The following is a 56497-nucleotide window of genomic DNA, read 5'->3' on the forward strand; positions in this document are numbered from 1 at the left end:
GCGGGAGTCGCCTCGGCGGCAGGCGCCGACGGGCGCGCGGAAGCCGGGGTCGGACGGGCCGGACCGGGCTTGGCCGCCGGGGCCGCGGGCTTGGCGGCCGGCTTCGGTGCGGCGTCAGCCGGCTTGGCGGCGCCCTCGGCCTCGAGCGCAGCCCGAAGCTTGCGAGCCACGGGCGGCTCGATGGTGGACGAAGGGCTCTTGACGAACTCGCCGAGCTCCTTCAGCTTCGCGAGGGCGACTTTGCTGTCGACGCCGAGCTCGGAAGCGATCTCGTGTACGCGTGGTTTTGCCACAATTCTCCTGTCTGGGGCCTACCCAGGACAGGGCAGACCGTTACGTGCGGACGGGTCTCATTTCGAGCCGTTCACTTTGTGTCCATAGCCGTTCAGCCGTTTCGCTGGTGGGTGGGTGTGATGGTCTGCGTATCGAGCGGGCTCGACACACGCAATGCTCGTCCGAAAGCACGGCGCCGCAGAGCGGTGTCCTTGCATTCGTCCGTGTCATGCACCCACGCGCCCCGGCCCGGAAGAACAGCCTTCTCGTCGATGACGAGCACGCCGTTCCGAGCGACGACCCTCAGTAGTGAGGATCGGGGGGCACGCACGCGGCATCCCACGCACGTTCGAACAGGTTCCATCCTACCCCCTCTTGCCGCGCTGCGATTTCGACTCGACCGCCGGGATCGCTCGGCCGACCCCGGGCCACCGCGGCGCCGCGCGCCGACGAGCCGTCACGACTCCAGGATCGAATCGGGCTGGATGTCGATCTTGGCCCCGGTGAGCTTGGCCGCCAGGCGGGCGTTCTGCCCTTCCTTGCCGATCGCGAGAGAGAGCTGGTAATCGGGCACGAGCGCGCGGACGGCCTTGCTGCCCGCGTCGAGGATGAAGCTGGAGGTGACCTTGGCGGGCGACAGCGCATTGGCGACGAACTTCGCCAACTCGGCGTCGTAGTCGACGATGTCGATCTTCTCCCCGCCGAGCTCCTCGGTCACGGCACGCACGCGCCGGCCCAGTTCCCCGATGCACGCGCCCTTGGCGTTGATCGCCGGGTCGTTGGCGCGCACGGCGATCTTCGTGCGGTGCCCGGCCTCCCGGGCCAGGGAGACGATCTCCACGAGCCCCGACGCGATCTCGGGCACTTCGAGCGCGAACAGCTTGCGCACCAGACCCGGGTGGGTGCGCGAGACGGTGATGGCCGGTCCCTTGGTGCCCTTGGCCACTGAGGTCACGTACACGCGGAGCCGCGAACCGTGCGCGTACTCCTCGCCCGGGACCTGCTCCTCGGGTGGGAGGATCGCCTCGATCGTGCCGAGGTCGACGTGCACCATGCGCGGGTTGGGACCCTGCTGGATGACTCCGGCGACGATGTCGCCTTCCTTGCCCCGGAACTCCCCCAGGATCGCGTCGTCGGCGATGTCCCGGAGCCGCTGGCTGATGACCTGCTTCGCGGCGAAGGCCGCGATCCGCCCGAAGTCCTCCGGGGTCGACTCTTCTTCGCGGATGACGGCACCCTCGTCGTCGAGGAGCGGGATGAACACCGCGACGTGCCCGGTCTTGCGGTCGAGCTCCGCCCGTGCACCGTCGGGAAGCTCGCCGGTGGGAGAGGTGTGCTTGGCGTAGGCGGTGAGGATGGCCTGCTCGATGATGCGAACCAGTTCGTCGAAGGGGATCTCCTTCTCGCGCTCGACCGTCCGCAAAAGTCCCAGATCGATGTCCACAGGTTCCTCCCTATTCACGTCTCTCACCGCGGCGTCGCCGCCTCGGCATCCCCACAACGTTACCCGATCGTCTCCTCCCCCGCGCCGGGGCCACCGCCCGATCGACGCCCAGCCGTCGACTGGCTAGCGTGAGCGGAGGACACGGAGAGGGAGAACGACGACGGTGAACGACACGACACGAGAGGTCGCCCGCGAGGCGCGTTCCTCGACGGTCCTGCGTCTCCTCGCTCGCGGGGGATACGCCGCGAACGGAGTGGTGCACGTGATGATCGGCGCCGTCGCGTTCGTGATCGCCTTCGGCGGACGCGGGAAGAGCGACCAGACCGGGGTGTTCACCGCCATCGCCACGGCGCCTCTCGGATTCGCCGCGCTGTGGGTCATGGCAGCCCTCCTCGCGGGACTCGGCCTCTGGCACGCCGCGTCCGGCACCGCCGTCCTGCGTTCGTCCGATGCGAAGAAGTGGGGCGTGCGGCTGTCGGAATGGGGACAGGCCGTCGTGTTCCTCGCCCTCGCAGCGATCGCGGTGACCGTGGCGCTCGGGTCCCGACCCGACGCGAACGAGACGGTGCAGCAGGCGAGCCGCGGCGTGCTCACGATCCCGGGAGGTCCGTGGGTGCTGGGGCTCGTGGGCATCGGGATCGGCATCGGCGGGATCGCGTTCGTCGTGATGGGAGTGCGCCGCTCCTACCGCAACAAGGTCACGATCCCCCACGGTCCCCTGGGCGTCATCGTCACGGCGCTCGGGACCGTGGGCTTCGTGGCCAAGGGCGTCGCTCTGTCGGTTCTCGCCGTGCTCCTCGTGATCGCCGCCGTCCGCGTGGATCCCGACACGGCGGGAGGGCTCGACAGTGCGATCCGGGCGCTGCTGGAGGTCACCGGAGGTCCGGCGATCGTGGCGGCCGTCGGCGCCGGATTCATCGCCTACGGGATCTTCTGCTTCTTCCGTGCCCGCTACGCGCGCCTCTGAGGCAGCGCCTGGAGTGGGGGCGCGGTCGGCAGTTCGTTCACCGCGCGGATGAGGTGGAACAGCTCCCCCACCCGGAACGGGTCGAAGCGCATCACGAGGCGTGGCAGCTCGACACGATCCGCCTCTTCCACTTCACGGCGCAGGGGTGCGGATCGTTCGATCCGTCCGCGCGTCAGCAGGGCCCCGAAACGATCATTGAGCGACTCCAGGTCGGCGTCCGACGGCTCTGCTCGGAGGCGGAGGACGAGCCGGCCACCCACCCACCGCAGCGAGTCGTAGTTGCGCCAGAACCCGGTGATCGCCTCGGCGGCCTCGGTCACCGAGTCGGTGAACAGCACCCGATCGAGATCGTCGGGAGAGATGACCGCCGCCGGGATGAGGTGGCGATCGGCGAACTCGCGCAGCCCGTGCCAGAAGGTTCCTCCGGGAGCATCGAGCAGGACGATGGGAGCGGGCTCGGCCTTGCCCGTCTGCTGCAGGGTGAGGAGCTCGAACATCTCGTCGAGCGTGCCGAAGCCTCCCGGCAGGCACACGAAGCCGCTCGACTCCTTCACGAGCATGAGCTTGCGAGTGAAGAAGTACTTCATCGCGACGTTCCGAGAGCCCCCGGCAATGACCGAGTTGGGCTTCTCCTCGAACGGAAGCCGGATGGAGACGCCCAACGAGTGTTCTCCGCCGGCTCCCTCGGCCGCCGCCTGCATGATCCCCGGACCGGCCCCGGTGACGACCATCCAGCCGCGTCTCGCCAGCTCTCGCGCGAGCTCGACGGTCGCCGCATACAGGGGGTCGTCGGGGCGGGTCCGCGCCGACCCGAAGACGGTGACCTTCGGCACCGCACGGTACGGGGCGAACAGGCGGAACGCTTGGCGCATCTCCGCGAGAGCGGCCGAGGTGATCTTCAGGTCGAGCCGGCTCGTCTCATCCAGCCCGAGACCGACGCCCGTGATGAGGATCCGTGCGACGAGCTCGACATCGTCGTCAGCGCCCGCGATGCCGGCGTCACGGATCACGCGGCGGACGTCGTCGGTCACCTGCGGCGGAATGAGGCTCTCCGTCATGCCCTCAGCCTGTCACGCATCGGTGCCGGACGGTGACGGACCGGTGAACGGAAGCCTGCTCGGTACAGACACGCGCCCCCGTCGATCCTCGCGCGGGCGTATCGATTCCCGAAGCCCTGTCAATCCCCTCGGTGCGCATCGCGAGCCGTGGCATCGTCGGCGCATGAGCGAGAACGGCAACGACGAGAACCGCAACGAGGTCGGCGGCGCGGAAGCGATGGCGCGCGTGAAGGAACTGGTGGAGGACATCGACTTCACCATGCTGACGACACATGACGATGACGACAATCTCGTCAGCAGGCCCATGAGCACGCGCGTGATGGACGAGGAGGGGAACATCTGGTTCTTCACCTCGGATGAGACCAAGAAGGTCGACGAGGTGCGCGCGGATCGGGCGGTCGGGCTCTCGTACATCGACGCGAAGGGAATGCGCTTCGTCTCGATCGCCGGAACCGCCCAGGTGCTCCACGACCGGGCACGAATGGAGGAGCTCTACAGCCCCTCGCTGGACATCTGGTTCGAAGACGGCCTGGACACCCCCGACATCGCGCTCCTGCGGGTGACGCCCCGCGAGATCGAGTTCTGGGAGCCGGCCCACGGCAAGCTCGTCATAGCGGCGGGGATGCTCAAGGCCCTGGTGACGCGCGATCAGCCCGACGACACGATGCGGCACGGACGAGTATCGCGCTGAACGCGCTCTCCCGGTCGCGAGGCACGGGGTCGCCGAGGCATCCGGGCTAGCGTGGTGGCGTGACCATGCCCCTCCCCCCTCGCCGCGCCGACCCCGGACTGATCGGCCTCCTCGGCTTCGTGATGGCGACGGTCATCGCGCAACTGGCCCACCTGGGCGTCCTCGAGGAGAGCCCCGTGTTCTGGGTGGGCGCGGTCTTCGGCGGCGTCGTGCAGGTCATCGCCGGGATGCTGGCGTGGGCCGACGGCGACGACTTCCACTTCCTCGTCTACAACGCCTTCGGCTGGTACTGGATCGTCCAGCCCGGGTTCCTCCTCGGCGAGGAACTAGGCGTGTTCGACGTGTCCGATGGCGCCCGTGGGACATTCGCCCTGGCGTTCGCGATCCTGGCGTTCGTGTTCGCGTTCGCCGGAGCGGCGCACAACACGGTGCTTCCGCTCACGCTGGCCAGCGTGTCGCTCGGCCTCGCGCTGCAGGCCGCCGCGGCCTTCACCGCTGGCACCGGACTTGCCACGGCGGGGTCGATCGTTCTCCTGATCGCGTCGGGGCTCGCCGCCTACATGGGGGTCGAGAAGTTCTATTGGCGGACCCTCGGGCGCCGGGTCGTTCCCCTGGGACCGGCCTGGGTCAGCGCCCGCGCCGACCCGGAGTCGTGACGGAGCACCACCGCGCCCGGTACCGCTACACCGCCAGTCGCGCGACGATCTCCTCGGCGGGAACGACCTCCCGCTCGCCGGTCCGACGGTCCCACAGTTCCACCTGGCCGTCGGCGGCACCTCGGCCCACGATGACGATCCTGGGCACGCCGACGAGCTCCGCATCGGCGAACTTGACGCCCGGCGACACCTTGGGGCGGTCGTCGTAGAGCACGTCCCGTCCGGACTCCTCCAGCTGCGCAGCCACCCGCTCAGCGAGATCGAAGGCCAGAGCGTCTCGCCCCGTGGCTACCACCTGCACATCGAACGGAGCGACCGACGCGGGCCAGACCAGGCCCTTGTCGTCGTTGTTCAGTTCGGCGAGGATCGCGAGGATCCGCGTGACGCCGATGCCGTAGGAGCCCATCGTGACCGTCACCTGCTTGCCGTTCTCGTCGAGCACCTTCAGCCCGAGCGTCTCGGCGAAGTAGCGCCCGAGTTGGAAGACGTGTCCGATCTCCATGCCGCGCGCGAGTTCGACCGGCCCGGACCCGTCGGGGGCGGGGTCACCCGCGCGCACGTTGGCGACCTCCACGAACCCGTCGCCCGCGAAGTCTCGGCCGGCGACCAGCGAGTGGACGTGCTTCTGATCGATGTTGGCCCCGGTGATCCATGACGTCCCCTCGACGACGCGCGGATCGAGAAGGTAGCGGATGCCGGTAGCCGACTCCTCGCCGAGGATGGCTCCCTCCTCCGACCAGGGGCCGATGTAGCCCTTCACCAGCAGCGGGTGCCGGGCGAAGTCCTCAGGCGTCGCGGGCTCGACGACCGCCGGGGCGAATGCGACCTCGGCGCGCTTGTCGTCGACATCGCGATCGCCGGGGATCCCGACGACGACCAGCTCGCGCGTCCCGTCGAGATGTGTCAGGGCGAGGACGACGTTCTTGAGCGTGTCAGCGGCGGTCACCTCGCCGTCCAGCACCGTCGCGGCATGCCGGACGAGCGTCTCGATCGTCGGCGTGTCGGGCGAGTCGAAGATCACCGGAGCCGGCAGCCCCTCGATCGATCGCGGCTCAGGCGCGACGGTGACGAAGGCCTCGACATTGGCGGCATAGCCCGCCGCCGAGCGCACGAAGGTGTCCTCCCCCACGGGTGTCGGGTGGAGGAACTCCTCACTGCGGGCCCCGCCCATCAGGCCGTTGTCGGCGGCGACGATGGCATACTCCAGGCCGAGGCGCTGGAAGATGCGCTCGTACGCGTCGCGCTGCGCCTGGTAGGACTTCTCGAGCCCTTCATCCGTGTAGTCGAACGAGTAGGCGTCCTTCATCGTGAACTCGCGACCGCGCAGGAGGCCGGCGCGCGGCCGCGCCTCATCGCGGTACTTGTCCTGGATCTGGTAGATCGCCAGGGGGAGGTCTTTGTACGACGAGTAGAGGTCTTTGACGAGGAGGGTGAACATCTCCTCGTGGGTCGGCGCGAGGAGGTAGTCGGCGCCCTTGCGGTCCTGCAGCCGGAAGATCCCGTCACCGTAGGAGGTCCATCGTCCCGACGCCTCGTACGGGTCGCGCGGGAGCAGCGCCGGGAAGTGCACCTCGAAGGCACCGGCCCGGGACATCTCCTCGCGAATGATCCCCTCGATCCGGGCCTTCACCCGCAAGCCGAGCGGAAGCCACGTGAAGATGCCCGGCGCGGCGCGGCGGATGTACCCCGCGCGCACGAGCAGCCGGTGGCTGGTCACCTCGGCATCAGAGGGGTCTTCGCGGAGAGTGCGGAGGAAGAAGTTGGAAAGACGCGTGACCACGAGGGTCAAGCTTAGTGCGGGGCGCCGCGCCTACACGGCGACTCTCAGGCCCCCAAGAAGAGCTCGGCGACCGACAAGAGGTCTGATTCCCGAACGCCGCGAGTCCCGACCCACACCAGATCACCACCGTCGTCGATCAGAACCCCGGTCTCGCCGGATGGGCTCTCCCACAGCGTCGCAGGCACGCCTGCCACCGTAACGTCTCGCGATCCCGCCATCGCCGCGGCCTGAGCGTCGCGTGCCCACGCTCCGCCCGGGATCACGAGCACCCCCAGCTCCCGGAAACTGTCCAGCTCGGACCAGTCGCAGCGCACGGAGCCGCCGGTATGGTCGGCGATCCGGCGTTCGAGCGGCCCGGGCCCTTCCTCGATGCGCGTCGGGTAGATCACATCGTTCTCGAGGACATCGGTGACGGCGAGGCGCTCGGAGAGCGATTCGCAATCCAGAACGACCTCCTGGGCGTCCACGCCCGCCGGAGACACGTCTCGCACCGCCGCGGCCACGGCCTGCAGAATCGCGATCTGCGGGGCCGGCACGTCCTCGGGCGCCTCGTCGCCGGAGACGACCATCGACACCAGCACCCAGACCTTCCCTGAGGTCTGCGAGGCCGCGCACACCGCCTCGTCGTAGTCGAGCCCGCACCCCGGTGCGCCGATGGCCTGGTCCACACCGGTGGCCCGATCCGCGGGCAAGAGCACGATCTCTCCCGCCATGGAGCCGCTGCGGAACGGGCAAGAGAGCCCGCCGATCGTCTCGATCGCCACCTGCCAGAGCCCACCGGACTCGCGGGGTTCGGCACCGTCCGTCGTCCGGCTGACCTCTGCGTCCGAGAACAGTCCGTCGCATCCATCGGCCAAGAGCGCCTGGGGCTCGGTCCGCGATGGCGCCGGCGAACCCGACGAGCTTGCCGAGGAGGGCTCCGCTGGTGGCGGCGTGAGGTCGGGATCGCCGACGTCGGCCTGGCAGCCGGAGAGCAACAGCGCCGCCGCCAGCGCGATGACGACCGGGCCGACACGTGTAAGACGGGAGCGAGACAGCGTGCGCATACCACACACCGTACGCAACAACCGCCGGCCTACACTGGGCGCGTGTCTTCCCGTCGATCACGCCTGGTACCGAGCGAGATCCGTGAAGAGCTCGCAGAGTCGCTCGCGGCGCTCCGAGAGAGTCTCGACCTCCCGCGTGCGTTCTCCGCGGAGGTGGAGGCCGAGGCACTCGACGCTCGCGCCAGCACACCCACCGACCCCGCGTCGACGGGTCTTGCGGATCTCCGCGAGATCGAGTTCGTGACGGTGGACCCGCCCGGTTCGACCGATCTGGATCAGGCGGTCCATCTGTCACGCACACCGACCGGCGGTGTGCTGCACTATGCGATCGCCGACGTGCCCGCCTATGTCGTGCCCGGCGGCGCCGTCGACGTCGAGGCGCGCCGCCGAGGACAGACGCTGTACGCGCCCGATGGGCGGGTCCCGCTGCACCCGCGTGTCCTCGGTGAGGACGCGGCATCACTGTTGCCCAACCGAGACCGGCGCGCTTTCGTGTGGCGGTTCGAACTGGACGACCGCGCTGTTCCGGTCCGCACCGAGCTGATTCGGGCAGTCATACGTTCGCGTCGCCAGTGGGATTACGAGAGCGCGCAGCGTGCGATCGACACGGGGTCCGCACCCGAACCGCTCGCTGCCATGCCCTGGTTCGGACAGGAACGCGCATCGCGCGAGCGCGAGCGCGGCGGGGCGAGCCTGAGCTTGCCGGAGACGAGGGTGGTGGTCGAAGAGAACGGCTATCGGCTCGAGCGCCGCGAGGGCGTCGCGCTGGAGGACTGGAACGCGCAGGTCTCCCTCCTGACGGGCATGGCCGCGGCGGAGATCATGCTGCGAGGCGGCGTCGGCATCCTTCGCACCATGCCACCTGCCACAGCCGAGGATCTCTCCGAGTTCCGTAGCCGCACGGTGGCGCTCGGAATCCCTTGGCTGCCGGAGGTTTCTTACGGCGAGTACCTGCAGTCGTTGAATCGCTCGCCCGCCGCACGGGCGATCAAGGAGTACGCCGGAGGATTGTTTCGCGGAGCCGGCTACGTCGCGTTCCGCGGCGAGACGCCCGAGGAGACGATTCAGGCCGCGATCGGCGCTCACCACCGCGCCGTTGCGGCGACTGGTCGACCGGTGGGTGCTCGTGATCTGTGAAGCTCTCGCCAACGGTAGAGAGGCGCCCCGATGGGCCACGGAGAGCCTTCATGAGCTCCCGGCTCTCATGAGCCGAAGCGCTCAGCGCTCGAGTCAGCTGACGGCCGGAGTGCTTGATCGTGTGGAGGCGGCCGTGTTGCACGGTCACGAGGGGGCGGAGTTCACCGCGGTCGTCGTGGGAAGTCGCACCGACGGCGCCCGCGTGCAGCTCGCGCAGCCGCCGGTGGACTCCAAGGTCGTCGGCCTCTCGGCCGAGCCGGGTTCGACTCTCCGGCTGCGGCTTACCAAGGCCGATGTGACCACCGGGACGACGGAGTTCGCGGCGGTCGACTCGAACGGTGAAAGCGGCGTGCGATGACGACGGTACTCCTCACCGGCTTCGAGCCGTTCGGAGGTGACGCCGTCAACCCCAGTGGCGAAGCCGTACGGCAGGTAGCCGCGCAGTGGGATATGCCTGCACGGCTGGTCACGGACGTCCTACCGGTGACATTCGAGGGAGCTGCCGCGCGCCTTCGCGAGTTGCTCACGACGCACCGACCAGACGTGGTGCTCGCCACGGGCCTGGCTGGCGGACGGGCAGCGGTAGGCGTCGAGCGCATCGCTGTGAACCTCCTGGACGCACGCATCCCGGACAACGCCGGCCACCAGCCCATCGACGTGCCGAGCATGTCAGGCGCGCCCGCAGCGGCTTTCGCGACCGTGCCGGTGAAAGCGGTCGCTGCCGCCATCGTCGCGGCGGGCATTCCGGCAGAGGTATCGCACTCGGCTGGAACATTCGTGTGCAATCACGTCTTTTTCACCGCGCTCCAGGAGGCGCTCCCGCGTGCCCGTGTGGGGTTCGTGCATGTGCCCTGGTCACGCGAGCACGCGCCTCAGGGCCAGCCAGCGTTGCCTGCAGACGCGATCGCACAGGCAGTTCGCCTGGCCATCGTGACCACCCTCGATCCCGGGGGGACACCGGCGCTCGTCGGAGGGGCACTGCACTGACCCCCGTGGCGCCGCCCCGCGCGCGTCGCTCCGCCGGCCCAACCGCTCACCGTGCGATATATTGCGTATCACGCCGCCGCTCGATCGCAAGGAACCGCATGAACCTCGCCGACTTCCCCCGCTATCCGCTCACCTTCGGGCCGAGCCCCCTGCAGCACCTGAAGCGCCTGACGCAGCATCTCGGGGGCGCACAGGTGTGGGCCAAGCGCGAGGATGTCGCCAGCGGCCTCGCCTTCGGCGGCAACAAGGTGCGCAAGCTGGAGTACATCGTCCCCGACATCCTGGCCAGCGGCGCCGACACACTCGTCTCGATCGGCGGCTATCAGTCCAACCACACGCGCCAGGTCGCCGCCGTCGCCGCACACCTCGGGCTGAAGGCGCGTCTCGTGCAGGAGAAGTGGGTGCCCTGGGACGACCCGACCAACGACCGCGTCGGGAACATCCTCCTCTCGCGCATGATGGGCGCTGACACCCGCCTCGACGACGCCGGCTTCGACATCGGCATCCGCGACTCGTGGCGACAGGCCCTCGCCGAGGTGGAGGCTGCCGGAGGGACTCCGTACGCCATCCCCGCGGGTGCCTCCGAACATCGCTTGGGCGGCCTCGGCTTCGCGAACTGGGCCTTCGAGGTCGCCGAACAGGAGAAGAGCCTCGGCGTCTTCTTCGACACCGTGATCGTGTGCACCGTCACCGGCTCGACCCACGCCGGCATGATCGCCGGCTTCGCCGCATTGGAGGAGCTGACCGGGGTGCGCCGACGCATCATCGGCATCGACGCCTCGGCGACGCTTCGCCAGACTCAGGACCAGGTGGAGCGCATCGCTCGCCACACTGCGGCGCTCATCGAGCTGGGTCGTGACCTGCGCGACGATGAGATCCAGGTGCTCGATGGATGGGCCGGAGACCTCTACGGCGTCCCCGTCGACTCGACCATGACGGCGATGGCGCTCGGCGCCCAGCTGGAGGCCATGATCACCGACCCGGTCTACGAGGGCAAGTCACTGGCGGGACTGATCGATCTCGTCGAGTCGGGAGACATCCCGCGAGACTCGACCGTGCTGTACGCGCACCTCGGCGGCCAGCCCGCTCTCAACGCCTACCACTCGCTGTGGCCGTGAACCCTCGACCGCTCATCCCATCGCCGACAATGCGCGCTCGGCGAGCGTGAGCGCCATCTCCTGAGGCACTCCGACCACCTCGAGCACGTTGACCCCGTCGGTCGCGAACACGGCGGCGTTTCCATCGCCGAGATCGAACGCGACGGCGGCGTCGGCACCGGGCACACTCGCCGTGCTCGCACCCTGGGCAGCAGCGATCCCGTCCCATCGCCACGCCGCCCCCGGCGCAAGGTCGAGCGAGACGATGTAGAACGTGCCGTCGGGCGCGCCGCCGGCCTCCCCCGTGAACCAGGGGCAGGTGAGCTGCGCGCCCGCATCGGCGAGCATCAACTGCTCGCGTGAGGGATTGCCCTCCCAGTACCCGCTGCGATACCCCTCACCGAGAAAGCCCTCCAGGCGGACCCGCTCGGCGAGGTCGGCGCACTCCGGCATCGTCCACCATCCATCGCCCGGAGGAAGGGCCGCCGCCTCGACCCCGTCGCCGATGCTCGTCTCGACGGCATCGAGCGCCTCAGGCAGGAACGCGGCCGAGTCCAGCTCGTCACCGGGCACGGCAGAACGGACGACGACCCACACGTCGCCGATGACGCGTCCCAGCCGGCACACCGTCGTGTCGTACGCCGGGTCGCAGTGCATCTCGGCCAGGTCACTCACGGAGGGATGCTCCGCATGGTCTGCGGGCACGATGACCACGCCCAGATCCCAGGGAGAGCCGGAAGAGAAGTCTCCGCCGATCATCCAGTGGCAGTCGAGGCCACCCATCGTCTCCAGCCCGCCGGCGGACGGCAGGATGGGGCTGTTCGGCACCCATTCGAGCACCCTCTCGTCCCGCGTCTTCCATCCCTCACCGAGGAGTTCGTCGAGCTGCGCCGCGGAGAGGACACTGCCGCAGTCGCCGTTCAGAGGCACAGTCGGCGCGATCGCCGGCTCCGCGCTCGGGGTCGGATCGGCCGCTGCCGGCGTCGATGACGCCGCCGTGGGTGAAGCGTCAGGAGCTAGCGTCGGGGCGCACGCGACCAGCGAGATTGCGGCAGCGGCGACGGCGAGTGCACGGAGAGACCCGGTCATGAACGAATCGTTTCACGACGGGAGCGGTCCCATCCAGCGGCGGGTCATAACGATGCGATCTCACCCATTCCCTTCCGGGAATGCGGTCGAGGGGGTGGCACATAGCGCGGTCAGGAGTACTGTCTGCCTCGGCGCGGCGGGCGCGGATCGGAGGACATCATGGCCACCCTCGGCAACATCACCTTCTACGCGGACGACCCTCCGGCCCTCGCTCGGTTCTGGTCCGACGTGTTCGGCTATCCCTACGCGGAGTTCGACGACGACCTCCGGGCCCACCTCCTCCAGGGAGGCCTGCAACCAGAGGCCCTGAACTCGCGCGGCTTGGCGGAGGACCCGGAAGGACGGGGCCCCCGCCTGTTCTTCCACCACGCCGACGGCCCGAAGCGAGGACGCAACCGAGTGCATCTGGATGTCACGGCGCCGGACGACGGCACGGGCGATCGCCGGTCCGCATTGAGGGCGGAGTCCGACCGCCTCGTCGCCGTCGGCGCGAGCGTCGTGAGGATCGTCGATCAGACATGGGGTCCGTGGCCCGAGCTCTACATCCAGATGCGGGACCCCGAAGGCAACGAGTTCTGTCTGCAGTGAGGCGACGCCGTCATCCCTCCGTTGCGGCCTGCATCAGACGCGGCACGACGCCGATGCCGGCACGACGCTCGAACACCAGGTTCGTCTCCGTGGTCCGGACGATCGGATGCACGGTGATGTGCTGCAGGACGACGTCGCGCAAGGCCGCGGCGTCTCCGACGGCGACGTGCACGAGAAAGTCGTCGGCACCGGCGAGGTGGAAGACCTCCAGAGCTCCCGGGGTCCGGACGAGGTCGTCGAACAAGCGCACGACTCCCGCGGCATCGTGTCGCCCCAGACGCACACGGATGACGGCTTGGAGCGGGAGCCCGACCGCCGGTGGGGAGACCTCGACCTGAGGGAGGGAGAGGACGCCACGGGCGCGAAGCGCGCGCAGCCGGTAGGCGCACGTCGACTCGGGCACACCGAGGCCCGCGGCGAGCGCTTTGTTGGAGGCGGTCGGCGCGGCGACGACGGCGGCCAGCAGCCGCAGATCGAGGGCATCGAGCGGGGCGGGTCGCTGATCAGGCAATGTGGGAGCCTCCTCGGGCCTCTGATTTGGCGATGACCCTAGGATTGCAGCTCTCCTCCGCGTTCTCATTCATCTCAACCCCGTTGCACCAGAGGATGGAGCAAGATCGTCGCCATGATGCTCGGAGACCACCTGGAGACCATCGCCGTCCACGCGGCGCGAGACGACTTCGCCGAACTCGGGGTGCACGCCACCCCGCTCGACCTCTCGTCGACCTATCCCCTCCCCGACGTGGCGCGCGGAGGGGACTCCTACGAAGCGCTGGCCGCCGGGTCTCCCCCGCCGACCGGCGGCAGCAACGTCTACGCGCGGCTGTGGAACCCGACCGTGGCGAGGTTCGAGTCGGCTCTGGCGCGCCTGGAGTCCGCCGACCAGGCGATCGCCTTCTCGTCGGGCATGGCGGCCCTCACCGCGGCGATCCTCGCGCACACCACCGCACGCGGGCGGCGCCACGTGATCGCGGTGCGGCCGCTGTACGGCGGCACCGATCATCTCCTCGCCAGCGGCGTGCTGGGAACCGAGGTCAGCTTCTGCGAGGTGGAGGAGATCGCCTCCGTCGTCCGCGCCGACACCGGCCTGGTGATCGTGGAGACGCCCGCGAACCCCACGCTCGAGCTCGTCGACATCGCGCGCGTCGTGCGATCGGCTGGCGAGGTTCCCGTGCTCGTCGACAACACGTTCGCGACCCCCGTCCTCCAGAACCCGCTCGCACACGGTGCGGCGATGTCTCTGCACAGCGCCACGAAGTATCTCGGCGGGCACGGCGACGTCGTCGGGGGCGTGATCGCCTGCTCCGAGGAGACCGCGGAGCTTCTGCGTCCGATCCGCGCGATCACCGGAGCGATCCTGCACCCGTGGGCGGCCTATCTGCTGCACCGCGGGCTCCCGACACTCCCGCTCCGGATCTCGGCGCAGCAGGAACGAGCCGCTCGACTGGCCGACTGGCTCGCAGCGCGCGACGACATCGCCGAGGTGTTCTATCCCGGGCGATCGGGGAGCCCCCTCATGGGCTCTCAGCTCCGCGGCGGCGGCGCCATGATCGCCATCCGCCTGCGCGACGGCTATGCGGCCGCGTCCCACGTCGCCCAGACCACGCGGCTGTTCACGCACGCCGTGTCGCTGGGCGGAGTCGACTCGCTCATCCAACACCCGGCGGCGTTGACCCATCGCCCGGTTGCTCCCGAGGCGCGACCTTCCGCCGACATCCTGAGACTGTCGATCGGACTCGAGCACGTCGACGATCTCATCGCCGACCTGAGCGGAGCGCTCGATTCCGCCCCCCGCGCGGTACACGCCCCTGCGGGCGACCGCTCCGGAGCGTGAGCGGCGGGACTAGGACGTCACGACCTGCGCGGTCCCGAGCGGGGCATCCGGGCCCATCTCGGCCGCGATGCGGTTGGCCTCTTCGATCAGCGTCGCCACGATGTCGGCCTCGGGGACCGTCTTGATGACTTCGCCCTTGACGAAGATCTGGCCCTTGCCGTTGCCGCTGGCCACCCCCAGGTCGGCCTCGCGCGCCTCGCCCGGCCCGTTGACGACGCAGCCCATGACGGCGACCCGCAGCGGCACGGTCATGTCCTTGAGTCCCTCGGTGACGTTGTCGGCCAGGGTGTAGACATCCACCTGGGCGCGCCCGCACGACGGGCACGACACGATCTCGAGCTTGCGCTCCCGAAGGTTCAGCGACTGCAGGATCTGGTGCCCCACCTTGACCTCTTCGGCCGGCGGCGCCGACAAGGACACCCGGATCGTGTCGCCGATGCCCTCGGAGAGCAGGATGCCGAACGCCGTCGCCGACTTGATCGTCCCCTGGAACGCCGGTCCCGCCTCGGTCACGCCGAGGTGGAGCGGCCAGTCACCGCGCTCGGCCAGCAGCCGGTACGCCTTGACCATGACGATCGGATCGTTGTGCTTGACCGAGATCTTGAAGTCGTGGAAGTCGTGCTCCTCGAACAGTGATGCCTCCCAGACGGCGCTCTCCACGAGCGCCTCCGGAGTCGCCTTTCCGTACTTCTCCAGCAACCGGCGATCGAGCGACCCGGCGTTCACGCCGATGCGCAGGGACACCCCCGCCGCCTTCGCCGCCTGGGCGATCGCCCCGACCTGATCGTCGAACTTGCGGATGTTGCCGGGGTTGACCCGTACGGCGGCACAGCCCGCGTCGATGGCCTGGAAGACGTACTTCGGCTGGAAGTGGATGTCGGCGATGACCGGGATCTGGCTCTTCTTCGCGATGATGTGCAGGACGTCCGCGTCGTCCTGCGAAGGAACCGCGACCCGGACGATCTCGCAGCCCGAGGCCGTCAACTCGGCGATCTGCTGAAGCGTCGCGTTGATATCGGTCGTGGGCGTGGTCGTCATGGACTGCACGCTCACCGGAGCGTCACCGCCGACGAGCACCTTGCCGACGCGGATCTGGCGGCTCTTGCGACGCGGGGCGAGGACGTCGGGCACGCGCGGCATCCCGAGATTGACTGCTGGCACCCCTCCAGCCTACGCCGAGCCGTGGCATCGGGCCCTGTGCGCCGGCTGAGGCTCCCCTGCGCTCGGATGCCCCGGCCGCGATCAGTGGCACCGCCCGATCCTGCTATCGTGAGCGCATGTTCTCGAACCGCCCGTGGTGGCCCGCCTTCTAGGCGGTGTGTTCGCGAACTCAGACCTGACCGCCCCTGTCCCGGGCGGTTTTTCTGTCTCAGGCGATCGCCCGCCATACCCGGAAGGCTCCTCCGATGTCCGACGCCGATCCGCTCCGTTCCGCGTTCCCTGCGCTCCGGTCCGCCATCGCGAATGGCGCGCCCTTCGCCCTCCTCAGCCGCGACCCCGCATCCGTGGAACTGCTCACGGGGACCGTCGTCGATGTCGCCCTCCTGGGCGACATCCCCCTCACCGATGAGACGGGAACACCCCGCGAGGTCCTGGCGCTCGTGCCGTTCCGGCAGGTCGTGGAGCGCGGCTTCGAATGCCACGACGATCAGGCCCCGCTGCGGTGCCTGGTCGTCGAGGAGCACCACCGCTCCCCGCGCGACGAGGTCGTCGCCCTCCTTCCGTCCGCCCCGGTTCCGCTGACAGACGCGGGCTTCGACATCTCCGACGCGGAGTACGCCGACATCGTCCGCCGCGTGATCCGCGACGAGATCGGTCGCGGCGAGGGCGCGAACTTCGTCATCCGGCGCGACTTCACGGCGGAGGTGTCGGTGGATCCCGTCACCGCCGGCCTCACGTGGTTCCGCGCCCTCCTCGAACACGAACGCGGCGCGTACTGGACCTTCCTCGTCGTCACCGACGGACACGTCGCGGTGGGAGCAAGTCCCGAGGCGCATGTGAGCGCCCGGGGCGGGGTCGTGACGATGAACCCGATCTCCGGCACGTTCCGCCACCCCGCCGGCGGCGCCAGCCGAGAGACCCTGGCGCACTTCCTCTCCTCGACCAAAGAGACCGAGGAACTGTTCATGGTGGTGGACGAGGAGCTGAAGATGATGTCCGCCGTCTGCAGTGACGGAGGACGGATCACCGGTCCGCACCTCAAAGAGATGTCGCGGCTCACCCACACCGAGTACATGCTGCGGGGAACGAGCGCGATGGATCCGCGCGACATCCTGCGCGAGACCATGTTCGCGCCCACCGTGACCGGCTCCCCGATGCAGAACGCGTGCACCGTCATCACCCGGCACGAGAGGTCACCGCGCGGATATTACTCGGGCGTCGCGGCGCTGTTCACCCCGGATGCGGACGCGGGAGGCCACGACCTCGACGCGCCGATCCTGATCCGGACCGCCTACCTGGCAGACGGGCGTCTGCGCGTGCCGGTCGGAGCCACTCTCGTCCGTCACTCCGACCCCGACGGTGAGGTCAGCGAGACCCACGGCAAAGCCGCGGGGGTGTTGGGAGCTCTCGGCGCCGTCGAACGCGACCACGCCGCCGAAGCCGCTCTTCTCGACGCCGCCGCACTCGACGAAGACGCGCCGGCGGCCCCGACGCAGCGCCTCGTCGACGATCCCGAGATCGCGGCCCTCCTCGCCGCACGCAACGAGCGCCTGGCCCCGTTCTGGTTGCAGCCGCAGGGTCGCGACGACGCCGGTCCCTTCGAGGGGCGGACCGTGACGGTCGTCGATGCCGAGGACCGTTTCACCACGATGCTGGCCCATCAGCTCCGACACCTCGGTTTCGCCGTCACGATCACCCCGTGGCACGCCGCCGCCACGACGATCGACACCGACCTGCTCGTCTCGGGGCCGGGCCCGGGTGATCCCCGAGACGCGGGAAACCCGCGCATCCGACGCATGCGGGAGATCGTCGCCGCGCGTCGGGAGTCCGGTCGTCCGCTCCTCGCGGTATGCCTGAGCCACCAGATCCTGGCCGACCACCTCGGCATCCCGCTCGTACCGTTGGACAGCCCGCACCAGGGGCTGCAGAAGTCGGTCGACGTGTTCGGACAGCCGGCCTCGATCGGGTTCTACAACACCTTCACCGCGCGTGTCGCCGCGGGGACGTCGCGCGTGGGTCCGGCCGACGTGGCCGCCGACGCGGAGTCCGGCGACGTCTACGCGCTCCGCGGACCGGGCTTCTCCTCGGTGCAGGGGCACCTGGAATCGATCCTCTCGCGCGACGGCTTGGCGACACTCGAGCGCCTCATCGGTTTCGCTTTCGCACCCGCAGCGGCCTGAGGACGCCTCACCCGCGGCGGCGCCTTGCCGGTCAGCCGAGCAGCTTCACCGGGTTGACGATGTCGGCGAGGATCAGCACGCCGCCCATCACGATGAGAGCGACGACCACGATCAGCGTGAGCGGCACGAGCCGCGTCGCGTCGACGGGACGGGGCGGGGGACGGCGGAAGAGGCGCGCCCACGCGCGCTTGATCCCGTCCCACAGCGCGACCACGACGTGCCCGCCGTCCAGGGGCAGCAGCGGCACGAGATTGAAGACGAACAGGGCGATGTTCAGCGCCGCCAGAAGCTCCAGGATCGCCGCGGCCCGATTGAGGATCGGCGCGTCGATGACGGCGACCTCTCCGGCCAGGCGCCCCGCCCCGACGACCGAGAGCGGGCCGTTGGGGTCGCGCCCTGCGCCACTGAAGGTGTCGACCGCCGTCTGATACACCCGCGCCGGCAACTGACCGATGATGCCCACGACCTGCCCCGTGCGCTCGAAGGTCGTCGCCGCGCCCTCCCAGATGGGCTGAGGAACGGGGGCGACGGTCGCGGTCATCCCGACGAATCCGACCTCGGCCGTCGTGGTCGTTCCATCGGCCTTCGTGATCGAGCGCTCCGCGAGCAGCGGCGTGACCTCGAGCGTCCGGCGCTCGCCCTCCCGTTCGATGACCACGTCGAGTCGTTGGCCGGGAGAAGCCTGGATGATCTTCGTCGCCGCCTCGAAGTCGGCGACGGGGGTCCCGGCGACCGACACGATCCGGTCTCCCGGACGGATCCCCGCGGCAGCGGCGGGGGACTGGGGATCCCCCGGCTCGCACGCGCCGCGGTTCTCGGTCGCGGGGAGAACGCACGCGTCGACGGCGGCGATGGTCGTGGTGGGGGTCTGGACGCCGATTCCCGACAGCACGATCGTCATGAAGACGATCGCGAGGAGCAGGTTCATGATCGGCCCACCGAGCATCACGACGATCCGGCGCCACACCGGAAGCTCATAGAAGGCGCGGCGGTCGCCCCGACCCACCAGCGTCTCGTCGTTGGCGGCGCGTGCGTCTTGGACCATCGTCGCGAAGAAACCGCCGCCCAGGCGCGTCTCCCGAGGCGACGGCGGGTACATGCCGGACATCGAGATGAAGCCGCCGAGCGGGAGTGCCTTGACGCCGTATGTCGTCTCTCCGATGCGCCGTGACCACAGGGTGGGGCCGAGGCCCACCATGTACTGCCCGACGCGCACGCCGAACAGCTTCGCCGGCAGGAGATGCCCGATCTCGTGGAGAGCGATCGAGACGCCCAGCCCGAGCACGAGGATGACGACCCCGATGACGAATGCGATGACGGTCACGATCGCTCAGGCTACTCGGACGAGCTTTGAATTGGCCGCGCCCGGTCCCGGTAGGCTCGGAGTCATGCACGAACGGGGGCGGGCGACGCGGCATGAGCGCGCTCTGCGTGGCGCGGCGGCCGCCGTCATTGCCACCGTGCTCGCCGCGACCGCCCACACCCTTGCCGGAGGAGGCGCTCCGGCATGGTGGATGGTGGTGGGCGTCGCGCTCCTGGTCCTGCCCTGCAGCGTGTGGCTCGCGGGGCGGCGGATGGGCGCGGTCGGAACGATGGCGAGTGTCCTGCTGACCCAGGGTCTGCTGCACGTCGCGTTCGTCATCCTGAACGGCACCGAACCCGTCCGGATGGCCGGCGGGCACCACCATGCCTCGACAGCACTTCCCGCCCTCTCGATGCCGGACGGCGCGACCGCGTTGCACGCCCACCTGACCCCGGGAATGATCGTCGCCCACGCCATCGCCGGCCTGCTGACGATCGTCCTGCTGCTGGCGGGCGAAGCCGCCGTGCGTCGGATCGCCCGCGGCATCCGGTCGGCGGCGGCACGCGTCCTCTCTCCGATCGTGTCGGCCCCGCACCCCCGCGGGGTCGTCCCGGCGCACACGGCCATCGGCCCCTCGCCCGTCTTCCTGTCCGTGCTTTCCCGAAGAGGTCCGCCCACCGCGGCGTTCTGATCCATTCCGGTCTCGACCGGTTCTCGTCGCCGGCTTCTCTGCCCGCGGCGCATCAACCTCTTCTCACAGAAAGCTTCGTCATGACTCGTCCCCTTTCCTCGCGCCGTCGCGCCCGGCTCGCCCTCTGCGGTTCGGGCCTGGCGGCCGCGCTCGTCGTCGCCGCCCCCCTCGCCGCCTCCGCCCACGTGCACGTCACGCCGGAGGAGGCGGCCGCCAACTCCTCCACGCGACTCTCGTTCAGCTTCAGCCACGGCTGCGAGGGCTCGCCGACGACCGCGATCACCATCGACATCCCGGATGGCGTGGACGGAGCCACTCCCGTGCTCGACGGCGCGTGGACCATCTCCCGCGAGGTGGGCACCGACGGCATCCCGACCCAAGTGAGCTTCACCGCCCTCACCCCGGTGGAGGACGGCGTGAGCGCCTCGGTCGCGCTCGACGCGATCTTCTCGTCCTCCGTCGCCGACTCCGACGTCGCCTTCCCGGTGCTCCAGACGTGCGAGAGCGGTGAGACGAACTGGAACCAGATCGCGGAAGAGGGACAGGAGGCTCACGACCTCGATGCTCCGGCACCGGTGGTCGCCGTGGGGCCTGCGGCAGCCTCGACGGGTGACGGTCACGGGGACGGCGGAGACCACGATGCCACCGGCTCGACTCCGCAGGCCGACGCCGCGGCGGCCTCGGATGCCGCCGACCCCGTGGCGCGCTGGCTTGCCGGCGGCGCGCTCGTCGCCGCCCTGGCCGCCCTCGGCGTGACCCTGCTGCGACGCCGGGCGTCCTGATCCCTCGGGGGAGGGGATGCGCTCGACACGCTCCCCTCCCCCGAGGCCCCGGCGGTCCCCGTGCTGCACCAGGGAGGAACGGCCCTCGGATGAGAGGATGGACGGGCCATGTCCGACATCGCCCCCACGCCGCCGGTCCTCCGTCCCGAGCACGTTCCGTCGCAACCGCTCGCGGATCTCGCCGGCCGCTTCGCCCACCGCGTCGTCGGTGACCCTTCCGGCGTGAGTGTCGGCGGCATCACCCTGGCCACCGGTGATCTGCGGCCGGGTGAGGTGTTCGTCGCGATCGCGGGAGCACACCGTCATGGCGCCGAGTTCGCCCCCGAGGCCGTCGCGCGGGGCGCCGTGGCGATCGTGACCGACGAAGCGGGTGCCGCATCGGCTGCAGCGACCGGTGTGCCGGTGCTCGTGGTGGACGACCCCAGGGCGCGTCTCGGCGAGCTCTCGGCGTGGGTGTACGGCACCGACCGGGACATGCCGCTGCTGCTCGCGATCACCGGAACGAACGGGAAGACGAGTGTTTCCCACCTCGTCGAGGGGATCCTGACGGCGCTCGGGGTCGTGACCGGGCTCTCGTCCACCGCCGAACGCCACATCGCCGGTCACGTGATCCCGTCCCGGCTGACCACGCCCGAGGCCTCCGAGATGCATGCCCTGCTCGCTCTCATGCGCGAGCGCGGCGTGCAGGCGGCGATGCTCGAAGTCAGCGCCCAGGCGCTGTCGCGCCACCGCGTCGACGGGCTCCTGTTCGACGTGGCGGGCTTCACCAACCTGACCCACGACCACTTGGACGACTACGGCGACATGGCCACGTACCTCGAGGCCAAGCTCGACCTCTTCCGCCCGCACCGATCCCGCCGCGCGGTCGTCTGCGTCGACAGCCCCGAAGGCCGTGAGGTGGCGCGCCGCGCCGAGGTGCCCGTCACGACCGTCCTCACGCCCGCCCTGGCCGATGGGCCGGTGGAGGCGGACTGGACCGTGACGATCATCGAGGAGCGCCAGGACGGCACGCGCTTCCGCCTGTCGCATCGAGACGGACGCGAGCTCGTGACGACTGTTCCCGTCATCGGCGGCCACATGGCCTCCAACGCCGGGCTCGCGATCGTCATGCTGGTGGAGGCCGGCTATGCCTGGGACGCGCTGAGGGCCCTGCTGTCCGAGGCGCGTGTCCCCGCAGACCTGCCGGGACGTATCCAGCGCGTCTCCGGTGACCGCGGCCCCGCGGTCTACATCGATTTCGCCCACTCGCCCGACGCCTTCGTGAAGACGTTGGCCGCCGTGCGCCACGTGACCCCGGGGCGTGTGGTCATGCTGACCGCGGCCAACGGGGATCGAGACACGACGAAGCGTCCGGAGATGGGCGCTGCCGCCGTCCGCGGCAGCGATGTCCTCGTCGTGACCGATCAGCACCCTCGGTCCGAGGATCCCGCGGAGATCCGCGCCGCGGTGATCTCCGGAGCGCGGGCAGCACGTCCGGACGCCGAGATCCACGAGTGCTCCTCTCCCGAGGAGGCCATCGCGTTCGCGGTCTCCCTGCTCCGAGACGGCGACGCCTTGCTGTGGGCCGGTCCCGGACATCAGCGCTACCGCGAGATCGCCGGGGTCAAGCGTCCGTTCGACGCGCCCGCACTGGCTGTCGCCGCGCTCGAGAGCGCCGGGTGGCCTGTCGCCGATGTTGTGGACTGACCACAACGCTTTCCGCACATTCGTCGCGTTCTCCACGGAAGTCCACAATCGTTCTGTTGTGGTCTGACCACAAGGGATATCGTGGAGGCATCCGGAATCCCTGGGCGAGTCGTTCCGTCCATCCGGTCCCACGAGGAAGCAAGGAATGCGATCATGACCACCGTCACTCCCGCCGCACAGGACGCCCTCCCCTCTGCATGGAACGGCTTCGCCGCCGGACCGTGGCAGGACGGCATCGACGTCCGCGACTTCATCCAGCGCAACTACACGCCCTACGAGGGAGATGCGGGGTTCCTGGCCGGGCCCACCGCGCGCACGACGCGGATCTGGAACACCCTCGCCGCGATGTTCCCCGAGGAGCGCGAGCGCGGCATCTATGACGTCGACCCGCACACCCCCGCCGGCATCACCGCCCACGCGCCGGGCTACATCGCCCGTGAGGACGAGGTGATCGTCGGGCTTCAGACCGATGCCCCGCTCAAGCGCGCGATCATGCCCAACGGCGGATGGCGGATGGTCGAGGGCGCCCTGGAGACCTACGGCTACGAGGTCGACGAGACGCTCAAGAAGGTGTACTCGGACTACCGCAAGACCCACAACCAGGGAGTCTTCGACGTCTACTCCCCCAACGTGCGTGCCGCCCGCAGCTCCCACATCATCACGGGCCTCCCGGACGCATACGGCCGCGGACGCATCATCGGCGACTACCGACGGGTCGCGCTCTACGGCGTCGACGCCCTCATCGCGGCCAAGAAGGTCGACAAGCTCGGCCTGGACACCACGCCCTTCACGGAGGAGGTCGTCCGCCAGCGCGAAGAGCACGCGGAGCAGATCCGCGCCCTCGCCGAGCTCAAGGAGATGGCGGCCTCCTACGGGTTCGACATCTCCGGACCCGCCACGAACGCCCGTGAGGCCGTGCAGTGGCTCTACTTCGCCTATCTCGGCGCCGTGAAGGAGCAGAACGGCGCCGCGATGTCGCTCGGCCGGACCTCCACCTTCCTCGACGTGTTCATCGAACGCGACCTCGCCGCGGGCGTGCTGACGGAGGAGCAGGCGCAGGAGATCATCGACGACTTCGTCATCAAGCTGCGCATCGTCCGGTTCCTGCGCACGCCGGAGTACGACTCGCTCTTCTCGGGAGACCCCACCTGGGTCACCGAGACGATCGGCGGCGTGGGTGAAGACGGACGTCCGCTCGTGACGAAGAACTCCTTCCGCTACCTGCAGACGCTGTACAACCTCGGCCCGGCTCCCGAGCCGAACATGACGGTCTTCTGGAGCCCGGCGCTGCCCCAGGGGTTCAAGGACTACTGCGCGCAGGTCTCGATCGACACCTCCGCCGTCCAGTACGAGTCGGACGAGATCATCCGGCCGGCATGGGGAGACGACGCCGCGATCGCCTGCTGCGTGAGCCCCATGCGCGTCGGCAAGCAGATGCAGTTCTTCGGGGCACGCGTCAACCTCGCCAAGACCCTCCTCTACGCCATCAACGGCGGCCGGGACGAGGTCTCCGGCACGCAGGTCTCTCCCCTCGCCTCCCCGGTCGGAGACGGCCCCCTGGACTTCTACGACGTCATGGCCCGGTTCGACAAGACGATGGACTGGCTGGCGGAGACCTACGTCGAAGCGCTCAACTGCATCCACTGGTCGCACGACAAGTACGCGTACGAGCGCCTGGAGATGGCCCTCCACGACAAGGACGTGCTGCGGACGATGGCCTGCGGGATCGCGGGCCTGTCGGTGGCCACCGACTCGCTCGCGGCGATCAAGTACGCCACCGTGACCCCGGTTCGCGATGAGCGCGGCATCGTCGTCGATTACGTCACCGAGGGCGAGTTTCCGACGTACGGCAACGACGACGACCGCGCCGACGACATCGCCGTCGACCTCGTCGAGCGGTTCATGGCGAAGATCCGGCGTCACCCGATGTATCGGAACGCTCTTCCGACGCAGTCGGTGCTCACGATCACCTCGAACGTCGTCTACGGCAAGGCGACCGGGAACACGCCCGACGGTCGTCGTGCGGGAGAGCCGTTCGCGCCGGGAGCCAACCCGATGAACGGACGCGACACGCACGGCATGCTCGCCTCGGCGCTGTCGGTGGCCAAGCTCCCGTACTCGCAGTCGCAGGACGGGATCTCCCTCACCAACACCGTCGTGCCGGCGGGCCTCGGCCGCACCAAGGAGGAGCAGGTGCACAACCTCGCCGGCCTCCTGGACGCGTACGTCGGGTCGGAGGGCTACCACATGAACGTCAACGTGCTGAACCGCGAGACGCTCGAAGACGCCATGGAGCACCCGGAGAACTACCCGCAGCTCACCATCCGGGTCTCGGGATACGCGGTGAACTTCGTGCGGCTCACGCGCGAGCAGCAGCTCGACGTGCTGTCGCGCACCTTCCACGGCTCGATGTGACGACACCTGTCCCGCAGAGGAGAGCTGAAGACATGGCTGCGACGATGCTCCGTCGCTCCGAGGAGCCGGTGCCGATGCGCGACGCGGCGCTGCCGGACGACGCGGTGCGCCTGGAGGTCCCCCTCCAGGCGCCCGCGGCACGCCGCGCCGGTGCCGGTCTCGACGGGCTTCACGTCGAGACCCTCGACCACCACGACCGCCTCACCGCGATGCGCGAGGGCCGACTCGGCTCCGTCCACTCCTGGGAGCTGGTCACCGCCGTCGACGGTCCCGGCACCCGGCTCACGACGTTCCTCAGCGGATGTCCGTTGCGCTGCCTCTACTGCCACAACCCCGACACCCTCGCCATGAAGGACGGGAAGCCGGTCACCAGCGACGAGCTGCTGGGCCGGATCGGCCGCTACGTCGGCGTCTTCCGCGCCACGGGCGGGGGCATCACGCTCTCGGGCGGCGAGGTCCTCATGCAGCCGGCGTTCGCCGCGCGCATCCTTCGGGGCGCGAAGGAGCTCGGCATCCACACGGCCCTGGACACCTCCGGCTACCTCGGCCAGAACGCGACCGATGAGATGCTCGACGACACCGACCTGGTGCTGCTGGACGTCAAGAGCGGCGACCCCGACACGTACCGCCGGGTCACCGGCCGGGACCTCGAGCCGACGCTCCGCTTCGGCCGTCGGCTGGCCGACCGCCCCGACGGTCCGGAGATCTGGATCCGGTACGTCCTCGTCCCGGGCCTCACCGATGACGCCGCCTCGATCGACCGTGTCGCGGCGTACGCAGCGGAGCTGAACACCCGGCGCGCCGGGGCGGTGTCCCGCGTGGAGGTGCTGCCCTTCCACCAGATGGGCCGCGACAAGTGGGACGCCGTCGGCCGGGCCTACGAGCTGGCCGACACGGTCGCGCCGTCGCCGGAGCTCACCGACCGCGTGCGCGCGCAGTTCCGGGCCTACGGCCTCACGACCTACTGATCCGGCGATCCGCTTCGGCCCTCGCCCAGCTCTCCGCCTCCATCAGCGTCTCCCGGGTCAACGTCGAGGGAGGAGTGTGGGCGTCCACGACGTGGGCCACCGTGTCGAGGATCCCGAGGAAGTCGAGCGCGCCGTCGTGGAAGGCGTCGACGGCCTGCTCGTTGGCGGCGTTGAACACCGCGGGGTAGGTGCCGCCGGCCCGGCCGACCTGCTTGGCCAGCCGGACGGCGGGAAAGGCGTCGTCGTCCAGCGGCTCGAACGTCCAGGACGTCGCCCGGGTCCAGTCCAGCGGAGCACCGACGCCCGCCACCCGATGCGGCCAATCCAGTCCGAGAGAGATCGGCAACCGCATGTCGGGCGGCGAAGCCTGCGCGATGGTCGATCCGTCCACGAACTCGACCATCGAGTGGACGATCGACTGCGGATGGACGACGACGTCGATCGCGTCGTACGGGACCCCGAACAGCAGGTGCGCCTCGATCACTTCGAGCCCCTTGTTCACGAGCGTCGCCGAGTTGGTCGTCACGACGCGGCCCATGTCCCAGGTGGGATGAGCGAGCGCCTCGGTCGGTGTCACGGCCGACAACTCTTCTCGGTTCCGGCCCCGGAAGGGTCCCCCGGACGCGGTGAGCACGAGTCGGCGTACCTCACCGGCCGCACCGGCCTGCAGCGCCTGAGCGATGGCGGAATGCTCCGAGTCGACCGGGACGATCTGGCCGGGCGCGGCGACGGCGGTCACGAGGTCTCCCCCGACGATGAGGGACTCCTTGTTCGCGAGCGCCAATGTGCGACCCGTCTCCAGCGCGGCGAGCGTGGGACCGAGGCCCACCGACCCCGTGATGCCGTTGAGGACCACGTCGGCGTCCACATCGCGTACGAGGGCTTCGGCCTCGACGGCCCCGAGCGCGGTCGCCGAGACGCCGAACTCAGCGGCTTGCCGGGCGAGGCCGGCGCGATCACGGCCGGCCGCAAGCCCCGCGACGTGGAACCGGTCGCGGTTGGCCCGGATCACGTCGAGCGCCTGCGTTCCGATCGAGCCGGTGGAACCGAGGATCAGGACGCGCCGCATGTTCCCAGCCTAGGACCCTGCGATCACCGGCTCACTGCGCCGCAGCGGCGTGCTGCACCCCGAGGATGTCGACGACGAAGACGAGCGTCTCGCCCTTCAGGTCGGCGTCGTTGATCTTGCCGTCGCCGTAACCGTCAGCGGGCGGGATGACCACGAGCACCTGCGACCCGACCGTGTGACCGTCCAGGGCCTTCTGGAAGCCCTTCACGAATCCCGTGGTCTGTGCGGAGTACGGCGTGCCGCTCGCCCAGGTGTCGCCACCGTCGAAGAGCTTGCCCGTCGACCACCGCATGCCGCGGAACTGGATCAACACGGTGTCGCCGGAACGCACCTCGGGACCGTCGCCCTTCCTGAGCGTGGCCACCTCGGTCTTGGTGGGCGGGTCGGCGTCGGGGATGGCGATCTTCGGCGCCCCGTCGTCGCCCGTCGTGACGGTGGGCATGCCGGGCACGGGCTCCTGCGGCTCGCCCGACGCTGCGGTGGGAACGACGGAGAGGAGATCGATCACGTACACCTCGGCAGCGGCCGCAGGCGTCGACTCGGTGGCCGGGGTCGCGGGGAAGGTCGCCACGATCCGCGTTCCGGGAGCGCTGCAGCCGAGCAGCTGTCCGAGACCGGTGGCCGCCGAGATCTGCGTCGGCAGCATCTCGCCGGGCTTGTATCCCGCGGTGCCGAGAGGCTTGCCCGTCTCGGCGCTGAACGCGTTGAAGGCGAACGAGATGTAGTCGCCCGCGACGAGCGGATCGCCCTTGCCCTTCTCCAACACGCTCACCTGGACGTCGTCGACGGTGAGCGGCGCAGCGAACTCGACCTTGTCGGGCTCGGCTCCGAACTTGCCCGTCACGGAGACGGCCTTCGACGCGTCGCCGGGCGCCGCCATCGCATCGCACAGATCCACGGCCGCCGTGGCCGTCGGACTCGCCGTGGGCGTGGGCGTCTTTCCGCCCAGCCCGGCACATCCGGCCAGCAGAAGCGCCGATGCAGCGGCGATGGACACGGTGGCGAGCGGGCGAAGACGCACGAAGAGACCTCACGAGTGAAGGGAAACACCCCGGTCGGGGCAGAACCCTCCTATCCTGGCGCATCTTCTTCTGTCCCCGCTGTGAAAGCGTCATACCACGCCCGGAATGCGATCGGGAGTACCCTCTTCTGGTGACTGAACACCAGACGCCGCAACCGAGTTCGGTGGAGGCATCCAGTGACGACGTCTCGGGAGTGGGCTTCACCTACGTCATCGGGCGGTGGGTCGTCGCTCCGCTGGCCCGGCTGATCTACCGGCCTCGTATCGAGGGCGCCCAGCACATGCCGCGCAAGGGTCCGGTCATCCTCGCGAGCAACCATCTGTCGTTCATCGACTCGTTCGTCATCCCGATGTTCGCGCCGCGGCCCGTGTACTTCCTCGCGAAGTCGTCGTACTTCGACGGCAAGGGCATCGCGGGCTGGATCAGCCGCCAGTTCTTCACCGCGATCGGCGCGACGCCGGTGCAACGGGGCGCGGGGCAAGCAGCTCTCGATGCGCTCGACCAGCAACGACGCATCCTGGAGTCGGGGCGCGCGATCGCGCTGTACCCGGAAGGGACGCGGTCCCTCGACGGACGTCTGTACAAGGGCCGCACCGGCGTCGCGTTCCTCGCGCTCGAATCGGGAGCCCGGGTCGTGCCCGTGGGGCTGATCGGGACGAACGACGCCATGCCCGTCGGTGCCAAGTGGCCGCGGTTCCGCCCGCGCGTGACGATCCGATACGGAGAGCCGTTGGACCTCTCCCACCATGGTCCGGCCTCGTCGGGCCGCGCCCGCCGGGCGGCCACCGACGAGATCATGGCCGCGATCCACGCCCTATCGGGTCAGGAGCTTGCCGGCGCGTACAACGAGGCGCCCGCGCAGAACCCGGTGGAGCGCCTGAAGCAGGTCCTCCCCCACGAGCGGCGCTGACCCTCGAGGCGCGCGAAGAAGGCTCGGCGTCAGGCGACGCTGATGACCGGTTCGTGACGGACGGGGAAGTTCACGCTGTTGGCGATGAAGCACCAGGCGTTGGCCTGGGCGTGCGCCGCCTCGGCGGCTGCCCGCATGCTCTCTTCCGCCACGACGACTCTCGGACGCAGGACGACCTCGCGGAAGGCCCCGCCGCCGGCGCCGTCCTCCACCATCGTTCCGCTGGCGTCGTCCTCGTACGACACCACCACGACGCCGGCCTGCACGCAGGCATGGAGGTAGGACAGCAAGTGGCACTCGGACAGGGCGGCCAGGAGCAGATCTTCGGGATTCCACCGGGTGGCGTCGCCGCGGAAGGGCTTGTCGCTGGAGGCGGCGATCTCGGGCTTGCCGTCGACGGCGAGCGTCACGGCGCGGTCGTAGTCGCGGTAGCCGCTCGTTCCCGGCCCACGGTTGCCCGTCCACGTGGCCTTCAGCGCGTACCGATGTTCACCCCACACGCGAACCAGTCTGCCACCGCGAGGATGGTTGGGGGGTCAGCGGCGACCGCATCTTCGACCTCAGCCGCATCCCGATAGTCGTGAAGGTCAGGACGGAGCCCCGCGTTAGGCTGACGGGCGTGTCGCAGACCTTCTCCGTGTCCTCCGCCGTCGAGCTCGCCGTCGTCGAACGCAGCGGCTTCATCGAATCGCGTCACAGCGGTGCCGCCCTCGTGCTGAGCCCCGACGGCGTGGCCGTGGAGACCCTCGGCGACGTCGACGCCGCCATCCTCCCGCGGTCGAGCATGAAGCCGCTGCAGGCGCTCGGCTGCGTGACGGCGGGCGCCGCCCTCGAGGGCGAACGGCTCGCACTGGCCACCGCCAGCCACTCCGGCACCGATCGTCACGTCGCCGTCGTCCAGAGCATCCTCGACAGCGCGGGTCTCGATGAGAGCGCCCTGCAGTGCCCGCCGGCATGGCCCAGCGACGCGGACGCGCGCGACGATCTGGTCCGGGCCGCGGGAGCACCACAGCGCGTCCGCATGAACTGCTCGGGCAAGCACGCCGCGATGCTCCTCGCCTGCGTGGCCAATGGGTGGGAGACCGGGGGCTACCTGGACCCGTCTCACCCGCTGCAGGTGCACGTGCGCGAGGTCATCGAACGCCTGACCGGAGCGAAGGTCAGCGCGACGGCCGTCGACGGGTGCGGCGCACCGGTGTACGGCATGTCCCTCACGGCGCTCGGCCGGGCGATCCACCGCATCGGCACGGCATCCGAGCGTTCGCCCTTCGCACTGCACCGCCTCGCCGGCACTCTCGTGCGAGCCGTTCGAGACAACCCGTGGACGATCGATGGGCCCGGGCGCCCCGACACGATCGCGATCGAACGGCTCGGCGTGTTCGCCAAGGGGGGCGCGGAAGGGGTCATGGTGATGGTCGCCCCCGATGGGACGACGGTGGCGTTGAAGGTCCTGGACGGGAGCGGCCGAGCCGCGACGGCGATCGCGTTGTCTCTGTTGGAGAGGCACGGAGCGTTGACCTCGAGCGAGGTTGCCGCCACGATGGCTGTGCTCCCCCTTCGCGTGAGCGGGGGCGGAGCCGACGTCGGCGCAATCCGCCCGACGGCGTCTACGCCGGGGACGTGAGCCGCCGGCCTGCCACGAGCCCGAGTCGTCACCCCTGACGCGGGCGCGAGAGGAACCCATGAGGATCAGCGTCCCCACCGAGATCAAGAACAACGAGTACCGGGTGGCCCTGACACCGGCCGGTGTCCACGACTTGACGGTGAGCGGCCACGAGGTGTTCGTGCAGCGCGGGGCCGGCGCCGGCTCGTCGATGACCGACACGGAGTATGCGGAGGCCGGGGCGACCCTGCTCGACGATGCGGCGGAGGTGTGGGCGCGAGCCGAACTGGTCCTCAAGGTCAAGGAGCCGATCGCGGCGGAGTACGGCTACTTCCGCGACGACCTGGTGCTGTTCACCTATCTCCACCTGGCGGCAGACCGTCCCCTGGCCGAGCGACTCTGCGAGAGCGGCATCACGGCGATCGCCTACGAGACGGTGCAGCTTCCCGGAGGGGGTCTGCCGCTGCTCGCGCCGATGAGCGAGGTGGCCGGCCGTCTCGCTCCCACCGTGGGGGCCCACACCCTCATGCGATCCTCCGGCGGAATCGGGGTGCTCATGTCTGGTGTGCCCGGAACCCGCCCCGCCACGGTCACGGTGATCGGTGGCGGTGTCGCCGGCGCGAATGCCGCAGTGATCGCCGCGGGAATGGGCGCCGACGTCACGGTCTTCGACACCAACATCGCCCGGTTGCGCTTTCTCGACGACCATTTCCAGGGACGCGTCAAGACGGCTGCATCCAACCCGCTGGATCTTGATCGGGCGGTCGTTTCCAGCGACCTGGTGATCGGATCGGTCCTGATTCCGGGCGCGAAGGCCCCCAAGCTCGTGACGAACGAGATGGTCTCACGGATGCGGCCCGGGTCGGTTCTCGTCGACATCGCCGTCGACCAGGGCGGCTGCTTCGAGGACACGCGGCCGACGACCCACGCCGAGCCGACCTTCGTCGTTCACGGGAGCGTCTTCTATTGCGTGGCGAACATGCCGGGCGCCGTGCCGCACACCTCCACTTCGGCGCTGACCAACGCGACACTCCCGTACGTGCGACGGATCGCGGCGCTGGGCTGGGAGGGCGCGTTGTCGGCCGACCCGGCGCTGGCAGCGGGCCTGAACGTGACGGCGGGATCGATCGTGAATGCCGGAGTCGCCGAGGCGCACGGAATGCCGCTCGTCGCGCGCGACTCCGTGCTGGCTCCCGAGGCCGCCTCACGCTGAGATCGCCCGCGAGCGCGGTCTCGGTACTCGTCGAGCCGTTCACGCCGGCAGCACCACGCGAGAGACGTTCCCAGCCGAGATCTCCCATGCGCGCCGCGCGTGCGGGGTGACGACCGGAGGGAGCTCGCGAACACCGGTGAGCGCGCGGAACTCCCCCGCACACACGGCGTCGATGACCATCACGGCGTCGGCCCGCGCCTGTGCCAGCGCGCGCCAGTGCGCCAGCCAGGTCTCGGGACTGCCCCACACGACGCGTCCCGGCGCGATGACGGCCCCGGGTGCATCGACCGGAACGACCTCGCTTCCCCCCTCCTCCCAGATCGACGCCACTGCCGCTCCGCGCGGTCCGGGAGCACTGACGAAGGCCACCGGACGGCGGCCCGGGCGCCATGCCGTCTCGCCGGCGCTTCCCATCGGTACGGGCGGGGATGGCGGCGTCCACAGCACCTGTGCGAGCGCTTCGCCGACCCGAGCGCGTCCGGGCGGGAGCAGACCCCGATCGCGGCCATCACCTCCCGCGGCGATGTCATCGGCGCGGGACACCGGTGCGAGCAGGATACGCAGTGGCGCGGCGTCCAGGAGACGCCCCATCGGCCCCGTCGCGCGCTGGCTGGAGAGCGCGACCCGCAGCCCGCGGCCGCGGGCTTCTCGCAAGAGTCGTTCGATCCGTTCGCGCGCGGCGGCGGCGTAATCCGGGGGAAGACGAGCGAGGAGAAGATCGACGTCGTCGAGCAGGATCACCGTCCCGGAGACGGCCTCCTCCGCAGCTGCGAGGGCGTCCCAGCCCGTCTCGGTATCGGCGGGAACGACGACCGTGTGCGGGGCCTGGGCCGCCACGACTCGCAGGGTCGTCGACTTACCACTGCCCGCGGAACCGACGACGGCGAGTCCGGGCATGTCTCTGCTCCACTCCAGCGGCGGCTGGCGCTGAGAGCTCGGGTCGTCGACGACGGCCACCACGATCTCGAGCCCCGCGCGGGTGACCGAATCGAGTGGGATGCGGGCAGGAAGAGGCGGGAGCCAGGGCCTCGGCGGGGTGGGTCCCGCCATCGCGAGCGCGAGTGCGTCCGGTGGGGGGCACTGCACGATGCGTGCCGGGGCTGCGACATCGTCGCGACTGGTCCGCACGAGACAGATGCCACGATCGTCTCCTCTCCCGGACAGCGCCACCGCGTCATCGGAGTCGAGCACCGCGCGGGAGTCGGATGCATCAGTCACTCTGAGCGCCATCCGCAGCGGCGCGTTCGCGAGGACGGACTCACGGAAGACTCCCGCAGCACGCTGCGAGGCGAGGATGAGGTGAATCCCGAGCGCGCGGCCCCGCGCCGCAAGGTCGCCGAAGAGGTCGTGCAGATGCGGATAGGCGGCCACCAGCGCCGCATACTCGTCGACCACGACGACGAGGCGACCCAGCCGATCACGGGCCTCACCGATCTCTCGGGCCCCGGCCTCAGCCAACACGCGTTCTCGGCGTCGAACCTCGGCACGCAGACTCTGGACGGCGCGGAGGGCCGCCTCCTCGTCGAGGTCGGTGACGACGCCCGTGACATGAGACAGGTCGAGCAGCGGATCGAAGGTGCGTCCTCCCTTGAAATCGACCAGGAGGAAGCTCACCCGGTCCGGCGGATGGGCAGCCGCCAGGGAGGCGACCCAGGTGGTGAGCAATTCACTCTTGCCGGAGCCGGTGGTGCCAATGACGACGGCGTGCGGCCCATCGTGGACGAGGTCGATCACGACGGGCGCGCCCGCGCGGAGCCCGATCACCGCCGACAGAGCGTCGGTCGGGACGGGGGTTGCGCTCACCAGAGCCCGCCACGTCGGTGGGTCGGAGTTCTCGACGGACCCGACCTCCACGGCTGCCCGGAGGCGAAGACGTTCGGCGATGGCCTCGGCCTGCGGGACCGAGACTCCCTCGACCTCGACCGCATGCGTCCGCGCCCCGAAACGGAGGGTTCCTCGCGTCGGACCATCCAGGGTGAGGACGGCGGCGCAGCGCGGGGGCGGTGGCGAACCATCCGCGACGACGACGAGGGGAACGGTCGGAGCTGCGTGCAGCGTGGTCGGTCGGGAGAGCGACACAGACGTCTCCGCCGTCGCCGTGGCGTGCGGAAGCAGATCGATCCACTCGCCGTGATCGGCGCCCTCGACGATCCGGATACTGCCGGGTGGGGAGTTGAGACAGATCTGCAGCACCATGGCGCGCGCGACGGCCGCCGCGCACGCCCACGGTCCGACGACGGCGATGCCCGCCTCGAGCGGGACCAGCACCGGCGCGTCGTCCAGTGAACCGGCGAGGCGGCGCAGCGATGTGTCGGCCTCCGAGTCGTCACCCCCCTCGATACGCAGAACGCTCTGGCGTCGACCACGACCGACGACGACCACATCGGAACGAGCCGGGACGGCACGCCACTCGTCGCCGGGTCGACGCAGATGCATCGCCACGTCGGGATGCTGTTCCCACAGCGCGCGGCGTTCTTCATCGTGGCGGGCGGCGATCCGCGTCTTCATCGCCTCGGATGCCGCTCGCGATTCGCGCTTCCAGGAACGGGCGGACCGACGACGCGCGCGGGCGCCGTCCAGGACGCCCGCGATGGCCACGAGGGGTCCCAGAGCCGCGAACCACAAGGCGAACGTCGATCCCGTGATCATCCACAGCACCGCGGCGCCGAACACGGGCACCACGGCAGCGGCGAGAGGGAACGGCGCGCGTGGTGGAGCTGCCGGGGGCGACGGCAGCCGGAGAGGCTCATCGAGCGAGGAGGTCATGCTCCCAGTAGACCTCCACCAAGACCGGCGTGATCCGTGCGAGGCGCCGGCGGTGGACGAAGGGAATCAGTCGTCGAGCGGGGAGGAACCGGTGCGCGTGACGTTGAGGACGATGATGCTGATGTTGTCGCGCCCGCCGTTCTCCAGCGCAGCCTCGAGCATGGCGTCGCTTGCCTCGGTGGGGTCCTCGTGCTGAAGGAGGAAATGCAGGATGCCGTAGTCGGTCAGTTCCTTCGTGAGGCCGTCGCTGCAGACGACGAAGCGGTCGCCGTCGAGGACCTCGAGGCGCACGTAGTCGGGAACGACGCCGTCGGACGGCCCCACGGCACGCGTGATGACGTTGCCGTACGGGTGATTCTCCGCTTCCTCGGGACTCAGACGCCCCGCGGCGATCAACTCTTGCACCACGGAGTGATCCGTCGTGATCTGCGCGAGGCTCTCATCGCGGTAGAGGTAGACACGGGAGTCGCCGATGTTCAGGGTGACCCAGGTCGGCTCGGGCGTGCTGGTGTCCAGGAACACTCCGGTGACCGTCGTGCCGGTGCCTTCATCGGTCGTCTCGGGGTGAGCGCCGATGTCGCTCACAGCGCGACCGAGCGCCTTCTCGATGGCCTTCGGACTGATCGTCCCCTTGTCAGCGACCGCACGGAGTCGGTCCACCGCGCTGGAGGAAGCGATCTCGCCGCCGATGTGCCCGCCCATCCCGTCGGCGACGACGAAGAGGGGGAACTGGGCGAGGACGGCGTCCTGATTGACGTCGCGGCGGCGTCCGGTGTGGGTGAGGGCCGACCAGGACAGCTCCAGAGTTCCGCCCGGCAACGACAGGCTGCGCTTCTGGGTCGCGGACTCGGGCACGCGCTCACCCTTCCTTGGTCGATGGCGGGGCGTTGTCACACTCTAGTGGACACGCCTGTGCCGCGCCGATCACGGCCGCGTGATGGCGAACGTGTCGACGACGCGAAGGCAGCGCGGTCCCGACACGAGACGCATATTGCCGAGGGATGCCCGCGAGCACTACGGTGGCGGACGGACGGTCGGTGCCGCCGAACGCGCCACCCCGAGACTCGCTCCCCCACGAAAGGCACTCCCATGACGGATCCTCAGGAACCGCAGCCCGGCCAGGTCACTCCCCCACCCTCGGCTCCCACCCCGCCTCCCGCCGCGTCGACGCCTCCCCCTCCGGGAGCCACCACTCCGCCGCCGGCGGCCACGCCGCCCTCGGCGCCGTACGCGGCGGCGGCCCCGGCGGGACCGCTGACGCCGGAGCAGGACCGCACGTGGGCGATGTGGGCGCACATCGGCGGCGTGGTCGGATTCCTTCCCTCGCTCATCATCTGGCTGCTCTTCAAGGACCGTGGTCCCCGCACCAACGTCGAGGCGAAGGAAGCACTGAACTGGCAGATCACCTTCACGATCTTCTACGTGGCGGCCCTCATCGTCACCTCGATCCTCGGCAGCCTTCTGTGGGTGCTCGGCCTGTTCCTCTGGCTCGTGCCGCTCGCGGTCTGGGTACTGAACGTCGTGTTCTCGATCCAGGGCGGCATGCGCGTCAACAACGGCGGCAGCTACCAGTACCCGATCAACTTCCGGTTCATCAAGTAGTTCGGTTCGGTCCCCTCAGACGGACACACGTGGCGAAGGCCCCGCTTCGGCGGGGCCTTCGTCGTCCATGCGCCGAGCGTCCCACGGCAGCGTCAGACCCGCAGTTCCACTTCGCCCGGCGCCCCTGGCCTCATCTCGAGTCCTGACGCCTCCGCCCACCGCAGGAGCGCGTCACGTGATCCCACTCGCGGTCGCGCCGTGGCGAGCTGTCGCACGAGAGCCCCTTTCGCATGCTTGTTGAAGTGATTGAGGGCGCGAACGGCGCCATCGGCTCCCGCGGACACCACTCGGACGAACGCCGACGGGCACTCCGCGGGCAGAGGGCCGAGCGCGGCATAGGCTTCCGACCGCAGGTCGAGCGTGAACCGCGGCGCGCGGGCCCGTAGCGCCGCCGTGACCGCCTCCGCCCACACCCGGCGGGCCGGAGGGAGGCCGGGAAGCGTCACTCCCGCACCCATCCGGTAGTACGGGATCGGGTCGAGCGCTCCGATCGGCCCCCACGGAGCCGAGTGGATCATGACATGGCCACCCAGCCAGCGGCGGGCCGGCGCCGTCAGCGACGGAGCATCGAGCGCGTCGTACAGCACACCGGTGTAGCGATCGACCGCCGGCATCGTCGGCGCCACTTCCAGCTCCGCGTTGGCGGCGACCTCGGCGAGCTGGCGCGGCGAGAGCTTCAACACCCGGGCGGCGTGGCTCTCATAGCCGCTGAGCGCCACCAGAGCAGCGACCGCCCTCTCTCGCACCGGGCCGAGCTCCGGCAGGGCGAGTCCATCCGGAGCGAGCGGTGCGCCGCTCCCCCCGGGTCGCTTCGTCTCACTCGGCGGCAAGAGAACGAGCATTCTCACGGCTCCTCGGGACAGACGAGACCACCCCGCCGCCGACGTCCTCTGCAGAGGCGACGGCGCGGGGTGGTCGCGGATGGGTGTGTGGGTCAGGACTCCAGCGAGGCGTGGCCGGCGAAGATCGTCAGATCGTCGCCCTCCATCGACACGAAGCCATCCTGTGCACTCGCGACGACCTTCGTGCCGTCGGACTGCGTGATGCGCACCTGTCCTTCGGCGAGGATCGCGAGGACGGGCTCGTGACCGGTCATGAAGCCGATCTCGCCCTCGACGGTCTTGGCGACGACGAGGTTCGCCTCACCGTGCCAGACCTCCTCCTCGGCGGAGACGAGGGTGACGGTCAGCGCCATCTCAGCTGTTCTCCTTCTGGATCTTCGCCCACTTCTCCTCGACGTCGGAGATGCCGCCGACGTTGAAGAAGGCCTGCTCGGCGACGTGGTCGAAGTCACCCTTGACGATCGCGTCGAACGACTCGATGGTCTCCTTGATCGGAACCGTCGAGCCCTCGACACCGGTGAACTTCTTGGCCATGTAGGTGTTCTGCGAGAGGAACTGCTGGATGCGGCGGGCGCGAGCCACCACGACCTTGTCCTCTTCGGAGAGCTCGTCGACACCGAGGATGGCGATGATCTCCTGCAGTTCCTTGTTCTTCTGGAGGATCTGCTTCACGGCGGTGGCCACGCGGTAGTGGTCCGCTCCGATGTAGCGCGGGTCGAGGATGCGGCTCGTCGAGGCGAGCGGGTCGACGGCGGGGTACAGGCCCTTCGACGCGATCTCACGCGAGAGCTCGGTCGTCGCATCGAGGTGCGCGAACGTCGTAGCCGGAGCGGGGTCGGTGTAGTCGTCGGCGGGGACGTAGATCGCCTGCAGCGAGGTGATCGAGTGACCGCGGGTCGAGGTGATGCGCTCCTGGAGCACACCCATCTCGTCGGCCAGGTTCGGCTGGTATCCCACCGCGGAGGGCATGCGGCCGAGCAGCGTCGACACCTCGGAGCCCGCCTGCGTGAAGCGGAAGATGTTGTCGATGAACAGCAGCACGTCTTGCTTCTGCACGTCGCGGAAGTACTCCGCCATCGTGAGGGCCGACAGCGCGACGCGCAGACGCGTCCCCGGCGGCTCGTCCATCTGGCCGAAGACGAGGGCGGTCTTGTCGAAGACGCCCGCCTCTTCCATCTCGTGGATGAGGTCGTTGCCCTCACGGGTGCGCTCACCGACACCGGCGAACACGGAGACGCCACCGTGGTCCTGCGCGACGCGCTGGATCATCTCCTGGATGAGGACGGTCTTGCCGACGCCGGCACCACCGAACAGACCGATCTTTCCACCCTGCACGTAGGGCGTCAGGAGGTCGATGACCTTGATGCCGGTCTCGAACATCTGGGTCTTGGACTCGAGCTGGTCGAAGTTGGGCGCCTGGCGGTGGATGCCCCAGCGCTCGGTGACCTCGACGGTCTCGCCGGGAGCCGCGTTGAGCACGTCGCCGGTGACGTTGAAGACCTTGCCCTTGGTGACGTCGCCGACGGGAACCGTGATGGGACCGCCGGTGTCACGCACTTCCTGGCCGCGGACCATGCCGTCGGTCGGCTTGAGGGAGATGGCGCGGACGAGGTCGTCGCCGAGGTGCTGGGCGACCTCGAGGGTGATCTCCGTCGACTCGTCGCCGATCGTGATCGTCGTCTTCAGAGCGTTGTAGATGTCGGGGATCGAGTCGTGCGGGAACTCGATGTCGACGACGGGGCCGGTGACGCGCGCGACGCGACCGACGACCGTGGTCGCTTGGGCGGTGGCGGTGGTGGTCATTCTCTGTCTCTTTCAGTGTGTCGGTTGGCGTCGAGGCTTACTTGCCCGATGAGAGGGCGTCGGCGCCGCCGACGATCTCTGCGATCTGCTGGGTGATCTCGGCCTGGCGCGCGTTGTTGCGCAGACGGGTGTAGTCGGTGATGAGCTTGTCGGCGTTGTCGCTGGCCGATTTCATCGCCTTCTGGGTGGCCGCGTGCTTGGCCGCCGACGACTGCAGAAGGGCGTTGAACACGCGGCTCTGCACGTAGACGGGAAGCAGTGCGTCGAGGACGACCTCGGGGCTCGGCTCGAACTCGTACAGCGGGTACACCTGCGACGCGGCGGTGGCCTCGCCTTCCTCGGCCTCGACGACCTCCAGCGGGAGCAGGCGGACCGTCTCCGGCGACTGCGTCATCATGCTGACGAAGCGGTTGTAGACGAGGTGGATCTCGTCGACACCGTCGGCATCGCCGCCCCGATCGTAGGCGTCGAGGAGGGCTCCCGCGATCTGTTCGGCCGTGTTGAAGTGAGGCGTGTCGGTGTCACCGGTCCACTCCCCCGCCCACGGCATCTGCCGGAACTGGAAGTACCCGACGGCCTTGCGCCCGACGAGGAAGTACACCGGCTCACGGCCTTCGCTGCGCAGCAGCTCGCCGAGCTGGAGCCCTTCGCGGAGGATCTGCGAGTTGAACGCACCCGCGAGTCCCCGGTCGGAGGCGAAGATGACCACCGCCGAGCGGCGGATGTTCTCCCGCTCGGTGGTCAGCGGATGCTGCACGTTGGAGTGGGTGGCAACGGCCGAGACCGATCGCGTCACCGCGCGGGCGAAAGGCGACGACGCGCGCACGCGCGCCATCGCTTTCTGGATGCGCGAAGCCGCGATGAGTTCCATCGCCTTCGTGATCTTCTTGGTGGTCTGCGCAGAAGAGATCTTCTGCTTGTAGACCCGGAGTTGTGCGCCCATGGATTCTCTGTCCCGTCGTCGCCGGGGTCAGCCCCGGCGGCCCTTGACGATCTTCTCCTGGTTCACGTCGTCGGCGCTGGCAGCGGCGACCTCTTCGTGACCGGGCTTGTTGATCGCCTGGCCCTTGCCGCCCTGGAACTCGAGCACGAACGCGTCCGTGACCTTCTCGAGCTCGGCGAGGGTGTCGTCGTCGAGAACGTTCGTCTCACGCAGTGTGTCGAGGATCGACGTGTTGCGCTTGAGGTAGTCCAGGAGATCCCGCTCGAAGCGGAGGACGTCCTCGACCGCGATCGAGTCGAGCTTGCCGTTGGTGCCCGCCCAGATCGAGACGACCTGCTCCTCCACCGGGTACGGGTCGTACTGGGGCTGCTTGAGGAGCTCGGTGAGGCGCGCACCACGGTCGAGCTGACGACGCGACGCGGCATCGAGGTCCGACGCGAACATCGCGAAGGCCTCCAGCGAGCGGTACTGCGCGAGCTCGAGCTTCAACGTTCCCGAGACCTTCTTGATCGACTTCACCTGCGCATCGCCACCGACGCGCGAAACCGAGATACCCACGTCGACGGCGGGACGCTGGTTGGCGTTGAAGAGGTCGGACTGCAGGAAGATCTGGCCGTCGGTGATGGAGATCACGTTGGTCGGGATGTACGCCGAGACGTCGTTGGCCTTGGTCTCGATGATCGGAAGACCGGTCATCGAGCCCGCACCGAGCTCGTCCGACAGCTTCGCGCACCGCTCCAGCAGACGCGAGTGCAGGTAGAAGACATCGCCGGGGTAAGCCTCACGGCCCGGCGGGCGGCGGAGGAGGAGCGAGACGGCGCGGTAGGCCTCGGCCTGCTTAGACAGGTCATCGAAGATGATGAGGACGTGCTTGCCGTCGTACATCCAGTGCTGGCCGATGGCCGAACCGGTGTACGGCGCAAGGTACTTGAAGCCGGCGGGGTCGGAGGCGGGGGCAGCGACGATCGTCGTGTACTCCATCGCCCCGGCGTCCTCGAGCGCGCCCTTGACGGAGGCGATCGTGGAGCCCTTCTGCCCGATGGCCACATAGATGCAACGCACCTGCTTGGTCGGGTCGCCCGACTCCCAGTTGGCCTTCTGGTTGATGATCGTGTCGATCGCGATCGCCGTCTTGCCCGTCTGACGGTCGCCGATGATGAGCTGACGCTGACCACGGCCCACGGGGATCATGGCGTCGATCGCCTTGATGCCCGTCTGCATGGGCTCGTGCACGCTCTTGCGGGCCATGACGCCGGGCGCCTGGAGCTCGAGGGCGCGGCGGCCGGTCGTGGCGATCTCGCCGAGGCCGTCGATCGCGTTGCCGAGCGGGTCGACGACGCGGCCGAGGTAGCCGTCACCGACGGCGACCGAGAGCACCTCGCCGGTGCGGGTGACCTTCTGGCCGGCCTCGATGCCGGAGAACTCACCGAGGACGACGACACCGATCTCGTTCTCGTCGAGGTTGAGCGCGAGACCCTCGACGCCGTTCTCGAAGCGCACGAGCTCGTTCGCCATCACGCCGGGGAGACCCTCGACGTGAGCGATGCCGTCGGCGGCGTCGATCACCGTGCCGACCTCCGTCGCGGAGGCCGCGTCCGGCTCGTACGCGGCGACGAAGTCTTTCAGCGCGTCACGGATGACGTCGGGGCTGATGGACAGTTCTGCCATGGTCTTCCTTTGTTGTGAAAATCGGTGCAGGCTTCCCTGCGGTCCCGCTCCCGGTGGGAGCGGGGAAGTTCTAGCCAGCCAGGCGCTGACGCAGGTCGTTCAGTCGGGACGACACGGTCGCATCGATCACGTCGTCGCCGATCTCCACGCGCAGCCCGCCGATGACGGCGGGGTCCACGACGAGGTTGAGAGCAACGTCCGACCCGTACCGCTGCGCGAGGATGCCGCGGAGGCGATCGAGCTGTGCCGCATCGGGCGCCGTGGCCGCGTAGACGGTGGCCACGGTGCGGCCACGCTCGTCGGCGACCAGTCGCAGAGCCCGCGTGAGGAGCGCGCGCACGCGACGCTCGCGGGGCTGCTGCACGAGCGACGAGACGATGAGCGTGGTGGCTTCGCTCGCGCGCCCGGTGAGCAGAGTCTCGATGAGCGAGCCCTTCGCCGAGGCATCGCCGAGCCGGCTCCCGAGCGCGAGCTCGAGTTCCGGGTTGGCGGCCACGGTGCGGGAAACCTCGAACAGTTCCCCTTCGATGTCGACCGACGGTGCTGCGATCGAGGCGGCACGGATCGCGAGCGCCTCGATTCCCGCGATCAGGTCTTCGAGCGACGACCACCGCTGGCCCGCTGCGGCGGTGAGCAGCGCGACGGTCTCCGGCTGGAAGGCCGCGAACACACGCCCGGCGACGTCGGCTCGGGCCTCGCCCGCGACACCCCAGGCCGACAGCGCACTGCTGAGCTGCGAGGACTCAGCGATCGTGCGGGCCGCGAGGAAGAGCTCACGGGTGACCGTCAGATCGGTGATCCGGGTCGCCTTCAGCGCCGCCTCGGTAGCCGTCAGCGCCTGAGTGGTCGCGCTTCCCATTACTTCGACGCTCCCGCTTCGAGGTCGGCGAGGAAGCGGTCCACGACGCTCTTGGCCTTCTGGTCGTCGGAGAGGGTCTCCCCGATGACACCGCTGGCCAAGTCGAGGGCAAGCGTGCCGACCTCGCTACGCAGCGAGACGAGGGCCGTCTGGCGCTCCGCCTCGATCTGCGTGTGGGCCGCAGCCGTGAGGCGTGCCGCCTCGGCGGAAGCGGTGTCCTTGGCCTCGGCGACGATCTTCTTGCCGTCCTCACGGGCGGCGTCGCGGATCTCGCCGGCTTCCTTGCGCGCCTCGGCCAGCTGGGCCGTGTACTCCTCGAGCGCGGCCTCGGCACGACGCTGCGCCTCGTCCGCCTTCGCGATGTTGCCTTCGATGGCGGCGGAGCGCGCGTCGAGGAGCGTCTGCATCTTGGGCAGGGCGACTCGCCAGAACACGAAGAGGATGACGACGAAGCAGACCGCCGACCAGATGATGTCGTACCACGCGGGGATCAGGGGGTTGTGCGCCGCCCCCTCTTCCGCGGCGTACGTGACAAGAGCGTTCAGCATCCTGTCTCCTTAAGGCTGGTGAGGCGATTTACTGGAAGATGAAGTAGGTCGCGATACCGATGAAGGCGAGCGCCTCGGTGAAGGCGATACCGATCCACATCAGCACCTGCAAGCGGCCGGCCAGCTCGGGCTGGCGAGCGACGCCTTCGATCGTCTTGCCGACGACGATGCCCACGCCGATGGCGGGACCGATGGCGGCGAGGCCGTAGCCCATCGTCGCGACGTTGCCGCTGAGCTCGGCGAGAACCGTAGTTGCGTCCACGGGGTGTTTTCCTTTCGGTTGAGGGCGGCCCTGAATCGGTCAGGGTTGGGGGCCGACCCGCTTTAGTGCTCTTCCGCCACCGCGAGCTGGATGTAGACCGCGGTGAGGAGGGCGAAGACGTACGCCTGGAGGACGGCCACCAGGAGCTCGAACAAGGTGAAGACGAAGCCGAAGGCGAGGGATCCGGCGGCCAGCGCCGACCACCATCCGCCGAGCTCGACGAGGAAGAACTGCGTCGCCGCGAAGAAGAGCACGAGCAGGAGGTGCCCGACCATCATGTTCATCAGGAGTCGCAACGTCAGGGTGACGGGACGGATGACGAAGGTGGAGATGAGCTCGATCGGCGTGACGATGAAGTAGATCGGCCACGGCACGCCCGAGGGGAACAGCGCGTTCTTGAAGAAGTTCTTGGGGCTCTTGCGGATGCCGGCGTAGATGAACGTGACGTAGCTGATGACGGCGAGCAGGAGCGGGACGGCGACGATGCTCGTGCCGGCGATGTTCATGAACGGGATGACGCCCGTGAGGTTCATGAACAGCACCATGAAGAAGATCGTGGTGAGGATGGGAAGGAAGCGCTGGCCGTCCTTCTTGCCGAGCAGATCCTCCGCGATGTTGACGCGCACGAAGTCGAGCCCCATCTCGACGAGGCTCTGGAAGCGCCCGGGCACGACGCGCATGCGGCGCGTGCCGAGCCAGAAGATCAGGACGATCGCGAGAGCCGCGACGAACTGGATGAGGTGGATCCGCGTGACCGGGATGACCCCGAACGCGTTGAAGAGCACCTCGGGGAAGAACTCACCGATCGACGGGCCGTGGAACTCAGGGCCTTCCGAGTTCGCGGCGTTCAGGCCGGCGGAGGTGGCGATCAGGGTCGCAGTCTGGGTAAACAGCGCTGGCTCCAGCTTCGGGGCACCGGCCAGGGCCGGGGCGACGATGGTCGATGTGAGCGTGACTCCGCACACGTTTCAGAAGATCCTGGCGGGCTCGGAAGACAGCCTATCAGCCTCGCGGCGTGGTCTCGTCCGAATCCGGGCGATCTTCCACGCCGTCGTGGATGTCGGCGGCGGTGGGGAGGGTGACGTCGCTCACGTGCGGGATACGCATCCGGAGCATGACGACGACGTCGATGAGAAGCGAGACGACGACGCTCGCCACGAGGGCGACGAAGAAGACCGTCCCATTCAGCCACGGCTGGTCGCGCAGCACCAGCAGCGTCACGATGAAGACGATGAACTTCAGGACCCACGCCCCCATCACGAGGCCGAAGAAGATCGGGACGTAGAGCGCGTCGCCGTACCACCGGTTGGCGATCAGGATGCTCCCCGCCGTGAACCCGAGGAAGAGCGCCGCGAGGAGGATCGCGACCAGCGCGCTCCACAGCCCGTCCACGCCCCCGACTGCGAACCCGAGGACGGCTCCGAGCACGGCGAGCGCGGCCGTGGCGAGGGTCGACCAGAGCAGCGTGGTGCGCAGCACCGGGGTGCTCGAGACGGTGGGGCGTTCGGTCATGGGGTGCTCTTCCGTTCGGGGGCAGGTGTGCGGGCACGGGCGGAACGGCGAGGCAGCCCGCGCGAGGGCAGGAGGGTGACCACGAGGCACGCAGCCGCCCCGATGAGGAAGAATCCCACTCCGGGCCAGTACAGCCCGGGCCAGCGCGCGGTGGTGCCGATGTACATGAGAAGCACCGAGAGACTCACCACGGCAGTCCATGCGTAGAAGATGAGGACCGCGTCGCGGTCGGAGTGGCCCATGTCGAGCATGCGGTGGTGCAGGTGTTTGCGGTCGGGCGAGAACGGCGACTTGCCCTTCGACATGCGGCGGATGACCGCCATTCCGAAATCGAGCAGGGGGAGCATGACGACGGCCGCGGGAAGGATCACGGGGATGAATGCACCCAGGAGCTGCGAACGGCCGAACTGATCGTTGTCGACGAGCGTCTGCGGCGGGAGCGACCCGGTCACAAGGAGCGCGGAGACGGCCATCAACAAGCCGACCATGAGCGCTCCCCCGTCACCCATGAACAGACGAGCCGGGTTCCAGTTGAAGGGCAGGAACCCGACGCACACGCCCACCAGGACGATCGCGATGAATGCGGCGAGATTCGAGTAGGTCGTGTACTCCAGATCGCGCGTGAGCATGTAGGTGTACGCGAAGAAAACCCCGTTGGCGATCAGGGCGACGCCGGCGACCAGCCCGTCGAGTCCGTCGATGAAGTTCACCGCGTTCATGACCACGACGATGAGCAACACCGACACGGTCACGCTCACCCAGCCGGAGACGTAGGTCATCCCCTCGAACGGCAGGTAGTAGATCTGCACGCCGCCCGGCCCCACCACGATCCCGGCGACGAGGAACTGCGCCCCGAGTTTGAGGAACCAGTCGAGGTCCCAGAGATCGTCGGCGACCCCGACGACGACGATGAGAAGGGTCGCAGTGAGGATGGCCGCGATCTGGGTCGGCTTGATCCAGATGATCTGGAAGTAGGGCACGACGCTCGACAGCGCGAACGCGGTCAGCACGCCCAGGAACATCGCCACGCCACCGAGCCGCGGCGTCGGGTTCTTGTGCACGTCGCGCTCGCGAATGCCCGGGTAGAGCTTGTACCTCATGCTCACCCGCCAGACGACCCAGGTCAGAACGAAGGTCACCGCCCCCGTGAGAATGAGGGTGAACAGGTAGTGCTTCACGCCGGACCGTCGGCGTCGGTCGCAGTCGGATCGGCGGGATGGTGCGCCGCGATCTCGTCGGACGGGTCGGCGGATTCGTCGGAGGGATCTGCCGCGTCCTCCTCCGCGTCGAGGGCGTCACCCAGGACCGTACGCAGCGACGCCGCCGACACGGCCCCCTCGCGGAGGATCCGCACGCGGCCGTCGCCTCCCACGAGAGCGGTGGCATCGACGATGGTGGAGGCGACGCCGGTGGCCGACGCACCGCCGTCGAGGTAGACCGAGACGCTCTCCCCCAGCATGTCTCGGGCGTCGTCGATCGTCGTCGCAGCGGCCTTCCCCGTGAGGTTGGCGCTCGACACAGCGAGGGGGCCCGTCTCCTCCAGGAGCTCCAGCGCGATGCGCTCGGCCGGCATCCTCACGGCGACGGTGCCGTCGGTGTCGCCCAGATCCCACGATAGCGATGGCTGCGCCGGCAGGACGATGGTGAGACCGCCGGGCCAGAAGTGCTCCACGAGGAGCTCGACCGCGTGCGGCACCTCGGCGGCCAGAGCACGCAGCGTCGCGACCCCGGGGACGAGGACGGGCGGGGGCGACTGCCGCCCGCGGCCCTTCGCCGCCAAGAGCCGCGCCACCGCCTCGGGACTGAACGCGTCGGCGCCCACGCCGTAGACGGTGTCGGTGGGCAGCACGACGAGCTCGCCGCGCGCGATCGCCTGGCGCGCCTGGCGCATTGCGGGCAGGAGTTGCGCAGCGTCGCGGCAATCGAAGACGGAGGACATATCCGCTCCATTCTACGGTCGTCTGCCGGGAGCCCCCGGAGCGCTCAGGCCCGCAGCGCGGTGGTGGCGCGATCTCGCTGGGTGAGGTCGGGATGCGTCGCGGCGGCTCGCCAGCCGTCCGCCGTCAGCAGATCCCTGATCGCCGCACCCTGCCATTCCCCGTGCTCGATCACGAGCGTTCCGCCCGGATGGAGGAGGCGCTGACCGACGTGCGAGAGCACGCGCACCACGTCGAGGCCGTCGGGTCCCCCGTACAGAGCCGCGGGCGGGTCCCACAGACGCACCTCGGGGTCGCGCGGGATCGCGTCGTCGGGCACGTACGGCGGGTTGGAGACGAGCACCGAGACGGTGCCGTCGAGCTCACCGAACGCGTCTGCGAGATCCACGAAGGCGACGGTGGCATTGGTCACGCCCACGACGGCCAGGTTCTCCTTCGCCCAGACGAACGCGTCCACGGAGTTCTCCGCGGCGAACACCCGTGCATGCGGCACCTCGGTGGCCAGAGACAGCGCGATGGCGCCCGATCCGGTCCCGAGGTCGACGGCGACCGGCTCGCTTGCCGCTGCGGCCCGGAGCGCATCGATCGCGAGTTGCGCCACCATCTCGGTCTCCGGTCGCGGCACGAACACCCCCGGCCCCACACGGAGCTCGAGGTGGCGGAAGGGCGCCAGACCGGTGAGGTGCTGAAGCGGTTCCCGCGCGGCGCGGCGGGCGACGAGCTCGTCGAAGTGCGCGAGATCGGCTGCCGACATCGCGTGGCCTCGGAGAGCCGCCGCCGCGAGCTCACCCCGCGACAGATTCAGCACGTGCGCGGCCAGCAGCTCCGCGTCGACGTCGGGACTCGGCACGCCGGCGCGGGCGAGACGCTCGGTCGCCGTGTGCAGGTGAGCGTCGAGTCGCACGGGCACGCACGCATTCTGCGGGGTCGTCATGATCGGGTCCAGCCGGGCGTGACGAATCGTCACATAGGGGTCGGGAATACTGCACCACCGTAGTCTGGTTCGTGACTCTCGACCACTCACGAGGGGTTCGTCCCCGCACGAAAGGCACATCATGTCCGGCATTCACCCCGACATCACGAGCGCGTTCGGCAACACCCCGCTCGTCCGGCTCAACCGCGTGACCGAGGGTCTTCCCGGCACCGTGCTCGCCAAGCTGGAGTTCTACAACCCGGCCTCCTCGGTCAAGGACCGCCTCGGGATCGCGATCGTCGATGCGGCGGAGGCGTCGGGCGAGCTCACCCCTGGCGGGACGATCGTCGAGGGCACGAGCGGCAACACCGGCATCGCACTCGCGATGGTGGGCGCCGCGCGGGGCTACAAGGTCATCCTGACGATGCCGTCCTCGATGTCGGTCGAGCGCCGACTGCTGCTGAAGGCCTATGGCGCACAGCTCGTCCTCACCGACCCGGCCCTCGGTATGAAGGGAGCGGTCGCGGAGGCCGAGAAGATCGCCGCCGAGACCCCGGGCGCCATCCTTGCCCAGCAGTTCGCGAATCAGGCGAACGTCCAGATCCACCGCACCACCACGGCGGAGGAGATCATCCGCGACACCGACGGCGAGATCGGCTACTTCGTCGCCGGCATCGGCACGGGCGGAACGATCTCGGGCGTCGGACAGGTCCTCAAGGAGCGCGTCCCCGGAGCGCAGGTGGTCGCGGTCGAGCCGGCCGACTCGCCGCTGCTGACCAAGGGCACCCCCGGGCCTCACAAGATCCAGGGCATCGGCCCCAACTTCATCCCGCCGATCCTCGATCAGGGCGTCATCGACGAGGTCGTCGACGTCGCCTTCGACGACGCGATCACGACGGCGCGCGAGGTCGCCACGCGCGAAGGCATCCTCGTGGGGATCTCCTCCGGTGCGGCCGTGTGGGCGGCGCTGCAGGTCGCGGCCCGCCCCGAGGCCGAAGGCAAGAACGTCGTCGTCGTCATCCCGTCCTTCGGCGAGCGCTATCTGTCGACGGCGCTGTTCGAGCACCTGCGCGAGGACTGAGACCGCCACGTATCATCGGCCACGGGCGTCGCGTCGAGCGCGCCCGTGGCCGACCGTCTGCCGAGAGGAACCCGTGCCCGGTATCTACCCCGACATCACGACGGCGTTCGGCGGGACGCCATTGGTGCGCCTCAACCACCTGACCGCCGGGCACGATGCCGAGCTCCTCGTCAAGCTCGAGTTCTACAACCCCGGCGCGAGCGTCAAAGACCGCCTCGGCTACGCCCTCGTCGAGGCGGCGGAGGCCAGCGGCGAGCTCGCCCCGGGTGGCACCATCGTCGAGTCGACGTCGGGGAACACGGGGATCGCGCTCGCGCTGATCGGTGCGGCTCGCGGATACCGGGTGATCCTCACGATGCCGGCGTCGATGTCCAAGGAGCGCCGGACCCTCCTCGCCGCCTATGGCGCGGAACTGGTCCTCACCGACCCGCACAAGGGCATGACCGAGGCCGTCGAGACGGCGCGGCGCATCGCCGCCGAGACCCCGGGGGCGGTGCTGGCCCGACAGTTCGAACGCGCCGCGAACCCGGCGATCCACCGCGCCACCACGGCGGAGGAGATCTGGCGAGACACCGACGGTCGCATCGACTGGTTCGTGGCCGGATCGGGCACGGGGGGCACCGTCACCGGTGTCGGCCAGGTGCTCAAGGAGCGCGCGCCGGACGCCAAGATCGTGCTCGTCGAGCCGAAGGACTCCCCCGTGCTCTCGCAGGGGCGGGCGGGCGGACACCGGATCCAGGGCATCGGACCGAACTTCGTCCCCGAGGTGCTGGATCGTTCGGTGATCGACGAGATCATCGACGTCGAGTTCGACGACGCCCTGCGCATCGCGCGCGACCTGGCACGTCGCGAAGGGATCCTTGCCGGCATGTCCGCGGGAGCCGCCGTCTGGGCGGGACTGCAGATCGCCGCCCGACCGGAGGCCGCAGGATCGAGGATCGTCGTCGTCATCCCCGACGCCGGGGAGCGCTACCTCTCGACGGCGCTGTACGCCGACCTCCGAGAGGAGACGCCATGAAGCGACCGGCGGTGATCTCGCGCGTGCGAGAAGACCTCGCCGCGGCGAAGCTCCGCGACCCGGCTGCCCGGGGAGGAGGGGAGATCGCGCTCCTGTACCCCGGCCTGCATGCCATCTGGGCGCATCGCCTCTGGCATGCCCTCTGGCGGCGACGGCTGCGCTTCGTCGCCCGAGCCGGATCGCAGCTCACCCGGTGGCTCACCGGGATCGAGATCCACCCTGGTGCGACCATCGGTCGCCGGTTCTTCATCGATCACGGCATGGGCGTCGTGATCGGGGAGACCGCCGAGATCGGCGACGACGTCATGCTCTACCACGGCGTCACCCTCGGAGGCCGCACGCGCGACGCCGGCAAGCGCCACCCGACCCTCGGCGACGGGGTCGCCGTCGGCGCGGGCGCGAAGATCCTCGGGCCCATCACGATCGGAGCCCGCTCCGTCGTCGGCGCCAATGCGGTCGTCACGCGCGACGCTCCTCCCGATTCAGTGCTGGTCGGCGTGCCGGCCACCGCCCGTAAGCGCAACGCCGGAGAGAGCACGCGCGCCGTGCTGACGACGCCCGAGTACTTCATCTGACCCCGCGGATCGCTGGGCGTGCACGCCGTCAGGCGCGGCGTTCGGATGCCTTCTTCCGGATGAACAAGGCCGGCAGCAGCCACGTGGCGAGCGCGGTGACGAGCCACACGATCACGGGGGCGGCCAGCCACGTCCACCAGGGTGCCCCGATCCGCAGGCCCGCACCCGGGATGATCACCACCACGACCAGGGCCACGAACGTCGACACGATCCCGATGCCGCCCAGGAGCGCGGGGGCGTTCCGCTGCGCCACCCGCGCCAGCCACGGCGCGAGGACGCTCTGCAGCACGGCGAAGATCACGATCGCCAGAATGAAACCGATCGGCTGGCGCCAGGAGATCTGGAACCCTTCCAGCACGATGTCGGCGACGATGAGGCCCAGCGCGGCGGAGGCCAGGAAGATCAGGGCGCGGACGAAGAACATGACCATACCCGGAGCGTAGCGTGTGCCACTCCCCCGGCGGAGGTCAGGAGTTCAGCGCGGCCAGGCGGGCTTCCTCGTCGGCGGCGATGGCCGATTCGATGAGCGGGTCGAGGGCGCCGTCCATCACCTGGTCGAGGTTGTACGCCTTGTAGCCGGTGCGGTGGTCGGCGATGCGGTTCTCGGGGAAGTTGTAGGTGCGGATACGCTCCGAGCGATCCATCCCGCGGATCTGCGAGCGACGCGCATCGGATGCCGCTGCGTCCCGCTCCTCCTGCTGCCTGGCGAGCAGCCGGGCCCGCAGGACGCGCATCCCGGCCTCACGGTTCTGCAGCTGGCTCTTCTCGTTCTGCATCGAGACCACGATCCCCGTGGGGACGTGGGTGATCCGCACCGCGGAGTCGGTCGTGTTGACCGATTGCCCGCCCGGTCCGGACGAGCGGAAGACGTCGATCTTCAGATCGTTCGGGTCGATGTGGATCTCTTCGGGCTCGTCGACTTCGGGGAAGACCAGCACGCCGGTCGTCGAGGTGTGGATGCGCCCCTGCGACTCGGTGGCGGGAACCCGCTGCACACGGTGCACGCCACCTTCGTACTTGAGGTGCGCCCAGACGCCGTGCGCGGGATCGGAACTGGCGCCCTTGATCGCGATCTGGACGTCCTTGTAACCGCCCAAATCGCTCTCGTTGCGTTCCAACAGCTCGGTCTTCCAGCCTTTGGACGCGGCGTACTGCATGTACATGCGGAGGAGATCGGCGGCGAACAGCGCCGACTCGGCACCGCCTTCCCCCTGCTTGATCTCCATGATCACGTCGCGGGCATCGTCGGGGTCACGCGGGATCAGCAGTCGGCGCAGACGCTCTTGCGTCGCGGCCACCTGCTCCTCCAACGCGGGGACCTCGGCGGCGAAGGCGTCGTCCTCGCGAGCGAGCTCGCGCGCCGCGTCGAGGTCGTCCGACGCGGCGATCCAGGCCTCGTGAGCGGCGACGATCCGGCTCAGCTCGGCGTAGCGCCGGTTGACCCGCTTCGCGCGAGCGGCGTCGGCGTGCACTGCGGGGTCGGAGAGCTCCTCCTGCACCGCGCGGTGCTCGTCGATCAGCCCTTGGACGGACTCGAACACGTGGTGTCCCGTCGGGTCAGCGGATGTTGTTCTCGTGCCCGTGGCTGTGACCACCCGCGTGACCCGTGGGGGCCGGGATGGACTTCTGCATCTGCACGAGGAACTCGACGTTCGACTGGGTCTCCTTGAGCTTGCCCAGCACGACTTCGAGCGCCTGCTGCGGGTCGAGCCCGGCCAGTGCACGACGGAGCTTCCAGGTGATCTTGACCTCGTCGGCCGACAGGAGCATCTCCTCGCGGCGCGTCGAGGAGGCGTTGACGTCGACGGCGGGGAAGATCCGCTTGTCGGCGAGCTGACGGTTCAGGCGCAGCTCGCTGTTGCCGGTGCCCTTGAACTCCTCGAAGATGACTTCGTCCATCTTGGATCCGGTCTCCACGAGTGCCGTAGCGAGGATCGTGAGCGAGCCGCCGTTCTCGATGTTGCGCGCGGCGCCGAAGAAGCGCTTGGGCGGGTACAGCGCAGAAGCGTCGACACCACCGGTGAGCACGCGTCCCGAGGTCGGGGCGGAGACGTTGTAGGCGCGCCCCAGGCGAGTGATCGAGTCGAGCAGCACGACGACGTCGCGACCGAGCTCCACGAGTCGCTTGGCGCGTTCGATGGCGAGCTCGGCGACCGTCGTGTGGTCCTCGGCGGGACGGTCGAACGTCGAGGCGATGACTTCCCCCTTGACCGTCCGCTGCATGTCGGTGACCTCTTCGGGCCGCTCGTCGACCAGGACGACCATGAGGTGGACCTCGGGGTTGTTGGTCGCGATCGCGTTCGCGATCTGCTGCAGCACGATGGTCTTCCCGGCCTTGGGCGGGGCGACGATGAGTCCGCGCTGACCCTTTCCGATCGGGGCGACGAGGTCGATGATCCGCTGCGTCAGCTTCTCGGGAGCCGTCTCCAGACGCAAGCGGTCCTGCGGGTAGAGAGGCGTGAGCTTGCCGAACTCGACACGAGTGGCGGCATCGTCGACCGAGAGGCCGTTGATCGCGTCGACCTTGACCAGTGCGTTGTACTTCTGGCGGCTGGACTGCTCGCCCTCGCGCGGCTGCTTGATGGCGCCGACGACGGCATCGCCCTTGCGGAGGTTGTACTTCTTGACCTGGCCGAGCGAGACGTAGACGTCGCTCGGACCGGGAAGGTAACCCGTGGTGCGCACGAACGCGTAGTTGTCGAGCACGTCGAGGATTCCGGCGATCGGGATGAGGACGTCGTCCTCGTTGATCTCGGTCTCGAACTCGTCTCCGCCCTGACCGCTGCGGCGCTTGTTGCGCTGACGCCCGCGGCCCTGGCCCTGCGACGTGTCGTCGTCGTCGGAGTGCCCGGCCTCCTGCGCTGCGGCGCCGCTCTGGCCGTTGCCGTTCTGGGCCCCTCCGCCGTTCTGGGCGCCGTTGCCGCCCTGCGCGCCGTCGCCACCCTTGTTGCGGTTGCGGTTACGGCTGCGGGAACGGCTCCGGCTGCGGCCGGTCGTCTCGCCGTCGGACTGCTCGGCCGTCTCGGCGCCGGATTCGCCCGATGCCGTCTCGGTCGGCTCGGTCGCGGAGGTGTCGTCCGACGCGGACTCGGCCGGTGCCGCGTCTGCCGCGGCGGGCGCGCTCGGCTCGGCCGTCGTGTCGGCAGCCGGTGTCTCGGCCGTGGCGGCCTCGGCCGGAGCGGCCGCGGCCTTCGAGCGCCCGCGACCACGCGGCGCCTTCGCCGGCGGTGCCTCGGCGGGCGTCTCGGTCGCGACCTCCGCGGTCTCTTCGGGCGCGGCGTCACCTGCTGCCGGGGCGGGGACCTCCGCCGCCGCGGCGGCCTCGGCCGCCTCGACGAGGTCCGTGCTCTTCGCGCGACGCGGCGCCCGCTTACGCGGAGCCTTCGCCGGAGCGGCCTCCTCTGCCGCAGGAGCAGCGGGGGCTTCTTCCGCAGCCACGGCCTCGGCCGGAGCCTCCTCGGCGGGAGCGACAGCGTCCTCGGCCGGGACGGACGGCGTGTCAGTTGGCTCCTCGGCGGGCGTCGCCGGGGCGTCGGTGGTCTCGGTGGCGACGTCCTGCGCGGCTTCTTCGCGCGCAGCGTCGTCGTTCTGGATCTCGGAGATGGACTCCACGAGTTCTCCCTCATACGTATGGATATGACTGACCGCATTGCGGGCCTGTCCACAGGCAGGCGCCCATCCGTCCGCTGGCGGTACGCGTCAGAAGACGCGGTTCGCCGGAGCGGGGGTTATGCGGTGGTTCGCAGATGTGCGATGGAGGCCAGATTCACGAACGTGTCGTGGAACCCTCCGTATAGTCCCTCACTGTACCACCCTTGACGTCGACGGCGAGCAGGAGCGGCTCCCACGGAGTGTCTGCCTCTGCAGCGATCGCGACCGCCTCCCGACGCTGTCCCGGACCGTCGGCGAGCACCAGCACGCTGGGTCCCGCCCCCGACACGACCGCAGCGAATCCAGCCGCCCGCAGTCGCTGCACGAGCGCGTCGGTCGCGGGCATCGCCTGCGCCCGGTACGACTGGTGGAGCTTGTCCTCGGTGGCGGCCATGAGGAGTTCGGGGCTCTGCGTGAGCGCGGCGATCAGCAGCGCCGATCGAGAGACGTTGAACACCGCGTCCTCTCGCGGGACGTTGAGCGGTGCGAGGCCGCGCGCCACGCTGGTCGACATCGTGAACTCCGGCACGAACACGAGCGGCGAGACACCGCGATGCACGAGGAGCTTCTTGTGCTGGGGGCCGGCATCGCCGGTCCAGGCGATCGTGAGCCCCCCGAAGAGGGCGGGAGCGACGTTGTCGGGATGCCCTTCCATCTCCGTCGCAAGGCGCAGGAGCAGATCCGGCCCGAACTCGGCCTCACCGGCAAGGAGACCCTTCGCGGCGAGCAGACCCGCAACGACCGCCGCGCCCGAGGACCCCATGCCCCGCCCGTGCGGGATGGCGTTGTGCGCGGTGAGCCGGAGCCCCGGGAGTTCCTTCCCGACCGCCGCGTAAGCGTGTGCGATCGCTCGCACCACGAGGTGCGAGTCGTCGGTGGGAACATCGTCGGCACCCTCGCCCGAGACGGCGATCTCGAGCCGCCGGTCGGGCAGGGCGGACACGGTGAGCTCGTCGTAGACGCTGAGGGCGAGGCCCAGTGTGTCGAAGCCCGGCCCGAGGTTGGCGCTGGTGGCGGGAACCCGCACCGCGACGGTGCGGGCGGTCATGACGGCCGCGCCATGACGGAGATGCTCGGACGCCCGCTCAACGTCCGTCGCCTTCCACGCGGAGCACCGAGAGCACACGTTCGACGGCGTCGCTCGCACCGAGTCGCTCGACGGTAGCGGCGAGATCGCGCTCCCTTGCCGTGTGGGTTCCGATCACCAGAAGCGCACGAGAGGACGCGAGGTCGGCGCCGTCGCTGCCCCCGATGATCGTCTGCTGCGCCGTCGCGATCGATACGCCGCCATCGGCGAGGATCCCCGCAATCGTGGCGAGCACGCCGGGACGGTCGTCCACTTCGAGCGTCACCTGGTACCGGGTGACGGCGTGGCCGAACGGCGCGATGGGCAGATTCGCCCGCGTGGACTCCCCCACCCCGACGCCACCGGCGATGTGGCGCCGAGCCGCCGAGACGACGTCGCCGAGAACGGCGGAGGCCGTCTGGATGCCCCCGGCACCGGCCCCGTAGAACATGAGGTCGCCCGCGGCCTCCGCCTGGACGAAGACGGCGTTGTTGGCCCCGCGGACGCTCGCGAGCGGGTGGTCGCGGTGCACGAGAGCCGGGTGCACGCGCACCGAGATCGTCTCGGCCCCGTCGTCGTCGAGTCGCTCGCACACCGCGAGGAGCTTGATGACGTAGCCGGCATCCCGGGCCGCGGTCATCATCTGCGCGTCGATCGCGGTGATCCCCTCCCGGTGAACGGCGTCCAGGGGGACGGTGGTGTGGAAGGCGAGGGAGGCGAGGATCGCCGCCTTCTGCGCGGCGTCGAACGCCTCCACGTCGGCCGTGGGGTCGGCTTCGGCGTAACCGAGCCGCTGGGCGTCGGCCAGCACATCGGCGTAGTCGGCGCCCTCCGAGTCCATCCGGTCGAGGATGTAGTTGGTGGTGCCGTTGACGATCGCGAGGATCCTCTGCACGCGGTCGCCGGCGAGTGAGTCACGCAGCGGCCGGACGATCGGGATGGCGCCCGCCACGGCTGCCTCGTAGTGCACGGAGGCCCCGACCCTGTCGGCCGCTTCGAAGAGTTCCGGACCGTGCGTGGCGATCAACGCCTTGTTTCCGGTGACGACATCGGCTCCCGCGGTGAGCGCCTGCAGCAGCATCGCGCGGGCGGGCTCGATGCCGCCCATGAGCTCGATGACGATGTCGCTGCCGAGGATGAGCGGCTCGGCGTCGGTGGTCAGCAGCGCGCGCGGGAGATCGGTGTCACGCGGGGCGTCCGGGTCACGCACGGCGATGCCGACGAGCTCCAGCTCGGCACCGGCGCGAGCGGCCAGCTCGTCGGCGTGCTGCAGAAGGAGGGCGGCCACCTGCGAGCCCACAGAGCCCGCACCCAGCAGCGCCACCCGGAGGCGACGGTCGTCAGTCATTCGGTTCCTTCGATCGGGGACGGCGGTGCTCCGACGTCCCGGGCGAGCAGATCGGAGATGGTCTCCCCCCGCACGATCACCCGCGCGCGGCCGTCACCGACGGCGACGACGGGCGGACGAGGCACGGCGTTGTAGTTGCTGGCGAGGGAATAGCAGTACGCCCCCGTCGCCGGCACCGCGAGAAGGTCTCCCGGCGCGATGTCGGCGGGGAGGTACTCGGCATCCACGACGATGTCGCCGGACTCGCAATGACGTCCGACCACGCGCGCGAGAGCGGGCTCCGCCCCCGAGCCGCGCGAGGCGATCCGGGCCGAGTACTGAGCCCCGTAGAGCGCGGGGCGCGCATTGTCGCTCATGCCGCCGTCGACACTGACGTAGAGCCGGGAGAGGTCGTCGGAGACCTGGACGGGCTTGACCGTGCCCACTTCGTACAGCGTGACGCCGGCGCGGCCG

Annotated in this window: 56 protein-coding genes (1 of these 56 cut by a window edge); 22 read left to right on the top strand and 34 right to left on the bottom strand. The window is 69.5% G+C overall.

The features are described 5' to 3' along the window. The 3 genes from AVP41_RS08305 to nusA all read right to left on the bottom strand — a co-directional run. On the bottom strand, nt 1-293 hold a 293-nt coding region (locus tag AVP41_RS08305; RefSeq protein WP_442922786.1), incomplete at its 3' end, for a translation initiation factor IF-2 N-terminal domain-containing protein. Nucleotides 294-385: 92 nt separating this feature from the next. Next, on the bottom strand, nt 386-637 hold the full coding sequence (locus AVP41_RS08310) for a YlxR family protein (protein ID WP_067163206.1): 252 nt from the start codon (nt 635-637) through the stop codon (nt 386-388). Between the two features lie 93 nt (nt 638-730). Then, nucleotides 731-1717 carry a transcription termination factor NusA gene (gene nusA / locus AVP41_RS08315; RefSeq protein WP_067163209.1) on the bottom strand — a complete coding sequence of 329 codons (987 nt, stop codon included), beginning with the start codon at nt 1715-1717 and terminating at the stop codon, nt 731-733. Between the two features lie 163 nt (nt 1718-1880). Here nusA and AVP41_RS08320 point away from each other — a divergent pair, with 163 nt between their 5' ends. Continuing rightward, nucleotides 1881-2684 (top strand): DUF1206 domain-containing protein, encoded by an 804-nt coding sequence (locus AVP41_RS08320; protein WP_067163210.1) that lies wholly within the window; start codon nt 1881-1883, stop codon nt 2682-2684. On the opposite strand, the gene AVP41_RS08325 is transcribed toward AVP41_RS08320, so the two are convergent. Further along, nucleotides 2669-3742: a TIGR00730 family Rossman fold protein gene (locus AVP41_RS08325; protein WP_067163212.1), complete on the bottom strand. Its 1074-nt coding sequence runs from the start codon at nt 3740-3742 to the stop codon at nt 2669-2671. The two genes, AVP41_RS08320 and AVP41_RS08325, sit on opposite strands and share 16 nt — an antisense overlap. 163 nt (nt 3743-3905) lie before the next feature. Between AVP41_RS08325 and AVP41_RS08330 the strand changes: the two genes are divergently transcribed. Together AVP41_RS08330 and AVP41_RS08335 are read left to right on the top strand one after the other, a co-directional pair. Beyond that, nucleotides 3906-4433 carry a pyridoxamine 5'-phosphate oxidase family protein gene (locus tag AVP41_RS08330; RefSeq protein WP_067163214.1) on the top strand — a complete coding sequence of 176 codons (528 nt, stop codon included), beginning with the start codon at nt 3906-3908 and terminating at the stop codon, nt 4431-4433. 65 nt (nt 4434-4498) lie between these two features. Beyond that, nucleotides 4499-5089, top strand: coding sequence for an acetate uptake transporter (locus AVP41_RS08335; RefSeq protein ID WP_067165707.1), 591 nt, complete (start codon nt 4499-4501; stop codon nt 5087-5089). Between the two features lie 25 nt (nt 5090-5114). Here AVP41_RS08335 and AVP41_RS08340 read toward each other — a convergent pair whose 3' ends face one another. Both AVP41_RS08340 and AVP41_RS08345 read right to left on the bottom strand, forming a co-directional pair. After that, the gene (locus tag AVP41_RS08340) at nt 5115-6869 is read right to left on the bottom strand and encodes a proline--tRNA ligase (RefSeq protein WP_067163216.1); all 1755 of its coding nucleotides are present in this window, start codon (nt 6867-6869) and stop codon (nt 5115-5117) included. Between the two features lie 44 nt (nt 6870-6913). After that, the gene (locus AVP41_RS08345) at nt 6914-7915 is read right to left on the bottom strand and encodes a hypothetical protein (protein ID WP_067163218.1); all 1002 of its coding nucleotides are present in this window, start codon (nt 7913-7915) and stop codon (nt 6914-6916) included. A 42-nt stretch (nt 7916-7957) separates the two neighbouring features. Between AVP41_RS08345 and AVP41_RS08350 the strand changes: the two genes are divergently transcribed. From AVP41_RS08350 to AVP41_RS08360, 4 genes are all read left to right on the top strand, one after another. Further along, entirely contained in the window at nt 7958-9052 is a 1095-nt protein-coding gene (locus AVP41_RS08350; protein ID WP_231902714.1) for an RNB domain-containing ribonuclease, read from the top strand. Nucleotides 9053-9119: 67 nt separating this feature from the next. After that, a complete protein-coding gene (locus AVP41_RS16940) occupies nt 9120-9410 on the top strand; it encodes a hypothetical protein (RefSeq protein ID WP_231902715.1) in 291 nt (96 codons plus the stop codon). Next, the gene (locus AVP41_RS08355) at nt 9407-10039 is read left to right on the top strand and encodes a pyroglutamyl-peptidase I (RefSeq protein ID WP_067163220.1); all 633 of its coding nucleotides are present in this window, start codon (nt 9407-9409) and stop codon (nt 10037-10039) included. Before AVP41_RS16940 ends, AVP41_RS08355 begins: the two co-directional genes overlap by 4 nt. A gap of 98 nt (nt 10040-10137) precedes the next feature. Beyond that, nucleotides 10138-11157 carry a 1-aminocyclopropane-1-carboxylate deaminase gene (locus AVP41_RS08360; protein ID WP_067163222.1) on the top strand — a complete coding sequence of 340 codons (1020 nt, stop codon included), beginning with the start codon at nt 10138-10140 and terminating at the stop codon, nt 11155-11157. A 12-nt stretch (nt 11158-11169) separates the two neighbouring features. Here AVP41_RS08360 and AVP41_RS08365 read toward each other — a convergent pair whose 3' ends face one another. Next, nucleotides 11170-12225 (bottom strand): hypothetical protein, encoded by a 1056-nt coding sequence (locus AVP41_RS08365; protein WP_067163225.1) that lies wholly within the window; start codon nt 12223-12225, stop codon nt 11170-11172. A gap of 159 nt (nt 12226-12384) precedes the next feature. Here AVP41_RS08365 and AVP41_RS08370 point away from each other — a divergent pair, with 159 nt between their 5' ends. Next, entirely contained in the window at nt 12385-12813 is a 429-nt protein-coding gene (locus AVP41_RS08370) for a VOC family protein (protein ID WP_067163228.1), read from the top strand. A 10-nt stretch (nt 12814-12823) separates the two neighbouring features. On the opposite strand, the gene AVP41_RS08375 is transcribed toward AVP41_RS08370, so the two are convergent. After that, entirely contained in the window at nt 12824-13324 is a 501-nt protein-coding gene (locus tag AVP41_RS08375) for an Lrp/AsnC family transcriptional regulator (protein ID WP_067163230.1), read from the bottom strand. A gap of 114 nt (nt 13325-13438) precedes the next feature. Here AVP41_RS08375 and AVP41_RS08380 point away from each other — a divergent pair, with 114 nt between their 5' ends. Then, the gene (locus AVP41_RS08380) at nt 13439-14647 is read left to right on the top strand and encodes a trans-sulfuration enzyme family protein (protein ID WP_067163232.1); all 1209 of its coding nucleotides are present in this window, start codon (nt 13439-13441) and stop codon (nt 14645-14647) included. A 9-nt stretch (nt 14648-14656) separates the two neighbouring features. Here AVP41_RS08380 and ispG read toward each other — a convergent pair whose 3' ends face one another. Continuing rightward, on the bottom strand, nt 14657-15787 hold the full coding sequence (ispG, locus tag AVP41_RS08385) for a flavodoxin-dependent (E)-4-hydroxy-3-methylbut-2-enyl-diphosphate synthase (RefSeq protein ID WP_067163234.1): 1131 nt from the start codon (nt 15785-15787) through the stop codon (nt 14657-14659). Nucleotides 15788-16053: 266 nt separating this feature from the next. On the opposite strand from ispG, the gene AVP41_RS08390 reads away from it, so the two are divergent. Beyond that, nucleotides 16054-17988 (top strand): chorismate-binding protein, encoded by a 1935-nt coding sequence (locus AVP41_RS08390; protein ID WP_067163236.1) that lies wholly within the window; start codon nt 16054-16056, stop codon nt 17986-17988. 31 nt (nt 17989-18019) lie between these two features. Here AVP41_RS08390 and AVP41_RS08395 read toward each other — a convergent pair whose 3' ends face one another. Further along, nucleotides 18020-19312 carry a M50 family metallopeptidase gene (locus AVP41_RS08395; protein ID WP_067163239.1) on the bottom strand — a complete coding sequence of 431 codons (1293 nt, stop codon included), beginning with the start codon at nt 19310-19312 and terminating at the stop codon, nt 18020-18022. A gap of 64 nt (nt 19313-19376) precedes the next feature. Here AVP41_RS08395 and AVP41_RS08400 point away from each other — a divergent pair, with 64 nt between their 5' ends. From AVP41_RS08400 to pflA, 5 genes are all read left to right on the top strand, one after another. After that, nucleotides 19377-19982 (top strand): hypothetical protein, encoded by a 606-nt coding sequence (locus AVP41_RS08400; RefSeq protein ID WP_067163241.1) that lies wholly within the window; start codon nt 19377-19379, stop codon nt 19980-19982. A gap of 80 nt (nt 19983-20062) precedes the next feature. Next, complete coding sequence (locus tag AVP41_RS08405) at nt 20063-20764, top strand: DUF1775 domain-containing protein (RefSeq protein WP_067163243.1); 702 nt, start codon at nt 20063-20065, stop codon at nt 20762-20764. Nucleotides 20765-20872: 108 nt separating this feature from the next. Continuing rightward, nucleotides 20873-22450 carry a Mur ligase family protein gene (locus tag AVP41_RS08410; RefSeq protein ID WP_067163246.1) on the top strand — a complete coding sequence of 526 codons (1578 nt, stop codon included), beginning with the start codon at nt 20873-20875 and terminating at the stop codon, nt 22448-22450. Between the two features lie 153 nt (nt 22451-22603). Further along, nucleotides 22604-24865, top strand: coding sequence for a formate C-acetyltransferase (gene pflB, locus AVP41_RS08415; RefSeq protein WP_067163248.1), 2262 nt, complete (start codon nt 22604-22606; stop codon nt 24863-24865). 32 nt (nt 24866-24897) lie between these two features. Then, a complete protein-coding gene (gene pflA, locus AVP41_RS08420; RefSeq protein ID WP_082829120.1) occupies nt 24898-25833 on the top strand; it encodes a pyruvate formate-lyase-activating protein in 936 nt (311 codons plus the stop codon). On the opposite strand, the gene dxr is transcribed toward pflA, so the two are convergent. Both dxr and AVP41_RS08430 read right to left on the bottom strand, forming a co-directional pair. Then, entirely contained in the window at nt 25820-26902 is a 1083-nt protein-coding gene (gene dxr, locus AVP41_RS08425) for a 1-deoxy-D-xylulose-5-phosphate reductoisomerase (protein ID WP_067163250.1), read from the bottom strand. The genes pflA and dxr overlap by 14 nt on opposite strands. Nucleotides 26903-26933: 31 nt before the next feature. Continuing rightward, nucleotides 26934-27923: an FKBP-type peptidyl-prolyl cis-trans isomerase gene (locus AVP41_RS08430; protein ID WP_067163252.1), complete on the bottom strand. Its 990-nt coding sequence runs from the start codon at nt 27921-27923 to the stop codon at nt 26934-26936. A gap of 131 nt (nt 27924-28054) precedes the next feature. On the opposite strand from AVP41_RS08430, the gene AVP41_RS08435 reads away from it, so the two are divergent. Next, nucleotides 28055-28834 (top strand): lysophospholipid acyltransferase family protein, encoded by a 780-nt coding sequence (locus AVP41_RS08435; RefSeq protein ID WP_067163254.1) that lies wholly within the window; start codon nt 28055-28057, stop codon nt 28832-28834. Between the two features lie 29 nt (nt 28835-28863). On the opposite strand, the gene AVP41_RS08440 is transcribed toward AVP41_RS08435, so the two are convergent. Continuing rightward, nucleotides 28864-29334, bottom strand: a complete 471-nt coding sequence (locus tag AVP41_RS08440; RefSeq protein WP_067163256.1) for an OsmC family protein — start codon at nt 29332-29334, stop codon at nt 28864-28866. Nucleotides 29335-29453: 119 nt separating this feature from the next. On the opposite strand from AVP41_RS08440, the gene AVP41_RS08445 reads away from it, so the two are divergent. Together AVP41_RS08445 and ald are read left to right on the top strand one after the other, a co-directional pair. Further along, entirely contained in the window at nt 29454-30458 is a 1005-nt protein-coding gene (locus tag AVP41_RS08445; RefSeq protein ID WP_082829121.1) for an asparaginase, read from the top strand. A 58-nt stretch (nt 30459-30516) separates the two neighbouring features. Next, the gene (gene ald / locus AVP41_RS08450) at nt 30517-31650 is read left to right on the top strand and encodes an alanine dehydrogenase (RefSeq protein ID WP_067163261.1); all 1134 of its coding nucleotides are present in this window, start codon (nt 30517-30519) and stop codon (nt 31648-31650) included. A gap of 39 nt (nt 31651-31689) precedes the next feature. On the opposite strand, the gene AVP41_RS08455 is transcribed toward ald, so the two are convergent. After that, nucleotides 31690-34416: an FtsK/SpoIIIE domain-containing protein gene (locus AVP41_RS08455; RefSeq protein WP_067163264.1), complete on the bottom strand. Its 2727-nt coding sequence runs from the start codon at nt 34414-34416 to the stop codon at nt 31690-31692. A 66-nt stretch (nt 34417-34482) separates the two neighbouring features. After that, nucleotides 34483-35271: a PP2C family protein-serine/threonine phosphatase gene (locus AVP41_RS08460; RefSeq protein ID WP_067163266.1), complete on the bottom strand. Its 789-nt coding sequence runs from the start codon at nt 35269-35271 to the stop codon at nt 34483-34485. 234 nt (nt 35272-35505) lie between these two features. Here AVP41_RS08460 and AVP41_RS08465 point away from each other — a divergent pair, with 234 nt between their 5' ends. After that, nucleotides 35506-36018 carry a DUF4870 domain-containing protein gene (locus tag AVP41_RS08465; protein WP_067163268.1) on the top strand — a complete coding sequence of 171 codons (513 nt, stop codon included), beginning with the start codon at nt 35506-35508 and terminating at the stop codon, nt 36016-36018. 92 nt (nt 36019-36110) lie between these two features. Here AVP41_RS08465 and AVP41_RS08470 read toward each other — a convergent pair whose 3' ends face one another. The 13 genes from AVP41_RS08470 to prmC form a co-directional block, all read right to left on the bottom strand. After that, nucleotides 36111-36860, bottom strand: coding sequence for a YaaA family protein (locus AVP41_RS08470; protein WP_067163271.1), 750 nt, complete (start codon nt 36858-36860; stop codon nt 36111-36113). Between the two features lie 92 nt (nt 36861-36952). Further along, a complete protein-coding gene (locus AVP41_RS08475; RefSeq protein WP_067163273.1) occupies nt 36953-37213 on the bottom strand; it encodes a F0F1 ATP synthase subunit epsilon in 261 nt (86 codons plus the stop codon). A 1-nt stretch (nt 37214) separates the two neighbouring features. After that, nucleotides 37215-38663 (bottom strand): F0F1 ATP synthase subunit beta, encoded by a 1449-nt coding sequence (gene atpD / locus AVP41_RS08480; protein WP_067163276.1) that lies wholly within the window; start codon nt 38661-38663, stop codon nt 37215-37217. Between the two features lie 37 nt (nt 38664-38700). Beyond that, a complete protein-coding gene (locus AVP41_RS08485; RefSeq protein ID WP_067163278.1) occupies nt 38701-39606 on the bottom strand; it encodes a F0F1 ATP synthase subunit gamma in 906 nt (301 codons plus the stop codon). Between the two features lie 27 nt (nt 39607-39633). Then, a complete protein-coding gene (atpA, locus tag AVP41_RS08490; protein WP_067163280.1) occupies nt 39634-41274 on the bottom strand; it encodes a F0F1 ATP synthase subunit alpha in 1641 nt (546 codons plus the stop codon). A gap of 70 nt (nt 41275-41344) precedes the next feature. Further along, nucleotides 41345-42133, bottom strand: coding sequence for a F0F1 ATP synthase subunit delta (locus AVP41_RS08495; protein ID WP_067163282.1), 789 nt, complete (start codon nt 42131-42133; stop codon nt 41345-41347). Next, nucleotides 42133-42681 (bottom strand): F0F1 ATP synthase subunit B, encoded by a 549-nt coding sequence (locus AVP41_RS08500; protein ID WP_067163285.1) that lies wholly within the window; start codon nt 42679-42681, stop codon nt 42133-42135. Before AVP41_RS08500 ends, AVP41_RS08495 begins: the two co-directional genes overlap by 1 nt. A gap of 28 nt (nt 42682-42709) precedes the next feature. Further along, nucleotides 42710-42943, bottom strand: coding sequence for an ATP synthase F0 subunit C (gene atpE / locus AVP41_RS08505; RefSeq protein ID WP_067163287.1), 234 nt, complete (start codon nt 42941-42943; stop codon nt 42710-42712). A 62-nt stretch (nt 42944-43005) separates the two neighbouring features. Then, a complete protein-coding gene (atpB, locus tag AVP41_RS08510) occupies nt 43006-43848 on the bottom strand; it encodes a F0F1 ATP synthase subunit A (protein WP_442922795.1) in 843 nt (280 codons plus the stop codon). Between the two features lie 97 nt (nt 43849-43945). After that, a complete protein-coding gene (locus AVP41_RS08515; protein WP_067163290.1) occupies nt 43946-44455 on the bottom strand; it encodes a hypothetical protein in 510 nt (169 codons plus the stop codon). Beyond that, nucleotides 44452-45633: an MraY family glycosyltransferase gene (locus AVP41_RS08520; protein ID WP_067163292.1), complete on the bottom strand. Its 1182-nt coding sequence runs from the start codon at nt 45631-45633 to the stop codon at nt 44452-44454. Before AVP41_RS08520 ends, AVP41_RS08515 begins: the two co-directional genes overlap by 4 nt. Further along, the gene (locus tag AVP41_RS08525; protein WP_067163294.1) at nt 45630-46394 is read right to left on the bottom strand and encodes an L-threonylcarbamoyladenylate synthase; all 765 of its coding nucleotides are present in this window, start codon (nt 46392-46394) and stop codon (nt 45630-45632) included. Before AVP41_RS08525 ends, AVP41_RS08520 begins: the two co-directional genes overlap by 4 nt. A 44-nt stretch (nt 46395-46438) precedes the next feature. After that, nucleotides 46439-47326, bottom strand: coding sequence for a peptide chain release factor N(5)-glutamine methyltransferase (gene prmC, locus AVP41_RS08530; protein ID WP_067163297.1), 888 nt, complete (start codon nt 47324-47326; stop codon nt 46439-46441). Between the two features lie 121 nt (nt 47327-47447). On the opposite strand from prmC, the gene cysK (AVP41_RS08535) reads away from it, so the two are divergent. From cysK (AVP41_RS08535) to epsC, 3 genes are all read left to right on the top strand, one after another. Further along, nucleotides 47448-48386 (top strand): cysteine synthase A, encoded by a 939-nt coding sequence (gene cysK, locus AVP41_RS08535; protein WP_067163299.1) that lies wholly within the window; start codon nt 47448-47450, stop codon nt 48384-48386. Nucleotides 48387-48459: 73 nt separating this feature from the next. Continuing rightward, the gene (gene cysK / locus AVP41_RS08540) at nt 48460-49404 is read left to right on the top strand and encodes a cysteine synthase A (RefSeq protein WP_067163301.1); all 945 of its coding nucleotides are present in this window, start codon (nt 48460-48462) and stop codon (nt 49402-49404) included. Further along, the gene (gene epsC, locus AVP41_RS08545) at nt 49401-49979 is read left to right on the top strand and encodes a serine O-acetyltransferase EpsC (protein ID WP_067163304.1); all 579 of its coding nucleotides are present in this window, start codon (nt 49401-49403) and stop codon (nt 49977-49979) included. Before cysK (AVP41_RS08540) ends, epsC begins: the two co-directional genes overlap by 4 nt. A gap of 28 nt (nt 49980-50007) precedes the next feature. On the opposite strand, the gene AVP41_RS08550 is transcribed toward epsC, so the two are convergent. From AVP41_RS08550 to lysA, 6 genes are all read right to left on the bottom strand, one after another. Next, nucleotides 50008-50409 (bottom strand): hypothetical protein, encoded by a 402-nt coding sequence (locus AVP41_RS08550; RefSeq protein ID WP_067163306.1) that lies wholly within the window; start codon nt 50407-50409, stop codon nt 50008-50010. Nucleotides 50410-50446: 37 nt separating this feature from the next. Then, on the bottom strand, nt 50447-51520 hold the full coding sequence (prfA, locus tag AVP41_RS08555) for a peptide chain release factor 1 (protein WP_067163308.1): 1074 nt from the start codon (nt 51518-51520) through the stop codon (nt 50447-50449). A 16-nt stretch (nt 51521-51536) separates the two neighbouring features. After that, complete coding sequence (gene rho / locus AVP41_RS08560) at nt 51537-53591, bottom strand: transcription termination factor Rho (protein ID WP_067163310.1); 2055 nt, start codon at nt 53589-53591, stop codon at nt 51537-51539. A gap of 154 nt (nt 53592-53745) precedes the next feature. Next, complete coding sequence (thrB, locus tag AVP41_RS08565; protein WP_067163312.1) at nt 53746-54678, bottom strand: homoserine kinase; 933 nt, start codon at nt 54676-54678, stop codon at nt 53746-53748. Nucleotides 54679-54715: 37 nt separating this feature from the next. Next, complete coding sequence (locus AVP41_RS08570) at nt 54716-56044, bottom strand: homoserine dehydrogenase (protein WP_067163315.1); 1329 nt, start codon at nt 56042-56044, stop codon at nt 54716-54718. Then, nucleotides 56041-56497, bottom strand: the end of a protein-coding gene (gene lysA, locus AVP41_RS08575; RefSeq protein WP_067163318.1) for a diaminopimelate decarboxylase. The gene runs 962 nt beyond the window's last position; 457 of the gene's 1419 nt are visible here — the last part of the coding sequence; its start codon lies off the right edge, out of view; the stop codon is at nt 56041-56043. Before lysA ends, AVP41_RS08570 begins: the two co-directional genes overlap by 4 nt.

Origin of the sequence: Microbacterium sp. TNHR37B, from assembly GCF_001620065.1 — a bacterium.
In the GTDB taxonomy this organism is placed as follows: Bacteria; Actinomycetota; Actinomycetes; order Actinomycetales; family Microbacteriaceae; genus Microbacterium.

What these genes read in the sequence shown, in the direction of transcription:
- AVP41_RS08310 (WP_067163206.1), bottom strand. Translation starts at nt 637, where the DNA reads ATGGAACCTGTTCGAACGTGCGTGGGATGCCGCGTGCGTGCCCCCCGA.
- AVP41_RS08325 (WP_067163212.1), bottom strand. Translation starts at nt 3,742, where the DNA reads ATGACGGAGAGCCTCATTCCGCCGCAGGTGACCGACGACGTCCGCCGC.
- AVP41_RS08330 (WP_067163214.1), top strand. Translation starts at nt 3,906, where the DNA reads ATGAGCGAGAACGGCAACGACGAGAACCGCAACGAGGTCGGCGGCGCG.
- AVP41_RS08335 (WP_067165707.1), top strand. Translation starts at nt 4,499, where the DNA reads ATGCCCCTCCCCCCTCGCCGCGCCGACCCCGGACTGATCGGCCTCCTC.
- AVP41_RS08345 (WP_067163218.1), bottom strand. Translation starts at nt 7,915, where the DNA reads ATGCGCACGCTGTCTCGCTCCCGTCTTACACGTGTCGGCCCGGTCGTC.
- AVP41_RS16940 (WP_231902715.1), top strand. Translation starts at nt 9,120, where the DNA reads ATGAGCCGAAGCGCTCAGCGCTCGAGTCAGCTGACGGCCGGAGTGCTT.
- AVP41_RS08355 (WP_067163220.1), top strand. Translation starts at nt 9,407, where the DNA reads ATGACGACGGTACTCCTCACCGGCTTCGAGCCGTTCGGAGGTGACGCC.
- AVP41_RS08360 (WP_067163222.1), top strand. Translation starts at nt 10,138, where the DNA reads ATGAACCTCGCCGACTTCCCCCGCTATCCGCTCACCTTCGGGCCGAGC.
- AVP41_RS08365 (WP_067163225.1), bottom strand. Translation starts at nt 12,225, where the DNA reads ATGACCGGGTCTCTCCGTGCACTCGCCGTCGCCGCTGCCGCAATCTCG.
- AVP41_RS08370 (WP_067163228.1), top strand. Translation starts at nt 12,385, where the DNA reads ATGGCCACCCTCGGCAACATCACCTTCTACGCGGACGACCCTCCGGCC.
- AVP41_RS08380 (WP_067163232.1), top strand. Translation starts at nt 13,439, where the DNA reads ATGATGCTCGGAGACCACCTGGAGACCATCGCCGTCCACGCGGCGCGA.
- ispG (WP_067163234.1), bottom strand. Translation starts at nt 15,787, where the DNA reads ATGCCGCGCGTGCCCGACGTCCTCGCCCCGCGTCGCAAGAGCCGCCAG.
- AVP41_RS08390 (WP_067163236.1), top strand. Translation starts at nt 16,054, where the DNA reads ATGTCCGACGCCGATCCGCTCCGTTCCGCGTTCCCTGCGCTCCGGTCC.
- AVP41_RS08400 (WP_067163241.1), top strand. Translation starts at nt 19,377, where the DNA reads ATGCACGAACGGGGGCGGGCGACGCGGCATGAGCGCGCTCTGCGTGGC.
- AVP41_RS08405 (WP_067163243.1), top strand. Translation starts at nt 20,063, where the DNA reads ATGACTCGTCCCCTTTCCTCGCGCCGTCGCGCCCGGCTCGCCCTCTGC.
- AVP41_RS08410 (WP_067163246.1), top strand. Translation starts at nt 20,873, where the DNA reads ATGTCCGACATCGCCCCCACGCCGCCGGTCCTCCGTCCCGAGCACGTT.
- pflB (WP_067163248.1), top strand. Translation starts at nt 22,604, where the DNA reads ATGACCACCGTCACTCCCGCCGCACAGGACGCCCTCCCCTCTGCATGG.
- pflA (WP_082829120.1), top strand. Translation starts at nt 24,898, where the DNA reads ATGGCTGCGACGATGCTCCGTCGCTCCGAGGAGCCGGTGCCGATGCGC.
- dxr (WP_067163250.1), bottom strand. Translation starts at nt 26,902, where the DNA reads ATGCGGCGCGTCCTGATCCTCGGTTCCACCGGCTCGATCGGAACGCAG.
- ald (WP_067163261.1), top strand. Translation starts at nt 30,517, where the DNA reads ATGAGGATCAGCGTCCCCACCGAGATCAAGAACAACGAGTACCGGGTG.
- AVP41_RS08455 (WP_067163264.1), bottom strand. Translation starts at nt 34,416, where the DNA reads ATGACCTCCTCGCTCGATGAGCCTCTCCGGCTGCCGTCGCCCCCGGCA.
- AVP41_RS08465 (WP_067163268.1), top strand. Translation starts at nt 35,506, where the DNA reads ATGACGGATCCTCAGGAACCGCAGCCCGGCCAGGTCACTCCCCCACCC.
- AVP41_RS08470 (WP_067163271.1), bottom strand. Translation starts at nt 36,860, where the DNA reads ATGCTCGTTCTCTTGCCGCCGAGTGAGACGAAGCGACCCGGGGGGAGC.
- AVP41_RS08475 (WP_067163273.1), bottom strand. Translation starts at nt 37,213, where the DNA reads ATGGCGCTGACCGTCACCCTCGTCTCCGCCGAGGAGGAGGTCTGGCAC.
- atpD (WP_067163276.1), bottom strand. Translation starts at nt 38,663, where the DNA reads ATGACCACCACCGCCACCGCCCAAGCGACCACGGTCGTCGGTCGCGTC.
- AVP41_RS08485 (WP_067163278.1), bottom strand. Translation starts at nt 39,606, where the DNA reads ATGGGCGCACAACTCCGGGTCTACAAGCAGAAGATCTCTTCTGCGCAG.
- atpA (WP_067163280.1), bottom strand. Translation starts at nt 41,274, where the DNA reads ATGGCAGAACTGTCCATCAGCCCCGACGTCATCCGTGACGCGCTGAAA.
- AVP41_RS08495 (WP_067163282.1), bottom strand. Translation starts at nt 42,133, where the DNA reads ATGGGAAGCGCGACCACTCAGGCGCTGACGGCTACCGAGGCGGCGCTG.
- AVP41_RS08500 (WP_067163285.1), bottom strand. Translation starts at nt 42,681, where the DNA reads ATGCTGAACGCTCTTGTCACGTACGCCGCGGAAGAGGGGGCGGCGCAC.
- AVP41_RS08515 (WP_067163290.1), bottom strand. Translation starts at nt 44,455, where the DNA reads ATGACCGAACGCCCCACCGTCTCGAGCACCCCGGTGCTGCGCACCACG.
- AVP41_RS08525 (WP_067163294.1), bottom strand. Translation starts at nt 46,394, where the DNA reads ATGTCCTCCGTCTTCGATTGCCGCGACGCTGCGCAACTCCTGCCCGCA.
- prmC (WP_067163297.1), bottom strand. Translation starts at nt 47,326, where the DNA reads ATGACGACCCCGCAGAATGCGTGCGTGCCCGTGCGACTCGACGCTCAC.
- cysK (WP_067163299.1), top strand. Translation starts at nt 47,448, where the DNA reads ATGTCCGGCATTCACCCCGACATCACGAGCGCGTTCGGCAACACCCCG.
- epsC (WP_067163304.1), top strand. Translation starts at nt 49,401, where the DNA reads ATGAAGCGACCGGCGGTGATCTCGCGCGTGCGAGAAGACCTCGCCGCG.
- AVP41_RS08550 (WP_067163306.1), bottom strand. Translation starts at nt 50,409, where the DNA reads ATGGTCATGTTCTTCGTCCGCGCCCTGATCTTCCTGGCCTCCGCCGCG.
- thrB (WP_067163312.1), bottom strand. Translation starts at nt 54,678, where the DNA reads ATGACCGCCCGCACCGTCGCGGTGCGGGTTCCCGCCACCAGCGCCAAC.
- AVP41_RS08570 (WP_067163315.1), bottom strand. Translation starts at nt 56,044, where the DNA reads ATGACTGACGACCGTCGCCTCCGGGTGGCGCTGCTGGGTGCGGGCTCT.